Origin of the sequence: Salinibacterium sp. (assembly GCF_031364185.1) — a bacterium.
In the GTDB taxonomy this organism is placed as follows: Bacteria; Actinomycetota; Actinomycetes; order Actinomycetales; family Microbacteriaceae; genus Rhodoglobus.
Window position 1 is genome coordinate 1 of the sequence record NZ_JANLVV010000380.1, and the last position, 40,966, is coordinate 40,966.

Sequence of the window (40,966 nt, forward strand, 5' to 3'; positions counted from 1 at the left end):
GCGGCCGCCTCCGCGGATCGGTCATCACCATCATGTTTCTTCGAACTCACAGCATCCAGTGTCGTAGTCATCACGGCACCCTTCCCGCCACGCTCACGCGCGGCGCGTCAAGCCGGAAACACCTTTTAATGCACAGTCCCAGCTACGTGGCCTCCCCGTCGGGGGTGCAGATCAAGTAGAACCGAATTCTCTAAAAATATCGGGGTGGGATGCTCAGTAGCCGTATCTGGCGTTGCCGACCAGGTCGGATCGTTTCGCCGTTTCCCTCGACTTTCCTAAGGGAACGGGGTCGAATTGATCAGTCGCGTGATCTCACCCCTGGACTGTTGAGGCAGATTCAGGGACGTGGAGAGCAGCTGGGTATTGCGGTTAGTTTCCACACACGGGGTTCAATACCCTCATTCAACGATTAACACCACCCACGCGGTGTCCACCGAATAGGACCGCTTCACCTAAAGCATGCGGGCCCGTTGGGAGGGTTCGTCAAATCAGGTTCGGGTAATTGTGTAGGTGCGAACATGCCCACTTCGACCTTTGCTCCGGGCAGCAACACCCCGGGATCCGAAAACCTCACCCTCAGGCGTGCAGCGCCTCGATCGCGGGAATGAAACGCCGCCGCGACGAGTCGATGTGGCTCCGCATCAGTTCGCTGGCCGAATTTCCGTCGCCGCCCCTGATGGCGACGGTGATTTCAATATGTTCGTTCAGGGCGAGTGGGCGTTCACCGTCGCGGTAGTACTCCTGAAACATGTCCTGCACAAATTCGCCCTCGCCCGACCCGCTCTCGGCATTGCTGAAGCTCGCCTTATGCACCCGAAAGAGATGCATGTGACAACGGGTGCGAATGAAGGCTTCCTCCACGAGCGGGTTCCCCGATGCCCGTGCGACCAGTGTGTGAAAGCGCGTGTCGTGCTCGACAAATTCCGTGTAGGTCGATGAGGTTCCCGTGCGCGAGATGTGTTCGGCGCGCTCGAGCTCCGCTTCGAGCGCTTCAATTTCACGACGTGTGCTGCGACGGGATGCTTCGGCCGCCGCCCACGGTTCGATGACCCCGCGAAACTGAAAGAGGTCGTCGAACTGCTGCACCGAAAGCAGCCTGGTCGTCTCATAGCCCCGAAGCGGGATCTTCGTCACGAGCCCATCCGCCTCGAGCCGGGCCAACGACTCTCGCACCGGAGTCTGCGAAACGGAGAGGTCTCTCGCGAGCTCGTCGATCCCGAGATGCTCGCCGGGGGCAATGTCATGCTCGAGAATCATGGCCTTGATCAGGTCATACGTGCCGTCGGCGAGCACGGTACGCCGAGGCAAAGTGCTGGGGCGTCCGTCCGAATCTGGAACCATCGTGTGCCGCATTCTCTTCGACCAATCTTTGGACTCAGGATGCCCCCTACCGCGACAGGAGCATCACAGCGCGCCGCACGACGATCATTTCATGCTGCCGACGCGCAGGCCATCCATGCCGCCATCCACGGCGAGCACCGTCCCGGTGATGGATCTTTGATGAGGGCTGGCAAGGAAGCAGATCGCCGCCGCCACTTCCTCTGCGGTTACGAGGCGTCCGGAGGGTTGCCTGCCTTCCAGGGCAGCGCGCTCGGCTGTCGGGTCGGCGGCGCCGTCGAGTAGGCGCGCTACCCAGGGGGTATCGGCTGTCCCGGGGTTCACACAGTTCACGCAAATATTTTCGTGGATCAGATCGGCCGCCATCGCTCGGGTGAGAGCCTGGACGGCTCCTTTGCTGGCCGAATACACCGCTCGCTGTGGCAACCCCACGGTTGCGGCGATGGAGCAGGTATTGACGATGGCTCCCGCGGCACTGTGCCTCAGCAATGGCAGCGCGGCCCGGCTGACCCGAGCGATGCCCACGACATTGATATTCAGCACCGTCATCCACTGGTCGTCGGTCGCTTCCTCGACGCTCCCTACGGCCCCAATTCCCGCATTGTTGACCAGAATATCGACGACCCCGGTCTGTGCTTCGAGGAGCGCGAAGGCCGCTGACACCGATTCGACGGAACCGACATCGCACCGGATCCATTCGGCAACTGGCCCCATCTGCCCCTCGGCCAGGTCGAAGCCAAAAACTCGCGCACCCGAACCGGCCAGTTTCTGAGCGGTGGCCAGTCCGATTCCCGATCCGGCGCCAGTAACTATGGCGGTGAGGCCGTCGAATTCGTGTGACATTGCGCGGGGTGCTCTCTCGATAAAAGGTTGCCACGAAGGGAATCTTCGTGCGGACCATCCATGGTCACTATAGGATTTATGCTAATCGTGTAGGATAAGCTTACCGGACGGAGGAAGCTTTTCGTTGCTTCGCCGCAGGAAAGGGGTCAGCAATGACAGCTTTGGTGCCCCGCACACAGTCGTTGCCCCGCTGGAGTTCGCGTTCGCCGCATCCGCCAAGGTCAGACAGCATGATGCCCAGCCCTGCTGGGCGCAGGAGGAAAAATGAGAATGACTAACGACTTCCGCGCGGTCGAATACGAAGGGGGAGTGGGCCTGTGTGAGACTGTGCAGCACCCGTCGACGTTCGACTTCGTCGTCGTTGCGCGCACGATGGAGGAGCGTATGGTCAAGCCCACGGCGAGCGGGGGCGGTCTCTGATGTTGAGATTCATGAGGGTAGGGCCGGCCGGGTCGGAGCGTCCGGCGGCGCTCGACGATGATGGCGTGCTGTGGGATCTCTCCGGGATTACGGCCGATATCGACGGTGATTTCCTCGCGGCAGGCGGTCTGGATTCCGCGGCCGCTGCGGTGGAGTCGGGCGAGTTGCCCGTGATCGACGATCCAGCGGACGGCACCGGCATGCGCATCGGGGCTCCCGTTGCCCGCCCGCAGGCGGTGATCTGCGTGGGGATGAACTACGCGGCCCATGCGGCGGAATCCGGCTCGGAGCCGCCTACTCGCACCGTCATCTTCTTCAAGCATCCGAATACGATCGTCGGGCCGTTCGACGAGGTACTTATCCCGCCCGGATCGACCAAAACCGACTGGGAGGTAGAGCTTGCGATCGTGATCGGCACGCGCGCACGCTACCTCTCTTCGCCGAGCGAAGCGTTATCGCATGTCGCCGGATTCGCGGTGTCGAACGATGTCTCCGAGCGTCATTATCAAATCGAGATTTCCGGCGGCCAGTGGAGCAAGGGAAAAAGCAGCGAAACCTTCAACCCGCTCGGGCCGTGGCTAGTTCGTCCCTCCGACGTGGGGGACGGATCCGGCCTCCGACTCCAATCGTTCGTCAACGGCGCGGCTCGCCAGAACTCGACCACGTCCGATCTGATCTTCGATGTCGCGCAGGTCGTCTTTGATTTGAGTCAGTACCTGGTGCTGGAGCCGGGCGACGTCATCAACACGGGAACCCCCCAGGGCGTCGCCCTCAGCGGCCGGTTTCCCTATCTCGTTCCCGGCGACATTGTCGAGTGCGAGGTTGACGGGCTCGGACGCCAGCGCCAGGTCTTCGCGCAGGCACTGCCGTGACGGCGCGAAGGCTCGGCCGTACCGGGCTTCAGGTCGAGCCCTACGCGTTCGGGGTCGCTCCGCTGGCGAATCTGGGGCGCGAGGTCACGGATGACGACGCAGCCGCGGCGCTCGACGCCGCCTGGACTGCCGGCGTGCGATATTTCGACACAGCCCCGCACTATGGACTTGGATTGGGGGAGCGTCGCCTTGGTGCATTTCTCGCCACCAAGCCGCGGGAAGAGTTTGTGCTCTCGACCAAGGTCGGTCGAATTCTTGTCGACAATCCGCGCGGGGTGGAGCCCGATGACGACGGTTTCGACGTGCGAACATCACTCCTACGGCGACGGGACTACACAGCTGATGGCGTCCGCCGATCCCTCGAGGACAGTCTCGAGCGGATGGGTCTCGACCGCGTCGACATTGTGTTTGTGCACGATCCCGATGACTTCTACCGTGACGCGATGGAGGGGTCATTCCCTGCCCTTGACGAGCTGCGTCGCGAAGGCGTGATCGCGTCCTACGGGGCGGGGATGAACCAAAGCGCAATGCTGGCTGACTTCGTACTCAACACGGATCTCGATGTCGTGATGTGTGCTGGCCGGTACACTCTGCTCGAGCAGGGCGCACTCGATGACCTGCTGCCCGCGGCATCCACTCGAAATGTGTCAGTCGTCGCGGCTGCGGTGTTCAACTCCGGCCTACTCGCTCGTGACCGACCCGTTGCCGGTGTGACGTTCGACTACGCCCCTGCTTCGGCTCCACTACTGGAACGGGTTGGCGCGTTGGCCGACGTCTGCGAGTCCCATGGAGTCACGCTGCCGGCTGCCGCCCTGCAGTTCACGCTCGGGCACCCCTCGGTAGCGACCGTCTGCACGGGCGCGCGTTCGGCTGACCAGGTACAGCGAAATGCGAGTCTGTTCGACGTGAAGATTCCCGCCGCGCTCTGGGCAGATCTTGTGTCCTCGGGCCTGATCCGTGCCGATTCGCCACTGCCAGCAGTAGCGAGTGGCACATGACCGTTATCGGTGTCGACATCGTGAGCGAGATCACATGAGACGCATCGCATCGGTAATCGGGCTGCGGCCCGGCAGCGTTGAACGATACGAGGCACTCCACGCAGCGGTGTGGCCTGCCGTGTTGAGGCGTCTTTCGGCAAGCAATGTAGCGAACTACTCGATCTATCGCCACGGCGAGCTGTTGTTCTCGTACATGGAATACGTGGGCGACGACTTCGACGCCGACATGGCCGAGATGGCGGCGGATAAAGCCACGCAGGAGTGGTGGGCTGTGTGCTCGCCGCTCCAGGATCCGCTTGACACCCGCGCCGAGGGCGAGTGGTGGAAAGAAATTCCCGAGGTTTTCCATCTCGAGTGATGGGGGCAATTCCATTTCATGAACCGTTGCCCGAGGAGTTTTTCATGACCGATCTTTCCCAGCCGACGCGGATGATCGACGCACACCAGCACCTCTGGAAACCGTCCGAGAGGCGATACGAGTGGCTCACGGCCGCGGGAGCACCGCTCAATGCCGACTTCGCGCCGGAAGACGTCGAGGCGGATGTTTCTGCCGCAGGAATCACCGCAACCGTGCTCGTGCAGGCTGCCGACACCTATGAGGACACGTTCTACATGCTCTCAGTGGCATCCAGAGTGCCCGTCGTTCGTGCTGTCGTCGCGTGGGTACCACTCGACCGCACCGACGAGGCAAAAGCCGCGCTCGACCTCTATTCCCGGTCGCCGGTGGTGCGTGGCATCCGGGTGCTCAACCACAACTACTCAGACCCGCGCTGGTTGTTGCGAGATGACGTGTCTCCGACGGTGGCACTGCTTGCGCCCCGCGGACTCTCGCTCGATGTGGTCAGCGTCTCGCCCGAGCACCTCGTCATGGTCGCGGACCTGGCAGCGCGGCATCCGGAGCTCACCATCGTGCTTGACCACCTCGCAAAGCCCGACATCTCCGCCCACGGCTGGGAGCCGTGGGCGTCGCTCATCGCCGAGGTCGCCGCTCACCCCAATGTGAGTGTGAAAGTCTCCGGGCTCAACACCGCGTCGGGCGCCGACTGGACGTGGCAGGACTGGTTGCCGTACGTCAATCACGCCGTCGAGCATTTTGGCTCGGCACGAATGATGATGGGAAGTGACTGGCCAGTCTCGACCCTCGCGGGCGATTTCGGCGGGGTGTGGCGGGCCCAGCGCAGGGTTATCGGTCACCTCGGCCTCGAGCAGCAGGCCGATATCCTGCATCGCACTGCCGAGCGCGCCTATTCCTTCGACGCCTCGACGCCTCCTTCCTTGGCGCCTCCTGCCTCGGCGTGACGAGTTCGTGCCGCTGAGATCGCGTCGTGCAGATCGTTGCCAGCGACGCGGCCGAGGTCGCTAAATCTGCTCGCTATCATCCGATAGCCGTCGGTATCGGGATGAACGGAATCGTATAAATGGGAGGAATCATGCTCTCCCAGCAGCCGACGTCCGTCGAAATGGAACAGCGCGCGGTCGTGGGTGACGCGATCCGCGACGACCCGGTCGAGCGCGTGACGAATATCCATGAGGGTGAGGTTTCCGGTTCCCGCGGCTGTCCACCTGCCGTCCGGGCTCATGACGGTCGGCCCGGGGGTGAACTCGTGGATGCCGCAGAATACCGGGCTGATCACCACGATGGGCGTGTCAGGGTGACCATCGCGAATGGTGTCGAGGAAACCGTGGATCACCGGTGACAGGCTGCGAGCAGCGAAGGCATCCGCGCCGACGATGTTGATTCCGATTTTGAGAGTGATCAGGTCGGCGGGAGTATCGCGGATCGCTCTGGCCGCATAGGGGTCGAGCATGCAGCTGCCGGCGAGGCCCATGCTGATGAGGTCGAGGTCGAGCTCGCGGGAAGCGGCGGCGGGCCAGGAATCGCTGGGGTCGGGTGTGTCGACGCACTGGCTGATGGAGCTTCCGTAGTGGATCCACCTGAGCCGAGGTGCCGCACTGCTCGGCATCACGGGCGCATCGGCACGCAGGAGATTGATCGACACTTTCGCGTCGTGCGGAAACCAAATCTGAAAACTGCGGCGGTCGGGCGCTAACGCTTCTGAGATATCGAAGAGAACTGTGGCGGTTACCGTGTCAGTTTCACTGACCCGGCCGGCGTCAGCAGTTGCCGGAACCTCCTCGGTCCGCACTCGCTCTCCATCCACAAAGAGGCAGAACGATGACGGGGTGTTGCCGGTGATCAGAGGGTGGCGCGTAAGTGTGACGTTCAGTTCTATCCTGCTGGCGGCAGACTCGAACTCCAGTCGTATGCCCGCGGAGAAAGAGGCCACAGCCCTTGAGAATTCGTCGAACATTTGCTCAAACGCCCGGTCAGGCAGGCGAAGAGGCGTGAGGCCTGGGCCTCGAACCGTGTCGACCATCCCGAACAGGAGTGGCTCAATCGCCACGGGATCAAGTGAGAAGGTCATATTCCGTCTTTCGCTATCCACTCCGGCACTAACCATGTCACCAACGGCAATCGAGATTGCAATCCATGAACGTGCACAAAGCCTATGGGAAAGAGAATTACTCGATTGAGGTGAAGCGGCGAGAGTGCTGAGACTCCCGCGTAACGGCGGTGGTGATCCGTAGGCTGCAAACATGATTCACTCCTTCTCCCCCACCAGGGAGGCCGGGCTTGCGGCGCTTACCACGTTCATCCCCGAAGCCGGCCGGCGCTACGCCCAGTCACGCAACCACGATCTGGGGCCCGACGCGCGCTCGAATGTGTCGATGCTCTCGCCCTATTTGCGCCACCGACTCATTACCGAACGCGAAGTGGTGGACGCTGTGCTCGCACGGCACACCGTGGCGTCAGCGGAGAAGTTTGTGCAGGAGGTGTTCTGGCGCACGTATTGGAAGGGTTGGCTCGAGCTGCGACCGGCCGTGTGGCGGAGGTATCGGCACGATGTCGCCGCCTTGCTCGACCAGCGCGATACGGCCGAATGGAGGGATGACCTCGCGGCCGCCCTCGCGGGAAACACCGGAATCGACTGCTTCGATGCCTGGATCGCCGAGCTTGCGACCGAGGGCTACCTGCACAATCACGCCAGAATGTGGTTCGCCAGCATTTGGATCTTCACCCTCAGGTTGCCGTGGCAACTCGGTGCCGACCTCTTCTACCGCCAGCTTATTGATGGGGATGCGGCATCCAACACTCTCTCGTGGCGATGGGTTGCCGGGCTGCAGACCCCCGGCAAGACCTACCTGGCCACCGCGCACAATATCGCGACCTACACCGAGGGTCGATTCTCGCCGCACGGACTCGCGACGCACGCTGAGGCCCTCAGCGAGGAGCGCCTTCCCGATCCGGCTCCCCTCGTGGAGGTGCCCGCCCTTCCTCAGGGGCGCGCGGGACTGCTAGTGCACGACGACGACCTGCATCTCGAAAGCCTTCACTTTCCCGGGGTCGACATCGCCTGCGTTTCGGGCGCCAGTGCTGTCGCGGCTCGATCGGTGCTACCCCTCCCATCGCTGGTCGAAGACTTCACCCGAGCGGCGGTGAGCGACGGGATATCGAGAGCGGCTCAGAATCTCGCGAACTCTTCCCAACCCCTCGCCAGCGAAACGCTGTCTGGACTCAACGCTGACGCTGTGGAGCGGTGGGCCGGTGCTCATAATCTCACCACTATCGTCACCGCGCACGCGCCCGTGGGGCCGGTTCAGGAGGCCTTACTCGGCATGGCAGCGCAGCTCGCCTGCAGGGGAATCACGGTCGCTACCGCTCGTCGAGACTGGGACAGTCTCGCGTGGCCGCATGCGCGACGCGGTTTCTTCCCGTTCCGCGAGCGGATCCCGAAGCTTCTCGCACAGCAGCAGATTGGGTGAGGAAATGATCGATGCGTGATGCGGCGAGCCACGATATTCTGGAGACAACCCTTAGCCAGAATGAGCAGTCCGACGGCCTGTGGCACCGAGAAAGTAGTCCAGTGAGCAACCTCAATCCCGCCGACGGCAAGCGCGCCTATGATCTCGATCGGGCGCATGTCTTTCACTCCTGGTCGGCGCAGGGCGCGCTAAACCCCATGGTGATCGCGGGAGGCAAGGGCTCGGAAGTGTGGGACTTCGACGGCAATACTTTTCTCGATTTCTCCAGCCAACTGGTGAACACCAACCTTGGCCACCAGCACCCGGCGGTGGTCGCCGCGATCAAGGCGCAGGCCGACGTCCTGACGACGGTCGCGCCCGCACAGGCGAACCTGGCTCGCGGCGAGGCCGCACAGCGCATCGTCTCCAAAGCCGATGCGCATTTCGGCAAGGTCTTTTTCACTAACGGCGGCGCCGATGCCATCGAGAATGCGATCCGGATGGCACGGCTTACGACCGGCCGCGACAAGGTGCTCTCGACCTACCGCTCGTACCACGGCAATACGGGAGCCGCGATCGTCGCCACGGGCGACTGGCGACGGATGCCCAATGAGTACTCTCGCGGGCACGTGCACTTCTTCGGCCCCTTCGCCTACCGCTCCGAGTTCTGGGCAACCTCCGAGGAAGAGGAATGTGAGCGCGCGCTGCACCACCTCGAGCGGGTCATCGTTTCAGAGGGTGCATCCACGATTGCGGCGATCCTGCTGGAGACGGTTCCCGGCACCGCGGGTGTTTTGGTACCGCCGCCGGGCTATCTTCCCGGGGTACGTGCGCTCTGCGACCGATACGACATCCTGCTGATCCTGGATGAGGTGATGTGTGGATTCGGTCGCACGGGCGAGTGGTTTGCCTGGCAGCGGTTCGACGTGGTGCCCGACCTTGTGGCCTTTGCCAAAGGGGTCAATTCGGGCTACGTACCGGCCGGTGGTGTGCTCATTTCCGAGTCGATCGCGAATGAATTCGAGACGCAGGTCTTTCCCGGCGGGCTCACCTACTCAGGGCACCCGTTGGCGATGGCATCCATCGTCGGGGCGATTGATGCGATGGATGCCGAGGGCGTCATCGAGAATGCCCGCATGATCGGAACTGATCACCTCGCTCCCGGGCTCGCCGACCTGGCTCAGAAGCACGAGCTCATCGGCGAAGTGCGCGGGCTGGGGGTGTTCTGGGCTCTGGACCTGGTCGACGACCGCGACTCCCGACAGGCGGTCTCGGGCGGGGTCATCCTGCAGCTCAAAAAGGCGATGCTCGCTCGCGGGTTGTTGCCGTTCAGTGCGGACAACCGCATCCACGTGGTGCCGCCGTGTATCGTCACACCCGACCAGGTCGCGCAGGCGCTCGCTATCTACGATGAGGCGTTCACTGAGGTGGAGGCGGCGCTGTAGGGCTAGAATCTACCCTCGTGTCACACCTCATCCAGACCCCGTACACCGTCGCGGTGCACGACCTCATGCATCGCCCCGGCGAGATGCGCGAGAAGCCACTCGACATCATCGTGCCCGAGGGATTCGGCAATGCCGTCATCGGCGTGAAGACCGCCTCGACACTGCACATCGATTCTCGGTTTGAGTCGCTCCACGATGGCATTCTCGTCTCCGGGAAAGTGCGCGCCACAGCGGACGGGGAGTGCGTCAGGTGCCTCATTGAGGTCACGCTCCCGGTTCGGGTCGAATTCCAGGAGCTTTTCGCGTATTCTTTTGACGAAGCTTTTGACTATACGGTTCATGACGACTACGTCGATCTGGAACCCGTGGTCAGGGATGCGGTGGTGTTGTCACTACCGTTCCAACCGGTCTGTCAGGACGATTGCCTTGGCCTGTGCCCAGAATGTGGGGCGCGGCTTCTGGACAATCCGGGCCACGAGCATGAGGCTCCCATCGATCCACGCTGGGCGGCACTTGCCGGGCTCGAGAACCTGAACGACACCATTACCAAACACCCCGTCGATACTGACGCCGAAGGAAAGAGTTAGCCATGGCTGTACCGAAGCGCAAAATGTCGCGGGCAAGCACCCGCATGCGCCGCGCCCAGTGGAAGGCCACCGCCCCCACGCTCGTCAAGACCGTCGAGAACGGCAAGACCGTCTACAGCCTTCCGCACCGCGCGAAGGTTATCGAGGATTCGACCGGCACCCCCCTGTACATGGAATACAAGGGTCGCAAAGTCGCTGACGTCTGAGTTGATGGCTCGCCCTCCGGCGACGCATCGATCCGGGCACATTATGACGCCGAATATGGATGAATTCTCGACCATCCTCGGCGTCGTCATTGCGCCCGCACTCTATGAATTGGCGTTGACACACAGGTCGTTTGCCTACGAGAACGGTGGGCTGGCCCACAACGAACGCCTCGAATTTCTTGGCGACTCGATCCTCGGGCAGGCCGTCACAGTCATGCTGTACACCGAGAACCCCACTCTCGACGAGGGTGAGCTGGCCAAGAGGCGCGCAAGCCTCGTGTCGAGTGTCGCGCTCGCAGAGGTTGCTCGTTCAATCGGCCTCGGGGCGCACATCCGCCTTGGTCGCGGAGAAGAGCTCACCGGTGGTCGAGATAAGTCTTCGATTCTGGCCGATACCGTCGAGGCGATCATCGGTGCTACCTACATCGACCTCGGTGGAGAGGCCGCCACCGCCCTGGTGTTGCGCCTCATTCGCCCGCTGCTGGAGGATCCCAACCGGTTCGGCGCATCCATGGACCCGAAGACCAGCCTGCAGGAGCTTGCCGCGCGCCTGCGCCGGGGCCTTCCGGTCTACCAGGTCGTCGATAGCGGGCCGGACCACTCGAAGCGATTCCATGCGACGGTGTTTCTCGGATCCGACTCGATCGCCGAGGGGAGCGGCTCGAGCAAGAAGCACGCCGAGATGGCCGCGGCGTTGCAGGCGTGGACATTGCTGCAGAGCGCTTCACAGTAGCCTCGCGTGCCTGAGCTGCCCGAGGTTGAGGTCGTGCGCGCGGGCCTAGAGCCTGCCGTGACCGGCGCGAGCGTGGCATCCGTCGCCATATTCGACGAGCGCTCCCTGCGCCGCCACGACGGCCCGGCCGAAGACTTCGTCGACCGCCTGACCGGTCGCACCATGCTCGCACCGCAGCGTCGCGGCAAGTTCATGTGGATCCCCCTGTCGGAAATTCAGGAAATCCCGAGGCCCATCGTGCGCACCCCTTCGGAAATTCAGGAAATTAGCGCTGAGAGCTGGGAACCTGGCGCAGCGAACGCCGGAATCCAGCGGGCACCGCACGGTGGGCTCTCGGCACTTCCTGAATTTCCGAAGGAGGCGCTGGTCACCCACCTCGGGATGAGCGGCCAGGTGCTGCTGAGAGATGTGGCGACGGATGACGCGCGCACAAGAATCCGCATCGACCTGCAGCACCCCGAACACGGGCCACTGCGGCTGAACTTTGTCGACCAGCGCATCTTCGGCTCGATGGCAATCGATCAGCTCGTGAGCTCGCGGGACGCCGCCGATCTCGTGCCATCGAAGGTCGCCCATATCGCCCGGGATCCGCTGGACGAGCGGTTTGATGACGCCCTGTTCCTGGCGCAGCTCGCTCGTAAAAACACTACGATCAAGCGGGCGGTGCTCGACCAGACACTGATCAGCGGCGTTGGCAACATTTACGCAGACGAGTCACTGTGGGCCGCCAGGATTCACTACGACCAGCCGACCGCGACGCTCGGCAGGGCCCGCGCGACGCGGCTGCTGGCAGAGGTGCGGCTGGTACTGCGCAAGGCCCTCGCGGAGGGTGGCACCAGCTTCGACGCGCAATACCTCAATGTCAACGGGCAGTCTGGCTACTTCGCCCAGTCTCTCAACGCCTATGGGCAGCAGGGGAAGCCATGTCCTCGGTGTGGACGGCCCATTGTTCGCGAATCATTCATGAACCGTGGATCACACTTCTGCCCCCGGTGCCAGAAGGTGCGCTAAGCCTCAGGAGTCTCGTCGGCAGGCGAGGAGTTATCGCCGTTGCCGGTCTGCCGGAAGAATACCTGCCCGTGGAAGTCGATGTCGAGCGCGCCCATCGCGGCTAACAACTCGGCAGGCACCAGGAATCCGGCCTGCATCCGGTCGGAGTAGCCGTTCCACGCGATTTCGACGAAGTAGTGTTCACGCAGTTTGTCGAGAGCTTTGCGTTTCGGCTGAAGCGTATCGATGAGCACCTGCACGCTGGAGAAGTCTGATTCGTCACTCGACAGCGGCTCGGGCGAGTCGAGCACCCAGATCGAATGGGTGCGCTCGCGCATAGACGGCTTTCCGTCCGAACCCGGACGCACACGGCCGACCGGGTCACCGAGTTCGGCGGTGGCGGTGGGTTGCAGTCCGAGAATCTTCGTCACGGCCGCGGCTGTATGCGTGAGGCTCTTGATTGAGAGACTCGCTTTTCCGTCGATGACCACCCGCTAACACTAACGAACCTCAAGCGTGGCAGACACTTCAGTCGTGAAGGAACTCATAGTGCATCACTGTCGAGCACGCGCATTGCCGGACCGCCCACCTGCAGGCCCAATGGTTCCGCGCGGCCGTCCGGCTGTTCCCATGCCTCGTGGCGACCAAGGGCGGTCAGGTCGAGGTAGCGATATCCATTGTGAAACTCCTCGAGGCCACGACCGTAGGTGGAGTAGGTGTGGAACACTTCCTCGCCCACCCGAAGGAACGCGCTGATGCCCGGCACCTCCTCACCGCGCATCTTCTCGGTCCACGGTCCGCCCGTCCATGGTGTTCCGGCAACCGCGAGCTCTGCCTCAGTACGGAAATGGAGCAGCACCGGCGCGACCCGATCGTCGAGGGTGGCATGGAAGTCATAGTTGAAGCCGCCACCCACAGACGAGTACCAGGGGAATGTCCACCCCATCTTCGCCCGAAATTCGGCGATCTTTTCGTATGGCGCCCGCGAGACCGCCACGAGTGTCGTGTTGCGAACATGAAGTTGTCGCAGGTTGCCGATCTCGTCAGCGGCAGAGGAACAACTCGGGCACGCCTCGTCCCACTCCGGGCCCATCATGAAGTGATGCATGACCAATTGCTGCCGCCCATCGAAGAGATCCAGCAGGCTCACCGGGCCGTCCGGGCCGTCGAAGGTGTAGTACTTCTCAACGCGGACCATTGGCAGCCCGCGGCGGTCGGCATTCACCCGGTCGCGGGCCCGGGTCAGCTCCTTCTCCTTCTCCAGCAGTTCTTTGCGGGCCGCGAGCCACTGCTCCTGCGAGACCACCTCGGGTAGATTGCCCATCATCGTCACCTCGTGCACTCCCACGACGCCTCGACAAATTTGGTTGCCTCAGGCATGTCAGGCATGCCCTGCTTCTTCACCGTCATTGAGCTCTCCCTAGATTCTTGCGCCACGCGCTTTCGCTGGAGATCGCTACAAATCCAACGGCCTCATTGACGCCGAGCATGTGGCGGTTCTCCTCGGCGTTGAAGGTGATGACCGAGGGATGCCCTGGCGCAACCCGCTCGAGATGGGCGAGATTTGCGAGCTTCAGCAGCATCCCGAGCCGATGTCCGCGGTGCTCACGCAGCACCAGCGTGGCGTACTGGTCAACGGCCCTGTGTGTCTGCGCCGGCACGGAAAGAACGGTGAAGCCGACGAGGTGGCCGCTGGGAACGTGCTCGGCGACGACGGTCACGCGTCGCCGCGGGCTGAGACGATCGGTGCGCTCATCCGATTCGATGATGCGCTCCACTGTCCATACGTCCTCGGGTTCCTCGAGGCCGGCGGAGGGGGCATCCGTGCTCATGCGGGTGGCGAGGTGGGCGAGGTCTTCGTGCCAGCGCTCGGGCGTGCTGCGCTCCCAGTAGTGCAGGCGATAGTCCCCTCCGCTGATGCGTTCGGCCTCCTGCAGCAGGGTTTCGATGTCGGTAACCGGGAGGGTGAGCCTGCTCGCTCGTTCGACCTGCTCGAAGGTGTACCCGCGATTCAGCAGAAACCGCGCGTCAGGGTGCCCCGCGGAGATCGAACCGAATCCCGTGGGTGAGGGTAGTTGCTCGCCAGCCAACAGGGGAATCGGTGTGTAGACCAGAGCCTTCTGCTTACCGTCGGAAAGTGCCATCGCCTCCACCGAGTCTGCCAGGGCCGTTCCGATCCCTTGGCCTCGAAACTCGGGCAGCACCTGCGCGACCAGCCAGGCCGAGTCTGCCCCATCCCCAACCTGGGTCTCATAGATGCCGCGGCCCACGACCTGTCCGTTCAACCGAGCGATAAGCATCCGATGCGGTTCGTGGGGGTTGAGAAAATGTGGCAACTCCTCCGCGGGCTCGTAACTGATGTCTGTCGTGCCGAATCCGATTGCCTCAACGACGTTGCCCACCTCGATCGCGGCAATGAAGTCGGTGGCGTCGGCCGACTCGATGGTGGCGGGGATCGTCACTTCGTCGATGGTGAACGTGGTCATGGCGGTTGTTCTCCCTTCGACTAATAGTGAGCAGCCGTCCAGAGTACAACCGTGAGGCCCCGGGCCAAAAGACCCCCGCTCGAAGCATGAGAGGCGAGGCAGGTCGCGAACGTTACAGGCTCGAATGGCCTCAGTGAGATCGTCGACCGCTACCTCCCTGAAAGGGCGACAGGAGGTCGCGATGACATCACAATCATGACCGATCGTGTCGCGAGCCGCGTATCGCGGCTAGTGCCCCACCGTCGGGTACCGTGTATCGAGCACACGGGACAACGAAGGGCGGCGACTTGTACCTGAAGAGCCTGACCCTCAAGGGGTTCAAGTCTTTCGCGCAGCCGACCACCTTTGCCTTCGAGCAGGGGGTCACCTGCGTGGTCGGCCCCAACGGCTCCGGCAAGTCCAACGTCGTGGATGCCCTGGCCTGGGTCATGGGGGAGCAGGGCGCCAAGACCCTCCGCGGCGGCAAGATGGACGACGTCATCTTCGCCGGAACCGCGACGAAGGGTCCGCTCGGCCGCGCCGAGGTCATCCTGACCATCGACAACGCCGACGGAGCACTGCCGATCGACTACACCGAAGTGACGATCAGTCGCACGCTGTTCCGCAATGGAGGCAGCGAGTATGCGATCAACGGTGGGCAGTGCCGCCTCCTTGATGTGCAGGAGCTGCTGAGCGACAGCGGGCTCGGCCGCGAGATGCACGTCATCGTGGGCCAGGGTCAGCTCGACGCGGTGCTGAGAGCCAGCCCCGAAGAGCGGCGCGGTTTCATCGAGGAGGCGGCGGGCATCCTGAAGCATCGCCGCCGCAAAGAGAAGACCATCCGCAAGCTCGACGCGATGCAGGCAAACCTGATGCGACTGTCCGACCTCGCCGGCGAGATCAGGCGCCAACTGAAGCCGCTCGGGCAGCAGGCCGAGATCGCGAAAGAAGCGGCATCCATTGCGTCGATTGTTCGGGATGCCCGGGCCAGGCTTCTGGCCGACGAAGTGGTCGAGCTCAGGGCCGCCATCACCGGCTTCAGCCGCAGCGAGTCCGAGCGCAAGACCGAGCGCACCGTACTGCAGGAACAGCTGGATCAGGCGAAACTTCGCGAGGGACGCATCGAGCATGCACAGGTCGGCGACGCGGTCGATCTCGCACGGCGCACCGCCTTTGGCCTCGAGTCTGCCCAGGAGAGGCTGCGCAATCTTTACACCCTCGCCAACCAGCGACTCGCGCTGCTGGGGCAACAGGGCGACGGGCCGTCGATGAGCAGTTCCGTCAGCCAGGCCTCGGTGCAGGAGGCCCGTGACGAGGCACTGCGGCTGACGGCGGGGGTGGCTAAGGCTGAGGAGGCCGTGGGGGCAGCTGCTGCGGCATCCGCCACCGCGAGAGCGTCGCTGGATTCGCTCGACGACGAGATCTCGGCACAGAGCGCGCTGGTCTCCCGACACGAACTGGAACTCGCCGGGCTCGCGTCACGGGTCGACGTCGCGAGGTCGACGCTGGCCGCGGCCCGAGGCGAACTGCTGCGCCAGCAGAATGCGCTCGAACAGGCCCAACAACGACGGGATGACACCCGTGCCCAGTTCGTCGCGCTCGAAGCCACCGCCGCTACCGCTGATGACGGCGACGGCTCGCGTGAGGCCGCTTTCGAGGCCGCCGAAGCGCTGGTCGCGACGATCCAGGCTCAAATCGAGAGCCTGCGTGACGACCTGCATGCCGCCGAGCGCGAGCGGGATGCGCTCGCCGCGCGCAATTCGGCGCTGTCGCTCGCGGTAGACCAGAAGGATGGCTCGAGTGCTCTCGTGGGTGCCAAGCTCCCCGGAATCCGCGGCCTGGTTGCTGAGCATGTCACGATCGAGCCGGGATTCGAAGCGGCGATCGCGGCCGCCCTCGGGTCGCTCGCCGACGCGGTGTTGGCCGATGACGCTGAGAGCGCTTTTTCGGCTCTCGCCTATTCTGCTGCGAAAGATTTCGGACGGGTCGAGGTAGTCATAGCCGGCTCTGCCGCCGTGGCGCCAGCGTCGACACATTCCGGCGTGCGCGCCGCGGTCGATGTCGTCGCGGCCCCGAACGGTGTCATAGGTCTGCTCGCCGACGTCTATATCGCCGACGACCTCGACGCCGCCCGCTCCGCGTTCATCGCCATTGACGGCGCGACATTCGTCACCCGCGCCGGCGATGTGCTCACCCAGTACGTGTTGCGTGGTGGCTCCGGCGCGAAGCGATCCCGCCTCGAACTGGTAGCGGAGCGCGACGCCGCCGCCACCAGACTTGCCGTCGTCACCACCCACATCGAGCGCACCAGATTCGCTCTTGCGGAGCGCCGGGGAGCCCTCGATACGGCGAAGGTGGATGCCGCGACCGCCCTCACAGCACTGCGTGAGTACGACGCAGCCCTGGCTGCCCAGTCCGAGCAGCTCTCCCGGTTCCGGATCCAGCTCGAGGCCGCACAGGCCGAGTGGGAGCGCCTGTCCTACTCGCTTGAGCAGACCGCGGAGAAGGTCCGGGATGCCGAATCCGCCGTCGGCCGTGCGAGCTCAGCCCACGACGACTACGCATCCACGCCGCGCCCGATGCTCGACGTTTCGGCACGCGAGGGCATACTCGGCGAACTGGAGGTCGCTCGCGCCGAGGAGCTCGAGCTGCGCATCCAGCTCGAAACCATCCGCGAGCGGGTCAGGGCCGAACGAGCCCGGGCCGAGGCCCTCGCCGCGCAGCTCATCGCCGAGCGTGCTGCGGCAGAGGAGCAGGCGCGGCTGACCGTGATCCGCCAGCGGCAGGTGGCCGCGGCCACCGACGTCATCGCGGCTCTGCCTGCCGTTCTCGACGCAGCCGATCGCTCCGTGTCTGAGGCGCGAGTGCAGTTGGCAGCGCGCGAATCCGAACGCTCGGCCCAAAACGAGGAGCTCACACGACTGCGCCGCGAGGAGGGCTCGCTGCGGGAGAGGCTCGCTACCGTCAGCGAGAACGTGCACGGCCTCGAGATGCAGATCTACGAGAAGAAGCTGCACCTGTCGACCCTGCTCGAGCGCTCGGGCGACGAGCTGGGCCTCGTCGAGGACGTTCTCGTTGCCGAGTATGGCCCGCAGGAGCCGGTGCCTGAAGACCTCGCCCCTGCCGACGCCGAGCACCTCTCGGGCTCGGTCGGCGCTGGGGCCGCACAATCGCTGGCGCAATTGCCTCAGCTCCACCGTGCATTCGTGCGAAGCGAACAGCAGGCCCGCCTGGCCGCCGCCGAGCGCAAGCTCGCCCGGCTCGGCCGCGTGAACCCGCTCGCCCTTGAGGAGTTCGAGGCGCTTGAGCAGCGCCATAAGTTCCTCACCGAGCAACTCACCGACCTCACGAGCACCCGCAAAGACCTGCTGACGATCATCGACGAGATCGACGAGAAGATGCAGGATATCTTCGGCAGCGCGTTCGAAGACACTCGCGATGCGTTCGACGAGGTCTTCCCAATCCTGTTCCCTGGCGGCACCGGCAGCATCCACCTGACCGACCCGGAGAACCTGCTCACCACCGGCATCGAGGTCAGCGTGAAGCCCGCGGGCAAGAAGATCGAGCGACTGTCGCTGCTCAGTGGCGGCGAGCGCTCACTCGCCGCGGTGGCGCTGCTGATCGCGATCTTCAAGGCGCGCCCGAGCCCGTTCTACATCATGGACGAGGTCGAGGCGGCGCTCGACGATGCCAATCTCGGCCGACTGTTGACCATCTTCGAGGATCTGCGCGAAGCATCCCAGCTCATCATCATTACCCACCAGAAGCGCACTATGGAGATCGCTGACGCACTCTATGGCGTGAGTATGCGCGCCGATGGTATCAGCGCGGTGGTGGGCCAGCGGGTTGCCCGGGAGCGAGCGACGGTCTGACCCGAACGCGCCGGACCCCGGACCCCGGGCCTGGGTCTGGGCACGGGGTGCTGCCGTTGATAACTCCTGCAGTTCGGGATGCGGCAGCCGCCGCCACCCCGGAATGACCCCGGAATAGCGCGGATGCTGCCGACTCCAGCAGCAAACCTGCAGGAGTTATCAACACGCCGTCCGTCGCACGCCAGAGTGGGCAGTCGAGACTTCTAGGCCCGCACGAGCCGTCCGAGCTCGGCACCGCCGCTGTCGAGCAGCACGAGCACGTCCCCGTCGAAGCCCGCAAGCAGCGCCGTCGAGACCCAGCTCGGCACAAATGCACCATCGCAGGCCATCAGGGTGGATGCCCCGGACGTCGCCAAGAAACTGCCAGCCAGGTCAGTGGTCCAGCGACCAGAACCGCCGTTGCACCCATCGGATCCCGTCCACGTGCCGTCGGCGGCGAATTCGACGCCGGCCCCCGTCGAGGTATCGACACCTTCGGCGGCCCACTGCCCCTCAAGGGCGCCAACAGCAAGCGAGGCAGGCAGCGCGACGGCCTCGTCGAAGAACTGACGTGTCTCGTCGGTGACCTCGGGAGGCTCAGCATAAAACTCCGCAGCGGTGTCGATGGGCTCGGGGGCGCCGTCGATCGTGAGTGATGCGATGGGTGAGCCCGTGGCATCCACCAATTGCCATCCGCCGTTCGTTGCCTGATAGCCGGTGATCTCATCGATCCAGTGGACGGAGGGGATCCCGTCGGAGGCGCACGACCCGCTTGCGCTGAAGACAGAGGCGATCATGAGGCCTTCGGTTGCGCGCCACGAGCCGGAGATCATCCCGCACTCGCGCCAGAGCTGAAACTCAGACATATCGATTCGAAGCCAGGTGTCGGCCGCCTCGCCTTCGGCGCCCGTGACACGCCAGAGGTTGACGAGCCCGATCGCGGACGACGTCCCGGGTCCCACTTCGGTGGCCGGAGGAGCACTTGAGCATCCCGCGAGCAGCACCGCAGTGATGATGGGGGTAACCAGTCTTCTGAGCATGCCTCAAGCATGACGGTTTGCCACCGGATGCACCACCCGACGTTTCGCGCGGCTGGCATGTCCGACCCCGCTATAGCCTTGAGTCATGGCATCACCGTGGTCTCTCTCCAGCGCGCTGAAGGGCATGTTTGCGCGCCCCACCATCGACGACAGCACCTGGGATGATCTCGAGGATGCCCTCATCTCCGCCGACTTCGGCCCCGACATTACCGAATCGATTGTCGATGAGCTGCGCGCGAGCGTCGCGAAGTTTCGCACCACAGACCCGACGGATCTGCGCCGGATGCTGCGTGAGACCCTCGAGGAGCGCCTCGCGAAACTGGACCCGACTTTGCATCTCAGCAACCGGCCGGCGGTGGTGCTGGTCGTCGGCGTGAATGGCGTCGGCAAGACCACCACGATCGGCAAATTCGCGAAGTTTCTCACTAACTACGGTCGAACCGTTGTCGTCGGTGCCGCTGACACCTTCAGGGCTGCGGCCGTCGAGCAGTTGGCGACGTGGGCCGAGCGCGGGGGAGCCGAGATCGTGCGCCCGCAGCAACAGGGCCAGGATCCGGCATCCGTCGCATTCCAGACCGTGGAGCGCGCGCAGCGTGAGGGCATCGAGATCGTGCTGATCGACACCGCTGGTCGGCTGCAGACCAAAAGTGGACTGATGGATGAGCTCGGCAAGATCCGCCGGGTCGTTGAGAAGCAGACCGAGATTGCCGAAGTCCTGCTCGTGCTCGATGCAACGACCGGCCAGAACGGACTCTCGCAGGCCCAGGCCTTCATCGAGCACGCGGGTGTGACCGGGCTGGTGCTGACCAAGCTTGACGGCTCGGCCAAGGGTGGGTTCGTGCTGGCGGTGCAGGAGCGCACGGGCATCCCGATTAAACTTATCGGTCAGGGTGAGGGCATCGGCGACCTGACGGGATTCACGCCTCATGTGTTCGTGCAGGGGCTGGTCGGCTAGCAGCGCCTGCCGCGGTCGGCCTGAGACCGGGCGCAGTTCATCGTGAGGCGCCGAGATGCCGCGACAGTTCATCAGAGACTCGCGCGATCAGCACTCCCATTTCGTTCAGGTGTGATCCGACTCTCGACTTGGGAGCGCTGACGTTGATCGCTGCGGCGATGCTGCCCCTGAAGTCGTAGACGGGTGCTGACGCACCTACCACTCCGAGTTCGAACTCTTCATCGACTGTCGCGAACCCCCGAGTGCGAATGCGCTGGATCTCGCCCAGCAGTCCCGAAAATTCGGTGAAGAGCGGTGTGCCCTCCTGGGGGAGCGTGGCCCCGGCTTCCTGCATGACGGGTGAGAGTGGCCCGGTCACGGGGCGATCGCGCCCATGCAGGTCGTACCAGCGGCGGAGGTCCTCCTCGCTCCGGTCACTGATGAGCACTCGACCGGAGGAGGTTCGCCATGCCGCCGCACTGACGCCTTCCCAGCCCACGCCACGAAAGGCGTACTCGCTCAGTTCGCTGGTGAGTGTCAGCACGTTGTCTCCGCGCAGGACGCAGAGGTGCGCCGTCTCGTGGGTGGCGATGACGATGCGACGGAGGAAGGGGGCCGCCTCGCGCACGAGCCTGGATTCCAGGGTGCGGGCAGCGAGGGCGTAGAGCTGGTATCCCAGCCGATAGCTCTGGGTGGATGGATCACGAGCAACCAGTCCGGCCTCGGCCAGGGTCGCGAGGGTTCGCGAAACCTGGCCCTTATCGCGCCCGGTCAGGTCGGCTATTCGAACGACGCCGAGCCCGTTATTGGATTCGGCTTCAGGCGAGCCGAGCACCTCGAGCAGGTCGAGATCGCGGCGTAGTCCTGCCGAATTACGACGCTGTGTAGTTGCGGTCATAGGGAAACAATAATGCTCAGGTTGACGTATGAGCAACACTAGTTGCGCAAATGCACACACACGCCTACTCTCGCAGAAGTCGCTTCCGCCGAAGCTTTTGGTCCACTCGGGCACGGTGAACGCAGGCTCAAGGACGAGCGCAAGGAGGAACACCCACATGACCGGATTCGACCTCGCGGGCCTGCTGACCTTTTGGGCGCGACGCTACGACGACATCCTTGGCCTGATTGCCGAGCACGTTGTGGTGGTGCTCCTGGCGCTGATCTTTGCGACCATCATCGGCGTCGGCGTCGGACTTGTGGTGTGGAATAGCGAGATTGGCCGCTCCCTGGCCGTGACCTCGGCGGCCGTCATCCTGACCATTCCCTCTCTCGCCCTGCTGGCGGTCATGATTCCCCTCTTCGGTTTGGGGTGGACGCCCACCCTCATCGGCCTGACTCTCTACTCACTGCTGCCGATCATTCGCAACACAGTTGTGGGCCTTCGCGAGGTGTCACCGGCGATCATGGAATCCGCGAGGGGCATGGGCATGGGTAGAGGTCGAGTGCTGGTCACCGTCCAACTCCCCATGGCCTGGCCCGTGATCATTACCGGCGTGCGGGTCGCCGCCCAACTCACGATCGGTATTGCGGCGATCGGTGCCTACGTCGGTGGCCCGGGGCTCGGTCAGATGATCTTCAAGGGGCTGTCGTCTCTTGGCTCGAAAAATGCCCTCAATTTCGCCCTGACAGGAACACTCGGCGTCATCCTCATCGCGCTCCTTGTCGACGCGCTGTTCAACTACATCACCAAATACACGACCTCGAAGGGGCTGCGTGCCTGACATGACCGAGCCAACCGATTCCCGTGCCTTTCCCGATACCCGACCGAATAAGTTGATCGGGCAGACCTCCACCGACGCCACGATCAGCACCACCACGACGATCACCACGGTGCGGAACACCAGCGGAGCACATATCCAGCTCGCCGATGTGAGCAAGATCTACCCGCAGCAGGCTGTGCCTGCCGTCGAGAATTTTTCGATGGATGTGCAACCGGGTGAGCTGGTCATGTTCGTCGGCCCCTCGGGATGTGGCAAGACCACGACCATGAAGATGATCAACCGCATCATTGAGCCGTCGTCCGGCTCGATCCAGATCGACGGCCGGGACGTGCTGTCCCTGGATCCCAATGAGCTTCGACGACACATCGGCTATGTCATCCAGCAGATAGGCCTGTTTCCCCACATGACCATTGCCGAGAACATTTCGGTAGTGCCGAAGCTTCTCGGCTGGTCGAAGGCAAAAATCTCAGCGAGAGTGGATGAGCTGCTGTCGGTGGTCCAGCTCGATCCCTCTACCTTCGCGGGCCGGTATCCCAAACAGCTCTCCGGCGGCCAACAGCAGCGTGTCGGGGTCGCCAGGGCGCTCGCCGCGGATCCACCGGTGATGCTGATGGATGAACCGTTCGGAGCAACCGACCCCATCACGCGCGAAAAATTGCAGCAGGAGTTTCTGCGACTCCAGGACACCATCGGCAAGACGATCATTTTTGTTACCCACGATTTCGACGAAGCCGTGCGTCTCGGGGATCGCATCGCAGTGCTCAGCGACCGCTCGCACATCGAGCAGTTCGACACCCCGGCCGCGATCCTGAGCCGCCCGGCCAACGACTATGTCGCCTCGTTCATCGGGCATGGCGCCGCGATCAAGCGGCTCGGATTGCTGCCGATCACCGGCGTTACTCTCGGTGCTGCGGCTGCGGCATCCGGCCCCGTCACCGTGCCTCTGTCCGACACTCTCCGCGATGCCCTCGACGCCCTCGTGGTCTCAGGTCAGGGGGTCGTCGGGGTCGCCGATGCGGACGGTCGGATTGTGGGCTCGCTCACCGTCGATAGCATCTCGACCGCACTGGGCGCTGAGGTCGTGGCGCCGGCCGCGGGTTCCGGTGCGACCAAGACGGAGCGATGACATGGTGTTCACTAGCGCCGCAGCCGACACGATCAGCCTCGAACGTCCGTCACAGCGCACCAGGTCCCGATTCTGGTCACCGAGACGCGCCGCCACCCCGATCGTCATCGTTCTTGTCCTCGGCGCCCTGTACCTGTGGATCTCGAGCATCGAGCTGGATTCCATCATGCAGCGGACGCTCAACTGGGATTACATCCTGCTTCGCACCCGTGAGCACCTCATCCTTACCTTCTCCGCATCATTCCTCGTCGCCATCCTCGCCATCCCCGCGGGAATCATCGCCAGCCGCACGCGGTCTCGACTGCTTCGCGGCACCATCCTCACGGTGGCCAACATCGGCCAGGCGACCCCGGCCATCGGGTTCATCATTCTTCTTGCGATCATCTGGCAGATCGGGTTCACCACGGCTCTGATCGCACTCGTGGTCTACTCCTTTCTCCCCGTGCTTCGAAACACCATGGTCGGCCTCTCGCAAATCGACCCGAATGTCACGGAATCGGCCAGGGGAATGGGGATGACGCCGACCCAGGTGCTGCTGCGGATCGAATTGCCGCTGGCGGTTCCGGTCATCCTCGCGGGTCTTCGCACCTCCCTGGTTTTTGCCGTCGGGGTCGCAACCGTTGCGACGTTCATCAACGCTGGCGGGTTAGGAGACATGATCGTCAACGGCCTCAAGCTCCAGCGCTTCCCGGTGCTCATCGCCGGGGCCGTGATCGTGTCGTGCATAGCGCTACTCATCGACTGGATAGCGGGGGTAGTGGAGGACATCCTTCGACCCCGCGGCATCTAACAGTTCCACCGCACCAACAATCAGCAATCAGAAATAAAGGAGAAACACAGCATGAAGAACAGAACCAGAGCTTCGTTTGTGGGCATTGTCGCCCTCAGCGCACTCACGCTGACCGCCTGCGCAGCAGGGGGAGGCACCCCTACTGGCGATTCAGGCAAGGAGGGGCTGGTGAGCGGGCTCACAGGCGAGGTCGGGGCGAAAGACTTCTCGGAGCAGTTCATCCTCGCCCACATCACCAGCCAGCTCCTCAATGCCAATGGCGCCGACACCACCGCGAACACGAGCGTCGTCGGTTCGGCCAACGTCCGAGCGGCTCTAGAAGGTGACGATTTCCTGGGCTATTGGGAATACACCGGAACGTCGTGGGTCACCTACAACGGCAACACTGCGCCGGTAGTGGGCGAGAAAGCCCAGTTCGACGCGACCAAGAAGGCCGACGCCGCTAAGGGAATCGCATGGCTCGATGCCGCACCGTTCAACAACACCTACGCATTAGCCATTCTCAGCGATAAGGCAAAAAAGCTTAAGGTTGCAACCCTGAGTGACATCGCGGCTCTGCCCGTCGAAGAGCAGACCTTCTGCATCGAGAGCGAGTTCTCTACGCGGGATGACGGATGGCCAGGGCTCAAGAAGGCGTACGGCATCGACGTTCCGGATTCGAACGTGTCGCTGCTCGACACTGGCGTGATTTACGACACCACTGCCAAGGGCGACGTGTGCAACTTCGGTGAGGTCTTTGCTACCGACGGTCGTATCAGCGCCCTGAAACTCTCGGTCATGGAAGACGATAAGGCATTCTTCCCGGTGTACCAGGGTGCATTCACCGTCAAGCAGTCCACGCTCGATAAATACCCCGGCATCGCCGAGGTACTGGCGCTCGTATCGTCCAAACTGACTACCAAAGAGATGCAGCGGCTCAACGCCCTCGCCGACGTTGATGGCCAGGACCCTGAGGATATCGCGACGGACTGGCTCACCGAGCAGGGTCTTATCTGATGACCCAGGCCCTTCAGATTGGCGAGAGCTTCATTGGCACGGGCGCGAATGCCGCACATGTCAACACGGTCTTTGGCCACCGCGAGGGGCCGGCTGGGGTGGCCTGGGCAACAGCCCTGGCCACCCCTAGCCAGGGACATGTTCCCTTCGTAACGGTGCTGCGACCATCGCTACCGGTCAAACCTCTCACCCTGTTTGTGACTAAAGCCGCGCCCGCCAGTGACGCGCACGGGCTCCTGATTTGGGGGCCGGCGCAGGCAGGACTTGCCGCCGGAGTCGCGGACGCGGTCGCCGAGGGTGTCATCAGCGTCGAACAGTCCGACACTCACGTCGTGATCGCGGCGGTGTGGGTCAACCCAGAAGCAGACGACGCTGAACTGGTCTATCGCAATAATCGCGCCTCTGCCGCCCAGGCGTTGCGCAGCGGCGCCGCCAGCCTTCCGCATATTGATGACGTGCTTGCGGCACGCGATTCCCCGTCCAACCCCTTCTTCACTCCCAAGGTCTGACTCATGAAAATCACCGCCATTCGTTTGACCAGGATGAGTCTTCCGCTCGATCCACCCTTCACGGCCGCGTGGGATCCGATTCCACGAACCTCTTTTCCCGCGACCCTCGTCGAAGTCGAGACGGATGAGGGTGTCCGCGGCGTCGGCTCGGGTGACTCGATGGACGGCTTCGAAGCCTATGAGCACTTGTTCATCGGCACCGACCCCCTGGCCATCCTCAACCAGGTTCGCCGGATCGAGACCATCAACTTCCACGGCGGGCGGTACTGGCCTCTCGAGGCGGCGCTCTGGGACATTATTGGCAAGGTCGCCGGTCTTCCGGTGAGCGTGTTGTTTGGCGGAGCGCGCGACCGCCTCGCCGCCTACGCTTCGTCGGGCGAGCTGATGGCCCCGGAGCGGCGCGCCGAATCTGCCCTCGCCGCCCGCGAACTCGGTTTCCGTGCCATGAAGATCCGCATCGCCCGAGATCGACTTGCCGAGGGAATCGCCTCGGTGCGTGCGGCGCGGGATGCCGTCGGTGACGACTTCGATCTCATGGTCGATCTCAATCAGATGTGGCGGATGTCTGGTGACATTAACCCTGCGCTCCCCCTGGCAACGGTGCACCGCGTCGCCGCGGAACTGCGCGATCTGGGAGTGCTTTGGCTCGAAGAGCCGCTACCCCAGACCGATGTCATCGGCGCCCAGCGCGTGCGCCAACAGACGGGCATCCAGGTCGCCGGAGGAGAAATGGTGCGATCCATGCCGGAGATGATGGCGCTTGTTGAGGCAGACGCATTTGATATTTACCAGCCGGATGTCGCCCTCGCGGTGGGCATGTATCGAGCGCGGCAGGTGGCAGAGTCGGCAAACCTCCGACACCGGCAGTTCACCCCGCACACCTGGAGTAACGGGCTGGGGCTGCTCGCGAACCTGCATGTCGCCGCAGGCGTTGATGCGGGGCCGTATCTCGAGTTCCCCTTCGACCCGCCCGGTTGGCTGCCGGAGCGGCGAGACTTCTTCATGACGCCACTGATGATCGATCATCGTGGTGACCTGCATGTGCCCACCGCGCCGGGCCTCGGAGCCGAGATCGACTACGACTCCGTCGCTCGCTACACCGTCTGATGATCCGCCGCACGCTGAAAGGCATCAAGAACCATGACCACTGACTGGATTGCGGAAGCCGCAGCCCTCCGGCCACAGACCGGGCTTTTTATCGGTGGAGAGTTTCGAGAAGCCCTCGACGGAGGCACATTCGAATCGGTCTCGCCGCGGTCGGGTGACAGCCTCGCGCAGATCAGTTCGGCAACCGAATCCGATGTCGACGCCGCGGTTCGCGGGGCGAGTTCGGCGTTCGAGTCCGGGGTGTGGTCGCGCGCCGACCGACGAGAGCGGCAGCGCGTCCTGCTGGCACTCTCCGAGCTCATGCTCGAGAATCTCGATGAACTTGCCCTGCTCGAATCTATCGACTCAGGTCATCCGATCGGAGACGCGCTTCGAGTCGACGTTCCCAACGCCGCGCGAACCATCCGCTGGTATGCGGAAGCGATCGACAAGGTGTACGACGAGGTGGCACCGACACCCGAGAATGCGTTGGCGATCGTGCGGCGGGAACCCCTCGGCGTCGTCGGCGCCGTTGTGCCATGGAATTATCCCCTCATCATCTCGGCCTGGAAAATCGGCCCAGCCCTCGCCGCAGGAAACTCTGTCGTGTTGAAGCCGGCCGAACTCACCAGTCTCTCGGCTCTCAAATTTGCAGAACTCGCCCGGGAAGCGGGAATTCCGCCCGGGGTGTTCTCCGTAGTTCCGGGCGTTGGTGCGGTGGCAGGCCAGGCGCTCGGTCGGCATCCTCTCGTCGATAAGATCACGTTCACAGGCTCCCCGCAGGTCGGAAAGAGCTTCCTGCGGTACGCCGCCGACTCCAATGCCAAGCAGGTGTCTCTCGAGCTGGGCGGTAAATCTGCCCAGGTGGTTCTCGCTGACGTCGAGGATATCGATGCGTGCGCGTCGGCCGTGGCCTGGGGCATTTTCTACAATGCGGGCCAGACCTGCCACGGCGGCAGTCGACTCGTCGTCGACGAGTCGATTCACGACGAACTCCTCGCGGCGGTGCTTGCGGTGGGAGCGTCGCTTCGGCTGGGCGATCCACTGCTCGAGTCGACCCAGATCGGGACCATCGCCAGTCAGGTGCAGCTCGACCGCGTGCTCGGGTACGTCGACACGGCCCGAGAGGAGGGGGCGATCGTGCACGGCGGCAATCGCATCCATCCCGATGGTCTCGAGGGCGGTTTTTACGTCGAGCCCACCGTATTCGACGGCGTCGACAATGCCTCCCGTATCGGCCAGGAAGAGATTTTCGGTCCGGCGCTTGCCGTCACGACGGTCCGTGGCACCGATGAGGCCGTGGCGGTCGCGAACGCGAGCGACTACGGGCTCGCGGCAAGCGTCTGGACGAGCAACGTGACGACGGCGCATCGTGTGGCGCGTGATCTTCGGGCGGGAACCGTGTGGGTCAATACCTACGACGTGTCAGACGTTATTACTCCCTTCGGCGGCGTCAAGCAGTCAGGTTCAGGGCGGGACCGCTCCTTACATGCACTCGATTCGTACAGCTACCTGAAGACCACCTGGATCGACCTGGGCTCCTGAGCCCAACACCACCACCACTCCACAAGATTGAGAGCAATGACTGCATCAGCGTCGACGCGAGTCGGCTTTATCGGGCTCGGCAACATGGGTTCGGGCATGACCCGCAACCTGCAGAAGGCGGGTTTCCCCCTCATCGTTCACGACATTCGCCGCGAATCAGCAGCCGAGCTGCTGGCCAACGGTGCCGCGTGGGCCGATACCCCAGCGCAGGTCGCGGCCGAGAGCGACGTCGTGATCACCATGCTCCCCACCCCGCGCCACGTCGACATGGTCGTCAACGGTGATAATGGCATCCTTTCGGGCATCGCCGATGGCGGAACCTGGATCGATATGTCGACATCGGTGCCGGATGTCGCGGCCGCCGTGCGTGCGCGCCATGCCCATCGTGGCCTCCGAATCCTCGACGCTCCGGTCTCCGGAATGTCGGTCGGCGCGGCGAACGGGACCCTGCAGATCTTCGTGGGCGGAGACGCTGATGATCTTGCACGGGTGCGTCCGGTTCTCGAGGCAATGGGAGACCCGGAACGGATTCTGCACGTCGGAGCGGCCGGCACCGGGTACGCGGTCAAGCTCATGATCAACCAACTGTGGTTCTCGCACCTCGTCGCCACCGCGGAGGTGCTTGCCGTGGGAGTCAAGGCCGGGGTCGACCTAGAAGTATTGCGCCAGTCGCTCATGGCAAGCCCGGCAAACAGCAACTTCCTGGAGAACGATGTGCTGTCGATTCTCGACCACGGCGACTACGACGAAGGATTCGCCATCGCTCTCGCGTGCAAAGATCTCGGACTGTCGATCGACCTGGCTCGATCGGTGGGGGTTCCGACGGAGTTATCGGCCCTGGTCGAACAGATTTATCGCAGGGCCAAGGCGCAGTATGGCGACACGGCCGGCGAGATGACCCCCGTGAAGCTGTACGAAGATCTTGCCGGGATCCCGCTGCGACGGGCCACCAACTCATGAGCATCCTCCCCCCACAGCAGACTCCGCTGTGTGAAATGCAGCTCTCTCTTGATCCCAAGCCGTTCGCGTACTTCGGCTGCGGGCGAGTGAGCGAGGTCGGCGCGGTGACGGCCGCGACCGGGGCCCGCACGGCGCTGATTGTCACGGATGCGTTCCTGGCGGCGTCTCCCGTCGTCGCGGCGGTGCGCGCCTCACTCGAGGCGGCCGCCATCGTGGTCACGGTATTCGACCAGGTCACTCCTAATCCGACCACCACCTCACTCGACCTGGGGAGCGACCTGGCCCGCGACCTCGACGTGCGCGCCATCGTTGCGGTCGGTGGTGGATCCTCAATGGATGCCGCGAAGGGGATAGCAATCGGCGCGGTCAACCCGCAGCGCGGCATCGAGCTGGACTACCGATCGGAGTTCACCGCCGACGCCCTTCCGATCATTGCGGTTCCGACCACGGCCGGTACCGGCGCCGAAGTGAACGCCTTCGGAGTCATCACCGACGTGCTGACCCACCGCAAGTTCTACGTCGGCTCATCCAGCGCTCTTGCTCGGGCGGCCATCCTTGATCCTGAACTCACGATCGGGCTTCCGCCCAAGGCGACAGCGGCGACCGGAATGGATGCCCTGACTCACGCCCTTGAGTCGTACCTGAGCCTGCGCCCGAACCCCTACAGCGACGGTATCGCGCTCCAGGTGATAGCGGCGGTTGCCGACTACCTGCCACGAGCGGTCGATGACGGAAACGACCTCGAGGCGCGCGCCCAGTTGCTTCTTGCGTCACACATTGCGGGGGTGGGGTTCTCGCATACCGGGCTCGGCCTCGTCCACGGCATTGCGCATCCACTCGGTGGTCGGTTCGACATCCCGCACGGGCTCGCGTTGTGCATGGTGATGGACGGCGTGCTGCGCTTCAATCGCACCGCGCGTCTCGAGCGCCTCGCTCGAGTGGCCTTCGCACTCGGTGTCGGATCGACGGCCGAGACGGCGGAGACAAACGCTGACGCCGCCATTGCCGGGATCGCGGCGCTGTGCGCCCGGGTGGGAATGGTGGGCACGCTGTCCCACTTTGGCGTGACCGATGGCGACCTTTCCTCCCTCGCCGATGACACGCTCGCAGACGCGGTCACCGCCAACAACCCGGTGGCGCCGACCGCTGCCGACATCTACCGAATCCTGAAGGAAGCCCTGTGAGCATCGCATCGACCTGGCCGACCCCCGATGACGAGCGACGCCTTCTCGCCTCGCTCGAGACGGGACTCTTCATTGGTGGGCACTGGCGGGCCTCGAGTGACTCATCCACGCTGGCCGTAGAAGATCCGTCGACCGGGAAAGTGTTGCTCCGCATTTCCAGCGCGACACCCGCTGACGGAATGGCGGCGCTCGACGCCGCCGTCACCGCGCAGCCGGGTTGGGCGGCGACCGCTCCTCGTGAGCGATCCGAGATCCTGCGTCGAGCGTTCGAGGCCGTCACCGCGCGCGCCGACGACTTCGCGCTGCTGATGACGTTGGAGATGGGTAAGCCCCTCGCCGAATCGAGGGGTGAGGTCGCGTACGGGGCCGAGTTCCTTCGGTGGTTCTCCGAGGAGGCGGCGCGCATCAGCGGTCGCTTCGCGATCGCCCCCGACGGCAAGACTCGCTTGCTCGTCATGAAGCGACCGGTCGGCCCGAGCCTGTTCATCACGCCGTGGAATTTCCCGCTGGCCATGGCAACGCGCAAGATCGCCCCGGCGATCGCCGCGGGATGCACCATGGTGTTGAAGCCGGCGGCTCTCACGCCGCTGACCTCCCTCCTGTTTGCCCAGGTGCTCACTGAAGCGGGGCTGCCAGCCGGTGTGCTCAACGTGATCCAGACCGAGAAGGCTGGCGCTGTAACCGGCCCCATCATCCGCGATTCCCGACTGCGTAAGCTGTCATTCACCGGGTCAACTCCGGTCGGCAAGCGACTCATTGCCGATGCCGCCGAGCAGGTGCTGCGGGTGTCGATGGAGCTCGGCGGCAACGCGCCGCTGCTTGTGTTCGACGACGCGGATCTCGATAGGGCCGTCGATGGAGCGATGCTCGCGAAGCTTCGCAACGGTGGCGAGGCGTGCACTGCGGCCAATCGCATCCTGGTTCACGACTCGATCGCTGCCGAATTCTCAACCCGACTGGTCGAGCGGATGCGCGCACACACTCTGGCGCGTGGAACTGACCCAGCCTCGAAGATCGGGCCGCTCGTTGATCAGGCCACCCGCGATAAGGTGCACGAATTGGTGACCTCAGCGATTGCGGACGGGGCAACTCTCGCCCTCGGCGGGGCAGCGGTCGATGCTCCTGGCTATTTCTACGAACCCACGGTGCTCACCGATGTGCCCGCGTCAGCGCGCATCCTTCGGGAGGAAATCTTCGGACCGGTCGCCCCGATCGTTACCTTTTCCACCGAAGAGGAAGCGATCCGACTCGCCAACGACACCGAATATGGGCTGGTGGCGTACGCCTTCACGAAGGATCTTAATCGAGGCTTGCGGCTTGCGGAAGAACTCGATGTCGGAATGTTCGGCCTCAACACGGGAATCGTGTCGAACCCTGCAGCGCCCTTCGGTGGAGTCAAACAGTCCGGGATGGGCCGCGAGGGTGGCTTCGAGGGAATTGAGGAATACCTGGAAACCCGCTACGTGGGGATCGCCGACCCCTACGCCTGAGCACACCCCGGCGCCCAGCGCGACGTTAAAGGGAGCGGTGCCCTGCGCTGATCTCGAGGTAGTGAGCAGCGTTATTCCGGATGCCCGAGCGCTCCTCCTCGGTCAGCTCACGCCGCACCTTCGCCGGGACCCCCGCGACCAGGGATCCGGGTGGCACGATGGTCCCCTCGAGCACGACCGCGCCTGCGGCCACCAGTGAGCCGGAGCCGATCACGACGCCGTTCAACACGATCGCCCCCATCCCCACCAGGCTGTCGTCGTGCACCGTGCAGCCGTGCAGGATGGCGCCATGGCCGACGCTCACCCTGGCGCCCACCGACGTGGGTGTGCCTGCGTCGCAGTGCATGGTCACGTTGTCCTGCAGGTTGGTGTCATCCCCAATGGTGATCGCGTCGACGTCGGCGCGCAGCACCGCGCCGTAAAACACGCTCACGCGCTCTCCGAGCGTGACTCCGCCGATCAGGGTCGCATTGGGCGCGACCCACGCGGAGTCGGCAACGGTGGGGGACAGTGCAGCGAACGCGACGATGAGAGCCATGAATTCAGGCTAGCGGGAGTGTTGGCATACCCGTCGAGACTCCAACTGTGACGAATCGCCCGTAAGTGCACGTCGCAACTGGAGTCTCGGAACGGTTGCGGTCAGCACCAGCGTTCGTGAGGCGCCGAGTGGCGGCCGAGTGTCACCGCTTCGCACGAGCAGTTAAACTGACAGCACCATGGCACTTTTTGGAAACCTCACCGATCGCCTCGCCGATACGTTCAAGAACCTGCGCGGCAAGGGCAAACTCAGCCCGGCAGATATCGATGGAACCGTCCGCGAGATCCGTCGGGCCCTGCTCGAAGCCGACGTCGCGCTCGAGGTCGTCAAAGAGTTCACCGGCCGGGTGCGGGATCGCGCCCTGGGCGACGAGGTCTCGAAGTCGCTGAACCCTGCCCAGCAGGTGGTGCAGATCGTTAACGACGAGTTGGTGACGATCCTCGGGGGCGAGGCCCGTCGCATCCAGTTCGCCAAGTCCGGGCCGACTGTCATCATGCTCGCAGGCCTCCAGGGTGCCGGTAAAACCACCCTGGCCGGCAAGCTCGCGAAGTGGCTCAAGTCCGAGGGCCACACCCCGATGCTGGTCGCCGCCGACCTCCAGCGCCCCAACGCGGTCACGCAACTTCAGGTCGTAGGCGAGCAGGCCGGTGTCGCCGTCTACGCGCCGGAGCCCGGCAACGGCAAGGGTGACCCGGTCAGGGTCGCCAAAGACGCACTGAAAGAGGCGAACCGCAAGCAGTACGACGTGGTGATCGTCGACACGGCCGGCCGCTTGGGCGTCGACGCCGAACTCATGAAGCAGGCCGCGAACATCCGTAAGGCGGTCGATCCCGACGAAGTTCTTTTCGTGATTGACGCCATGATCGGTCAGGATGCCGTGACCACCGCGCGCGCCTTCCAGGAGGGTGTCGACTTCACGGGGGTCGTGCTGTCCAAGCTCGACGGTGACGCCCGGGGTGGCGCCGCGCTGTCGGTCGCCAGCGTCACGGGTCGTCCGATCCTCTTCGCGTCGACGGGGGAGTCGCTGGACGACTTTGAGCCGTTCTACCCGGATCGCATGGCGAGCCGCATCCTGGATCTGGGTGACATTCTCACTCTCATCGAGACCGCTCAGAAGAACTTCGACGAAGAAGAGTCGCGCAAGGTCGCCGAGAAGTTCGCGACCGATACGTTCACCCTCGAAGACTTCCTGTCCCAGATGCAGCAGCTCAAAAATATGGGCTCCATCAAGAACATGCTCGGGATGCTGCCCGGCGCCAAGGGCATGCGCCAGCAGCTCGACAACTTCGACGAGTCAGAAATCACCCGCACCGAGGCGATCATCCAGTCGATGACCCTGCAGGAGCGTCGGGTGCCGAAGCTCCTGAATGGATCCCGTCGCGTGCGCATCGCCCGCGGCTCGGGTACGACGGTCACCGAGGTGAACGCGCTCGTCAACCGTTTTGATCAGGCCGCGAAGATGATGAGGACCGTCGCGCGCGGTGGCACCCCGCAGATTCCGGGAATGGGGCCGATCCCGGGGCAGAAATTCGGCGGAGCGAAGCAGCAGCCGAAGAAGAAGGGCTCGAAGTCGGGTAACCCCGCGAAACGTGCCGCCGAGAATGCGGCCCTGGCGGCACCGAAGGCGGCTGTGGCGGGCTCGGGCTTCGGCATCGGTTCGACTCCCGGTGGTCCGTCCGAGGAGGAGCTCGCCAGCCTGCAGAAGTTCCTCGGTCGCTAGGCCCACGCTCGGGTCATAGTCTGACGGTATGACGACACGACCTATTCGCCTGGCAGTCCAGGTTCAGCCGCAGCACGCCTACTACCCGAAGATCCGTGCGACGGTGCTGGAACTCGAGCAGCTCGGCGTCGACGTTCTGTTCAACTGGGATCATTTTTTCCCGCTCAGCGGCGATCCCGATGGCCTTCATTTCGAGTCGTGGACCGAGCTCGCATCGTGGGCCGAGCTGACCAGTAGCGTCGAGTTCGGCAGCCTCGTTAACTGCAACAGCTACCGCAATCCTGACCTGCAGGCCGACATGGCCCGCACGATCGACCACATCAGCGCGGGCGATACGGGAACCGGTCGTTTCATTTTTGGCACCGGCTCCGGCTGGTTCGAGCGCGACTACGACCAGTACGGCTACGAGTTCGGCACGGTCGGGCAGCGGTTGGATGCCCTGGCCGAGGCCATGCCAAGAATCGAGCAGCGCTGGGCGACGCTCAACCCCGCCCCGACACGCAAGATTCCCGTGCTGATTGGCGGTGGCGGCGAGAAGAAGACCCTGCGGATCGTGGCGCAGCACGCCGACATCTGGCACAGTTTCAGCGACGCAACGACGCTCAAACACAAACTCGGCGTTCTGGAGCAGTGGTGCGACCAGGTAGGTCGGAGCGTCGGTGACATCGAGATTTCGACCGAGTTGCGTCGTCGTCCCGCCGCTGAGGGCGGGGGCCTCTCGGGCTATTCCGAGTCGGACGCCGAGGATCTCGTGCAGCTCGGCGCCTCCCTGTTCACGATCGGCATCTCGGGCCCGGACTACGACGTCACCGATGTCACGCGGTGGCTGGCCTGGCGCGACGCCCGAAACGGTTGACGGCGTTTCTGCCAGCCCTCGGCGGCTTTCGGCCATCACGCTCCGCGGGCGCCGGGCCGACGGTGGTTGTCGCTAGCCTGACGGGGTGAGCATCAACAGCACCTCCTCCGGCCCCGGTACGCGGGTGGTGATCGCGATGATCGTCACGGTTCTCGCGTGGGCCAGCGCGTTCATTGTCATCCGCGGCACCGGTCCAAGTTTCTCCGGAGGGTCGCTGGCGCTCGGCCGCCTGGTGGTGGGAACGACTTTGCTGGGCGTGGTGGTTGTGGCGGGCCGGAGGTGGGTCGCCCCGAACGGGCGGGAGTGGATGCAAATCATCGGTTTCGGTGTGCTGTGGTTCGGCGGCTACAACGTGACGCTCAATATTGCCGAGCAGACCCTCGACGCTGGCACTACCTCGATGCTGGTGAACATCGGCCCGATTCTGGTTGCCATCGGCGCCGGCCTGATCCTGCGCGAGGGCATCCCGAAGTGGTTGGCCATCGGCGCGGGGGTGGCCCTCGTGGGCGTCGTCCTGATCGGAATCGGTTCTGGTGGCGCGCGAGTCGGCGGCGGCACCGGGTTGGATGCGACAGGGGTGCTGTGGTGCCTTGTCGCGGCCGTGGCGTACACCGCGGGCGTGCTCCTTCAGAAACCCGCGCTGAGGCGACTCCCGAACGCCCAGGTCACCTGGCTCGGGTGTGTAATCGGCATGGTCGCGTGCCTCCCCTTCACCACAGACCTGGTGCGGGAGCTTCAGGATGCCTCCACCAATGCCATCGTCGGCGTCATCTATCTCGGGGCAGTGCCGACGGCGCTCGCGTTCAGCACCTGGACGTACGCGCTTTCCAGGATGCCCGCCGGCCAACTCGGAATCACGACCTACCTGGTGCCTCCGATCGTGATCGTGTTGGGCCTGATCGTGTTCGGTGAGGTCCCGGGGCCCCTGGCCGTAGTCGGAGGCGTCATCTGCCTCGTGGGCGTCGCGCTATCGCGTCGACGTGCTCGAAATCCCGCGGCGGCGATACTCGTTACCGATCCGGGCAAAAGCGTGGCAGAATAGCGAGTCGAGTCTTGTCGACCCCGACCCTCTAATCCGGCGTCGACAGGAATCCATCAGAGCTTTTGTGCCGAGTGTGCCCCCACGCTCACGGCTAGCGGTTCGCCACCAAAATCTACTCTTTATGAGTAAACACACCTACAGGAGAATTGTGGCCGTCAAGATTCGTCTCAAGCGCATGGGCAAGATTCGCGCACCGTACTATCGCATCGTTATCGCCGACTCACGCAATAAGCGTGACGGCCGCTCGATCGAAGAGATCGGCAAGTATCACCCGACCGAAGAGCCGTCGTTCATCGAGGTCAACTCTGAGCGTGCGCAGTACTGGCTGGGCGTCGGTGCGCAGCCGAGCCCGCAGGTCGAGGCCATTCTCAAGCTCACGGGCGACTGGGGCATCTTCAAGGGCGACAAGAACGCTGTCAGCACGGTGAAGACCAAAGAGGCCAAAGTCGGGTTCCAGGCTGACGAGAAGAAGAAGCCGGTACTGAAGCCGAAGGCCGAAAAGCCCGTCGAGAAGGCAGTCGCTGCTAACGAGACGCCTGCTGACGAGAAGCCTGCTGTCGAGACGCCAGCCGAGGCTCCGGCAGCCGAGGCTGTTGCTGCCGAAGAAGCCCCTTCTGACGCGGACGCCAAGGCGTAATCAATGCTCGCTCCTGCTCTCGAACACCTGGTCAAGGGGATCGTCGATCACCCTGACCAGGTCCAGGTCGTCGCAAAAAGCTCGCAGCGCGGTGATGTCCTTGAGGTGCGCGTGCACCCCGAAGACCTCGGTCGGGTCATTGGCCGCGCAGGCCGCACCGCGAAGGCGCTCCGCACCCTGGTCTCGGCTTTGGCCGACGGCCAGAGGGTGCGCGTCGACGTGGTCGACACCGACGCCTAGTCAGTCACGGTGTCCGAGCACAAAGTAGCCCCAGCAAAATCCACGAACCCGCAGGGCGGTGGGACGGTGGTGGGCACCGAGCACAACAGCGCACGGCCGAGCAACTCGCAGTTGCGAGTGGGTCGCCTGACGAAGGCACATGGCCTCAAAGGGGCCATCAAGGTCGAGTTGTATACGGATGCTCCTGAACGCCGGTTTGTTCCCGGTGCCGTGTTCTCGCTCCAGGTTCCCACTAGTTCTGATTGGCACGGTAAGAGTCTCGAACTCATCGAGCTCAGGTTCTATAACGCGCAGCCTGTGGCCTTCTTCAAAGGTGTTCTGGATCGTTCCTCCGCCGAGACGCTCATCAAGGCGATTCTGTGGATCGAGCACGATCCGGCCGAGAAGTCTGACGAAGAGGATGCCTGGTTCGATCACCAGCTCATCGGGTTGACAGTGATTCGTGAGGGAGCCCAGGTCGGCACCATCTCCCACATTGATCACTTCCCCGCACAAGACCTCATCACCGTGGCGACGGCGACGGGCGATGTGCTCGTTCCCTTTGTGAAGGCGATTGTGGCGGCCGTTGACATCGAAGCCGGTACCATGACCGTGACCCCTCCCCTCGGACTGTTCGAGGACATTGCCGACGAAGAGCCCGAGCCTGCGCCTTCGGAGCCCGCCACCACGGATCTCCCTGCACGAGCACCTGAGCGGTAGTCGTGAAGATCGACATCATCACGATCTTTCCGGAATTCTTCGGCGTGCTCGATGTTTCGCTGCTCGGCAAGGCTCGCCGATCCGGCCTGATCGACGTCGACGTTCACAACCTGCGTGACTTCACACACGACCGGCATCGCACGGTGGATGACACTCCCTACGGTGGGGGAGCCGGCATGGTGATGCGACCTGAGCCGTGGGGTGAGGCGCTGGACGCTATTGTCGACGAGACATCCATCGTCATCTTCCCGTCACCGGCCGGCGAGGTCTTTACGCAGGCGACCGCGCGTGAGCTGGCCCTCGAGTCTCGACTGGTGTTCGGCTGCGGGCGTTACGAGGGAATCGACCAGCGCGTGGTCGACTTCGCGACGTCGAGGTGCCGGGTTCGCGAGATCAGCCTCGGCGATTACGTGCTGAACGGGGGAGAGGTCGCGGTGATGGCCATGGTCGAAGCCATCGGACGGCTCGTTCCCGGCGTCGTCGGCAACGCGGCGAGCCTGACTGAAGAGAGCCACGAGGGTGGGCTGCTCGAGTACCCGAGCTACACCAAGCCGGCACTGTGGCGCGAGCTGGAGGTTCCCCCCGTGCTGCTGAGCGGCAATCACGCCGCGATAGCAGCGTGGCGCCACGAGCAGCAACTCGAACGGACCGGGCGGGTTCGTCCGGATCTTCTGCCGGGCTGACCTACGCCCGGCGGGCGCTCAGCACGATCGGCCCGTCGTCGGTGATGGCGACGGTGTGCTCGAAGTGTGCCGCCCTGGAGCCGTCTGCGCTTCGCAGGGTCCAGCCGTCCGCATCCGTATAGATTTTGTCGGTGCCGATCATCAACCAGGGCTCGATCGCGAACACCAGTCCGGCGCGCAGCGGGAGGCCCCGGCTGGCGCGACCGTCGTTCGGGATGTGCAGGTCGCCATGCATGGTGCGGCCGACGCTGTGCCCACCGAATTCGGTGTTGACGCGGTAACCCTCCGCGTGCGCGACCGCTCCGATCGACGCCGAGATGTCACCGATCCGGTTGCCCACCGTCGCTGCGGCAATGCCGGCATCCAGCGCGCGAGAGGTGGTCTCAATCAGGGCGAGGTCGTCATCCCTGGGCGTGCCCACCACGAAGCTGATTGCCGAATCGGCGACCCAGCCATCGACGGATGCCGCGAAATCGAGCGAGAGTAGGTCGCCGTCACGCAGCGTGTAGTCGTGCGGCAGTCCGTGCAGCGCAGCATCGTTCACCGAGGTACAGATCACCTTGCCGAACGGTGAGGCGCCAAACGAAGGGTGATAGTCGATGTAGCAGCTCTCGGCACCGGCCTTGCGAATCATGTCGTGGGCAAGCCTGTCGATCGACAGCAGATTCTTTCCGACAGTGGATGCCGCGGCGGTGGCCTCGAGCACGCTCGCGACGAACCTGCCAGCGGCACGCATCTGCTCAATTTCGAGGGGAGTTCGAAGTTCTATCACCTGCTCGATAGTACGGCGTGCGCGGCCCGGTGACGGAACCCTGGTGGCACCCTGCGTCGCTTATGTGCGAGACTAGGGGCTTGTGCCCGCATCCGGCTCTGCCACAGGGGTTCCGGTTCATTGCCTGGGCGCACACTCCACTTCTCATCACACTGAATACGCGTTCGACCTGTGGCGGGCGCAGAGAGCGAATCTCCATGCATATCCTCGACGACGTCGACGCCTCCTCACTGAAAGACAACATCCCGGATTTCCGCGCCGGTGACAATGTCAAGGTTCATGTGAACATCATCGAAGGCACCCGCGCCCGTATCCAGGTGTTCCAGGGTGTCGTGATCGGCCGCTCCGGTGAGGGCGTACGCGAAACGTTCTGCGTGCGCAAGGTGAGCTTCCAGGTCGGCGTCGAGCGCACCTTCCCGGTGCACTCACCGATCATCGACCACATCGAGGTCGTGACCCGCGGTGACGTGCGCCGCGCCAAGCTGTACTACCTCCGTGCTCTTCGCGGCAAGAAGGCGAAGATTAAAGAGAAGCGCGACTTCTAGCATTTCGCGTCGCCCTGCCTACACGTAATACAGGGCGTCGAACGTCTTCCCCGGGCTCCCGGCAGCTTATGCTTGCTGGGAGCTCAGGGGTTTAATGACTAGAGAAGTGCAGCCTGCCGTCGTCGACGGCGCTGATTCGGTTCGGCCGCGACAGGGTCGTGGGTGGAAGATTTTCCTCCGCGATATCCTCCTTATTTTCCTCGCGGCGCTGCTGATTTCGTTCCTCATCAAAACGTTTCTGATCCGCTCGTTCTATATCCCGTCAGACTCGATGAACAGCACCCTCATCCAGAATGACCGCATCATCGTCAATCAGCTCGAGCCTGGGCTCATCCCGATCGAGCATGGCGACGTCGTGGTGTTTCGCGACCCGGGCAACTGGCTCCCGCCAAACACCGAGGTGCCTGTCAACGGTTTCGTCGCCGGGGTTGATGCCGTACTTGGTTTTGTGGGGCTGAGCGCGCCTGACAGCAACGATCACCTCATCAAGCGGGTCATCGGACTCCCCGGTGACGTCGTGAAGTGTTGCAACGATTTCGGGCAGCTCACGGTCAACGGAATCCCACTGGAGGAGCCATACATTCTGTTGCCCGACGGTGTCACCAAGGCGACCCGCGACGATTTCGAGGTCACGGTGCCCGAGGGCAAGCTGTGGGTGATGGGTGATAATCGCTATAACTCGGCAGACTCCGTTTACCATCGCGATGACCCCACGGGCGGATTCGTTCCGATTAGCAAGATGGTGGGGCGCGCGCTGCTCATCAGCTGGCCCGCCGACCGCTGGACGTGGCTCGACAATTATCCGGTGACGTTCCGGGACGTCGACGCGGGCAACGCAGGCCAATAGTGCCGGTCGCTGACCCCAGCCTCGACCTCGAGCGCCGGCTGCACAGCGACGGCGCACGATTCGTGATCGGCTGTGACGAGGTAGGTCGCGGTGCTATTGCCGGCCCCGTCGCCGTCGGAATGTCTCTGGTCGGCCCGGGCGTCGGTGCGCAGCCAACAGGGCTGCGCGATTCGAAGATGCTCAGCGAGAAGCGGCGTGAAATCCTTGCCCCGCTCGCGCAGGATTGGTCGCTGCACTCCGCGGTCGGGCTCGCGACGGCCGCCGAGGTCGACGACGTCGGGATCATGGCGGCGCTGGGGTTGGCCGGTAAGCGCGCGCTGGTTGCGCTGCATGAGGCCGGGGCATCCATTCATGACAGCGTTATTCTTCTTGATGGTTCGTTCGACTGGCTCACCCCCGCGCTCGCCAGGCCGCCGCGAGTGCGAACTCAGGTGAAAGCCGATCGTGATTGCGC

43 protein-coding genes are annotated in these 40,966 nt (G+C 63.8%); 33 read left to right on the forward strand and 10 right to left on the reverse strand.

The genetic code is table 11. From position 1 onward, the window contains the following. Positions 1-576: 576 nt before the first annotated feature. Both RMN95_RS16250 and RMN95_RS16255 read right to left on the reverse strand, forming a co-directional pair. A complete protein-coding gene (locus RMN95_RS16250) occupies positions 577-1,308 on the reverse strand; it encodes a GntR family transcriptional regulator (protein ID WP_309617945.1) in 732 nt (243 codons plus the stop codon). Between the two features lie 117 nt (positions 1,309-1,425). Then, a complete protein-coding gene (locus RMN95_RS16255) occupies positions 1,426-2,181 on the reverse strand; it encodes an SDR family oxidoreductase (RefSeq protein WP_309617946.1) in 756 nt (251 codons plus the stop codon). Positions 2,182-2,445: 264 nt separating this feature from the next. Here RMN95_RS16255 and RMN95_RS16260 point away from each other — a divergent pair, with 264 nt between their 5' ends. Genes RMN95_RS16260 through RMN95_RS16280 form a run of 5 tightly spaced genes read left to right on the forward strand, consistent with a single transcriptional unit; the run spans position 2,446 to position 5,770 of the window. Next, positions 2,446-2,601 carry a hypothetical protein gene (locus RMN95_RS16260; RefSeq protein WP_309617947.1) on the forward strand — a complete coding sequence of 52 codons (156 nt, stop codon included), beginning with the start codon at positions 2,446-2,448 and terminating at the stop codon, positions 2,599-2,601. An 11-nt stretch (positions 2,602-2,612) separates the two neighbouring features. After that, the gene (locus tag RMN95_RS16265) at positions 2,613-3,473 is read left to right on the forward strand and encodes a fumarylacetoacetate hydrolase family protein (RefSeq protein ID WP_397545313.1); all 861 of its coding nucleotides are present in this window, start codon (positions 2,613-2,615) and stop codon (positions 3,471-3,473) included. Further along, positions 3,470-4,471 carry an aldo/keto reductase gene (locus RMN95_RS16270; RefSeq protein ID WP_309617948.1) on the forward strand — a complete coding sequence of 334 codons (1,002 nt, stop codon included), beginning with the start codon at positions 3,470-3,472 and terminating at the stop codon, positions 4,469-4,471. The genes RMN95_RS16265 and RMN95_RS16270 overlap by 4 nt, the downstream gene beginning before the upstream one ends. A 34-nt stretch (positions 4,472-4,505) precedes the next feature. Further along, positions 4,506-4,829 carry an L-rhamnose mutarotase gene (locus tag RMN95_RS16275; protein ID WP_309617949.1) on the forward strand — a complete coding sequence of 108 codons (324 nt, stop codon included), beginning with the start codon at positions 4,506-4,508 and terminating at the stop codon, positions 4,827-4,829. Positions 4,830-4,873: 44 nt separating this feature from the next. Continuing rightward, a complete protein-coding gene (locus RMN95_RS16280) occupies positions 4,874-5,770 on the forward strand; it encodes an amidohydrolase family protein (RefSeq protein WP_309617950.1) in 897 nt (298 codons plus the stop codon). Here the strand turns inward: RMN95_RS16280 and RMN95_RS16285 are convergent. Then, entirely contained in the window at positions 5,716-6,897 is a 1,182-nt protein-coding gene (locus tag RMN95_RS16285; protein WP_309617951.1) for a GDSL-type esterase/lipase family protein, read from the reverse strand. The two genes, RMN95_RS16280 and RMN95_RS16285, sit on opposite strands and share 55 nt — an antisense overlap. A gap of 172 nt (positions 6,898-7,069) precedes the next feature. Between RMN95_RS16285 and RMN95_RS16290 the strand changes: the two genes are divergently transcribed. From RMN95_RS16290 to mutM, 6 genes are all read left to right on the forward strand, one after another. Next, positions 7,070-8,296, forward strand: a complete 1,227-nt coding sequence (locus RMN95_RS16290) for an FAD-binding domain-containing protein (protein ID WP_309617952.1) — start codon at positions 7,070-7,072, stop codon at positions 8,294-8,296. 101 nt (positions 8,297-8,397) lie between these two features. Continuing rightward, the gene (locus RMN95_RS16295; RefSeq protein ID WP_309617953.1) at positions 8,398-9,720 is read left to right on the forward strand and encodes an aspartate aminotransferase family protein; all 1,323 of its coding nucleotides are present in this window, start codon (positions 8,398-8,400) and stop codon (positions 9,718-9,720) included. Positions 9,721-9,737: 17 nt separating this feature from the next. Then, the gene (locus tag RMN95_RS16300; protein WP_309617954.1) at positions 9,738-10,307 is read left to right on the forward strand and encodes a DUF177 domain-containing protein; all 570 of its coding nucleotides are present in this window, start codon (positions 9,738-9,740) and stop codon (positions 10,305-10,307) included. A gap of 2 nt (positions 10,308-10,309) precedes the next feature. Further along, a complete protein-coding gene (gene rpmF, locus RMN95_RS16305; RefSeq protein WP_309617955.1) occupies positions 10,310-10,513 on the forward strand; it encodes a 50S ribosomal protein L32 in 204 nt (67 codons plus the stop codon). Positions 10,514-10,568: 55 nt separating this feature from the next. After that, positions 10,569-11,246 carry a ribonuclease III gene (gene rnc, locus RMN95_RS16310; RefSeq protein ID WP_309617956.1) on the forward strand — a complete coding sequence of 226 codons (678 nt, stop codon included), beginning with the start codon at positions 10,569-10,571 and terminating at the stop codon, positions 11,244-11,246. A 6-nt stretch (positions 11,247-11,252) separates the two neighbouring features. Continuing rightward, the gene (mutM, locus tag RMN95_RS16315; RefSeq protein ID WP_309617957.1) at positions 11,253-12,257 is read left to right on the forward strand and encodes a bifunctional DNA-formamidopyrimidine glycosylase/DNA-(apurinic or apyrimidinic site) lyase; all 1,005 of its coding nucleotides are present in this window, start codon (positions 11,253-11,255) and stop codon (positions 12,255-12,257) included. Here mutM and RMN95_RS16320 read toward each other — a convergent pair. The 3 genes from RMN95_RS16320 to RMN95_RS16330 are packed head-to-tail and all read right to left on the reverse strand — an operon-like array spanning position 12,254 to position 14,722. Then, complete coding sequence (locus tag RMN95_RS16320; protein WP_309617958.1) at positions 12,254-12,727, reverse strand: DUF4279 domain-containing protein; 474 nt, start codon at positions 12,725-12,727, stop codon at positions 12,254-12,256. The genes mutM and RMN95_RS16320 overlap by 4 nt on opposite strands. A 53-nt stretch (positions 12,728-12,780) precedes the next feature. Next, complete coding sequence (locus RMN95_RS16325; RefSeq protein ID WP_309617959.1) at positions 12,781-13,584, reverse strand: DUF899 domain-containing protein; 804 nt, start codon at positions 13,582-13,584, stop codon at positions 12,781-12,783. A gap of 58 nt (positions 13,585-13,642) precedes the next feature. Then, on the reverse strand, positions 13,643-14,722 hold the full coding sequence (locus tag RMN95_RS16330) for a GNAT family N-acetyltransferase (RefSeq protein ID WP_309617960.1): 1,080 nt from the start codon (positions 14,720-14,722) through the stop codon (positions 13,643-13,645). Between the two features lie 287 nt (positions 14,723-15,009). Between RMN95_RS16330 and smc the strand changes: the two genes are divergently transcribed. After that, the gene (gene smc, locus RMN95_RS16335) at positions 15,010-18,573 is read left to right on the forward strand and encodes a chromosome segregation protein SMC (protein ID WP_309617961.1); all 3,564 of its coding nucleotides are present in this window, start codon (positions 15,010-15,012) and stop codon (positions 18,571-18,573) included. 203 nt (positions 18,574-18,776) lie between these two features. Here the strand turns inward: smc and RMN95_RS16340 are convergent, their stop codons facing one another. Continuing rightward, positions 18,777-19,592 carry an META domain-containing protein gene (locus tag RMN95_RS16340; RefSeq protein WP_309617962.1) on the reverse strand — a complete coding sequence of 272 codons (816 nt, stop codon included), beginning with the start codon at positions 19,590-19,592 and terminating at the stop codon, positions 18,777-18,779. Between the two features lie 85 nt (positions 19,593-19,677). Between RMN95_RS16340 and ftsY the strand changes: the two genes are divergently transcribed. Then, complete coding sequence (gene ftsY, locus RMN95_RS16345) at positions 19,678-20,547, forward strand: signal recognition particle-docking protein FtsY (protein ID WP_309617963.1); 870 nt, start codon at positions 19,678-19,680, stop codon at positions 20,545-20,547. Positions 20,548-20,584: 37 nt separating this feature from the next. Here the strand turns inward: ftsY and RMN95_RS16350 are convergent, their stop codons facing one another. Continuing rightward, positions 20,585-21,424: an IclR family transcriptional regulator gene (locus tag RMN95_RS16350; protein WP_309617964.1), complete on the reverse strand. Its 840-nt coding sequence runs from the start codon at positions 21,422-21,424 to the stop codon at positions 20,585-20,587. Positions 21,425-21,581: 157 nt separating this feature from the next. Here RMN95_RS16350 and RMN95_RS16355 point away from each other — a divergent pair, with 157 nt between their 5' ends. The 10 genes from RMN95_RS16355 to RMN95_RS16400 are packed head-to-tail and all read left to right on the forward strand — an operon-like array spanning position 21,582 to position 31,933. Then, positions 21,582-22,247, forward strand: coding sequence for an ABC transporter permease (locus RMN95_RS16355; RefSeq protein ID WP_309617965.1), 666 nt, complete (start codon positions 21,582-21,584; stop codon positions 22,245-22,247). A 1-nt stretch (position 22,248) separates the two neighbouring features. After that, complete coding sequence (locus tag RMN95_RS16360) at positions 22,249-23,373, forward strand: ABC transporter ATP-binding protein (RefSeq protein ID WP_309617966.1); 1,125 nt, start codon at positions 22,249-22,251, stop codon at positions 23,371-23,373. Between the two features lies 1 nt (position 23,374). Then, positions 23,375-24,163 carry an ABC transporter permease gene (locus RMN95_RS16365; RefSeq protein WP_309617967.1) on the forward strand — a complete coding sequence of 263 codons (789 nt, stop codon included), beginning with the start codon at positions 23,375-23,377 and terminating at the stop codon, positions 24,161-24,163. Positions 24,164-24,214: 51 nt separating this feature from the next. Further along, positions 24,215-25,159 carry a glycine betaine ABC transporter substrate-binding protein gene (locus RMN95_RS16370; protein ID WP_309617968.1) on the forward strand — a complete coding sequence of 315 codons (945 nt, stop codon included), beginning with the start codon at positions 24,215-24,217 and terminating at the stop codon, positions 25,157-25,159. Further along, the gene (gene fae, locus RMN95_RS16375; RefSeq protein ID WP_309617969.1) at positions 25,159-25,668 is read left to right on the forward strand and encodes a formaldehyde-activating enzyme; all 510 of its coding nucleotides are present in this window, start codon (positions 25,159-25,161) and stop codon (positions 25,666-25,668) included. Before RMN95_RS16370 ends, fae begins: the two co-directional genes overlap by 1 nt. 3 nt (positions 25,669-25,671) lie before the next feature. After that, complete coding sequence (locus tag RMN95_RS16380; protein ID WP_309617970.1) at positions 25,672-26,775, forward strand: mandelate racemase/muconate lactonizing enzyme family protein; 1,104 nt, start codon at positions 25,672-25,674, stop codon at positions 26,773-26,775. A gap of 33 nt (positions 26,776-26,808) precedes the next feature. Next, positions 26,809-28,299, forward strand: a complete 1,491-nt coding sequence (locus RMN95_RS16385) for an aldehyde dehydrogenase (protein ID WP_309617971.1) — start codon at positions 26,809-26,811, stop codon at positions 28,297-28,299. 36 nt (positions 28,300-28,335) lie between these two features. Then, complete coding sequence (locus RMN95_RS16390; protein WP_309617972.1) at positions 28,336-29,259, forward strand: NAD(P)-dependent oxidoreductase; 924 nt, start codon at positions 28,336-28,338, stop codon at positions 29,257-29,259. 35 nt (positions 29,260-29,294) lie between these two features. Next, positions 29,295-30,443, forward strand: coding sequence for an iron-containing alcohol dehydrogenase (locus RMN95_RS16395; protein WP_309617973.1), 1,149 nt, complete (start codon positions 29,295-29,297; stop codon positions 30,441-30,443). Further along, a complete protein-coding gene (locus RMN95_RS16400; protein ID WP_309617974.1) occupies positions 30,440-31,933 on the forward strand; it encodes an NAD-dependent succinate-semialdehyde dehydrogenase in 1,494 nt (497 codons plus the stop codon). Before RMN95_RS16395 ends, RMN95_RS16400 begins: the two co-directional genes overlap by 4 nt. Before the next feature lie 25 nt (positions 31,934-31,958). Here RMN95_RS16400 and RMN95_RS16405 read toward each other — a convergent pair whose 3' ends face one another. Continuing rightward, on the reverse strand, positions 31,959-32,471 hold the full coding sequence (locus RMN95_RS16405; protein WP_309617975.1) for a gamma carbonic anhydrase family protein: 513 nt from the start codon (positions 32,469-32,471) through the stop codon (positions 31,959-31,961). A gap of 178 nt (positions 32,472-32,649) precedes the next feature. On the opposite strand from RMN95_RS16405, the gene ffh reads away from it, so the two are divergent. From ffh to trmD, 7 genes are all read left to right on the forward strand, one after another. Next, complete coding sequence (gene ffh, locus RMN95_RS16410) at positions 32,650-34,191, forward strand: signal recognition particle protein (RefSeq protein WP_309617976.1); 1,542 nt, start codon at positions 32,650-32,652, stop codon at positions 34,189-34,191. Positions 34,192-34,219: 28 nt separating this feature from the next. After that, positions 34,220-35,047, forward strand: a complete 828-nt coding sequence (locus RMN95_RS16415; RefSeq protein ID WP_309617977.1) for an LLM class F420-dependent oxidoreductase — start codon at positions 34,220-34,222, stop codon at positions 35,045-35,047. An 85-nt stretch (positions 35,048-35,132) separates the two neighbouring features. Beyond that, on the forward strand, positions 35,133-36,089 hold the full coding sequence (locus RMN95_RS16420; RefSeq protein WP_309617978.1) for a DMT family transporter: 957 nt from the start codon (positions 35,133-35,135) through the stop codon (positions 36,087-36,089). A 148-nt stretch (positions 36,090-36,237) separates the two neighbouring features. Then, on the forward strand, positions 36,238-36,726 hold the full coding sequence (gene rpsP, locus RMN95_RS16425; protein ID WP_309617985.1) for a 30S ribosomal protein S16: 489 nt from the start codon (positions 36,238-36,240) through the stop codon (positions 36,724-36,726). A 3-nt stretch (positions 36,727-36,729) separates the two neighbouring features. Next, positions 36,730-36,966, forward strand: coding sequence for an RNA-binding protein (locus tag RMN95_RS16430; protein ID WP_199279322.1), 237 nt, complete (start codon positions 36,730-36,732; stop codon positions 36,964-36,966). A 9-nt stretch (positions 36,967-36,975) separates the two neighbouring features. Beyond that, positions 36,976-37,665, forward strand: a complete 690-nt coding sequence (rimM, locus tag RMN95_RS16435; RefSeq protein WP_397545314.1) for a ribosome maturation factor RimM — start codon at positions 36,976-36,978, stop codon at positions 37,663-37,665. 2 nt (positions 37,666-37,667) lie between these two features. Then, positions 37,668-38,348, forward strand: a complete 681-nt coding sequence (gene trmD / locus RMN95_RS16440; protein ID WP_309617979.1) for a tRNA (guanosine(37)-N1)-methyltransferase TrmD — start codon at positions 37,668-37,670, stop codon at positions 38,346-38,348. A gap of 1 nt (position 38,349) precedes the next feature. Here trmD and map read toward each other — a convergent pair whose 3' ends face one another. Next, positions 38,350-39,120 carry a type I methionyl aminopeptidase gene (gene map / locus RMN95_RS16445; protein WP_309617980.1) on the reverse strand — a complete coding sequence of 257 codons (771 nt, stop codon included), beginning with the start codon at positions 39,118-39,120 and terminating at the stop codon, positions 38,350-38,352. A 197-nt stretch (positions 39,121-39,317) separates the two neighbouring features. Between map and rplS the strand changes: the two genes are divergently transcribed. The 3 genes from rplS to RMN95_RS16460 form a co-directional block, all read left to right on the forward strand. Next, positions 39,318-39,665 carry a 50S ribosomal protein L19 gene (gene rplS / locus RMN95_RS16450; RefSeq protein WP_309617981.1) on the forward strand — a complete coding sequence of 116 codons (348 nt, stop codon included), beginning with the start codon at positions 39,318-39,320 and terminating at the stop codon, positions 39,663-39,665. Between the two features lie 94 nt (positions 39,666-39,759). Beyond that, positions 39,760-40,512, forward strand: a complete 753-nt coding sequence (gene lepB / locus RMN95_RS16455; RefSeq protein ID WP_309617982.1) for a signal peptidase I — start codon at positions 39,760-39,762, stop codon at positions 40,510-40,512. Continuing rightward, positions 40,512-40,966 (forward strand): ribonuclease HII (locus tag RMN95_RS16460; RefSeq protein ID WP_309617983.1); only part of this gene is annotated, 455 nt, incomplete at its 3' end. The genes lepB and RMN95_RS16460, both read left to right, overlap by 1 nt.

What these genes read in the sequence shown, in the direction of transcription:
- RMN95_RS16255 (WP_309617946.1), bottom strand. Translation starts at nt 2,181, where the DNA reads ATGTCACACGAATTCGACGGCCTCACCGCCATAGTTACTGGCGCCGGA.
- RMN95_RS16260 (WP_309617947.1), top strand. Translation starts at nt 2,446, where the DNA reads ATGAGAATGACTAACGACTTCCGCGCGGTCGAATACGAAGGGGGAGTG.
- RMN95_RS16265 (WP_397545313.1), top strand. Translation starts at nt 2,613, where the DNA reads ATGAGGGTAGGGCCGGCCGGGTCGGAGCGTCCGGCGGCGCTCGACGAT.
- RMN95_RS16275 (WP_309617949.1), top strand. Translation starts at nt 4,506, where the DNA reads ATGAGACGCATCGCATCGGTAATCGGGCTGCGGCCCGGCAGCGTTGAA.
- RMN95_RS16280 (WP_309617950.1), top strand. Translation starts at nt 4,874, where the DNA reads ATGACCGATCTTTCCCAGCCGACGCGGATGATCGACGCACACCAGCAC.
- RMN95_RS16285 (WP_309617951.1), bottom strand. Translation starts at nt 6,897, where the DNA reads ATGACCTTCTCACTTGATCCCGTGGCGATTGAGCCACTCCTGTTCGGG.
- RMN95_RS16290 (WP_309617952.1), top strand. Translation starts at nt 7,070, where the DNA reads ATGATTCACTCCTTCTCCCCCACCAGGGAGGCCGGGCTTGCGGCGCTT.
- rpmF (WP_309617955.1), top strand. Translation starts at nt 10,310, where the DNA reads ATGGCTGTACCGAAGCGCAAAATGTCGCGGGCAAGCACCCGCATGCGC.
- rnc (WP_309617956.1), top strand. Translation starts at nt 10,569, where the DNA reads ATGGATGAATTCTCGACCATCCTCGGCGTCGTCATTGCGCCCGCACTC.
- RMN95_RS16330 (WP_309617960.1), bottom strand. Translation starts at nt 14,722, where the DNA reads ATGACCACGTTCACCATCGACGAAGTGACGATCCCCGCCACCATCGAG.
- RMN95_RS16340 (WP_309617962.1), bottom strand. Translation starts at nt 19,592, where the DNA reads ATGCTCAGAAGACTGGTTACCCCCATCATCACTGCGGTGCTGCTCGCG.
- ftsY (WP_309617963.1), top strand. Translation starts at nt 19,678, where the DNA reads ATGGCATCACCGTGGTCTCTCTCCAGCGCGCTGAAGGGCATGTTTGCG.
- RMN95_RS16350 (WP_309617964.1), bottom strand. Translation starts at nt 21,424, where the DNA reads ATGACCGCAACTACACAGCGTCGTAATTCGGCAGGACTACGCCGCGAT.
- RMN95_RS16355 (WP_309617965.1), top strand. Translation starts at nt 21,582, where the DNA reads ATGACCGGATTCGACCTCGCGGGCCTGCTGACCTTTTGGGCGCGACGC.
- RMN95_RS16360 (WP_309617966.1), top strand. Translation starts at nt 22,249, where the DNA reads ATGACCGAGCCAACCGATTCCCGTGCCTTTCCCGATACCCGACCGAAT.
- RMN95_RS16365 (WP_309617967.1), top strand. Translation starts at nt 23,375, where the DNA reads ATGGTGTTCACTAGCGCCGCAGCCGACACGATCAGCCTCGAACGTCCG.
- RMN95_RS16370 (WP_309617968.1), top strand. Translation starts at nt 24,215, where the DNA reads ATGAAGAACAGAACCAGAGCTTCGTTTGTGGGCATTGTCGCCCTCAGC.
- fae (WP_309617969.1), top strand. Translation starts at nt 25,159, where the DNA reads ATGACCCAGGCCCTTCAGATTGGCGAGAGCTTCATTGGCACGGGCGCG.
- RMN95_RS16380 (WP_309617970.1), top strand. Translation starts at nt 25,672, where the DNA reads ATGAAAATCACCGCCATTCGTTTGACCAGGATGAGTCTTCCGCTCGAT.
- RMN95_RS16385 (WP_309617971.1), top strand. Translation starts at nt 26,809, where the DNA reads ATGACCACTGACTGGATTGCGGAAGCCGCAGCCCTCCGGCCACAGACC.
- RMN95_RS16390 (WP_309617972.1), top strand. Translation starts at nt 28,336, where the DNA reads ATGACTGCATCAGCGTCGACGCGAGTCGGCTTTATCGGGCTCGGCAAC.
- RMN95_RS16395 (WP_309617973.1), top strand. Translation starts at nt 29,295, where the DNA reads ATGCAGCTCTCTCTTGATCCCAAGCCGTTCGCGTACTTCGGCTGCGGG.
- RMN95_RS16405 (WP_309617975.1), bottom strand. Translation starts at nt 32,471, where the DNA reads ATGGCTCTCATCGTCGCGTTCGCTGCACTGTCCCCCACCGTTGCCGAC.
- ffh (WP_309617976.1), top strand. Translation starts at nt 32,650, where the DNA reads ATGGCACTTTTTGGAAACCTCACCGATCGCCTCGCCGATACGTTCAAG.
- RMN95_RS16415 (WP_309617977.1), top strand. Translation starts at nt 34,220, where the DNA reads ATGACGACACGACCTATTCGCCTGGCAGTCCAGGTTCAGCCGCAGCAC.
- RMN95_RS16430 (WP_199279322.1), top strand. Translation starts at nt 36,730, where the DNA reads ATGCTCGCTCCTGCTCTCGAACACCTGGTCAAGGGGATCGTCGATCAC.
- rplS (WP_309617981.1), top strand. Translation starts at nt 39,318, where the DNA reads ATGCATATCCTCGACGACGTCGACGCCTCCTCACTGAAAGACAACATC.
- lepB (WP_309617982.1), top strand. Translation starts at nt 39,760, where the DNA reads ATGACTAGAGAAGTGCAGCCTGCCGTCGTCGACGGCGCTGATTCGGTT.